49 protein-coding genes are annotated in these 56,136 nt (G+C 72.2%); 3 read left to right on the top strand and 46 right to left on the bottom strand.

All coding sequences use genetic code 11. From position 1 onward, the window contains the following. Nucleotides 1-91: 91 nt before the first annotated feature. The 19 genes from ABZU74_RS29330 to pyrR all read right to left on the bottom strand — a co-directional run bounded on the left by ABZU74_RS29330 (nucleotide 92) and on the right by pyrR (nucleotide 22,401). Nucleotides 92-1,483 (bottom strand): transcription antitermination factor NusB, encoded by a 1,392-nt coding sequence (locus tag ABZU74_RS29330; protein ID WP_355430466.1) that lies wholly within the window; start codon nucleotides 1,481-1,483, stop codon nucleotides 92-94. Between the two features lie 41 nt (nucleotides 1,484-1,524). Continuing rightward, nucleotides 1,525-2,451 (bottom strand): methionyl-tRNA formyltransferase, encoded by a 927-nt coding sequence (gene fmt / locus ABZU74_RS29325; protein WP_355430449.1) that lies wholly within the window; start codon nucleotides 2,449-2,451, stop codon nucleotides 1,525-1,527. Between the two features lie 5 nt (nucleotides 2,452-2,456). After that, the gene (gene def / locus ABZU74_RS29320) at nucleotides 2,457-3,014 is read right to left on the bottom strand and encodes a peptide deformylase (protein ID WP_091401921.1); all 558 of its coding nucleotides are present in this window, start codon (nucleotides 3,012-3,014) and stop codon (nucleotides 2,457-2,459) included. A gap of 45 nt (nucleotides 3,015-3,059) precedes the next feature. After that, nucleotides 3,060-4,328 (bottom strand): cytochrome P450, encoded by a 1,269-nt coding sequence (locus tag ABZU74_RS29315; RefSeq protein WP_355430446.1) that lies wholly within the window; start codon nucleotides 4,326-4,328, stop codon nucleotides 3,060-3,062. Nucleotides 4,329-4,491: 163 nt separating this feature from the next. Further along, a complete protein-coding gene (locus tag ABZU74_RS29310) occupies nucleotides 4,492-5,475 on the bottom strand; it encodes an AAA family ATPase (protein WP_355430443.1) in 984 nt (327 codons plus the stop codon). 257 nt (nucleotides 5,476-5,732) lie between these two features. Then, nucleotides 5,733-7,643, bottom strand: coding sequence for a primosomal protein N' (locus tag ABZU74_RS29305; protein WP_355430440.1), 1,911 nt, complete (start codon nucleotides 7,641-7,643; stop codon nucleotides 5,733-5,735). A gap of 59 nt (nucleotides 7,644-7,702) precedes the next feature. Beyond that, nucleotides 7,703-8,896 carry a methionine adenosyltransferase gene (metK, locus tag ABZU74_RS29300; protein ID WP_355430437.1) on the bottom strand — a complete coding sequence of 398 codons (1,194 nt, stop codon included), beginning with the start codon at nucleotides 8,894-8,896 and terminating at the stop codon, nucleotides 7,703-7,705. An 87-nt stretch (nucleotides 8,897-8,983) separates the two neighbouring features. Beyond that, nucleotides 8,984-10,192 (bottom strand): bifunctional phosphopantothenoylcysteine decarboxylase/phosphopantothenate--cysteine ligase CoaBC, encoded by a 1,209-nt coding sequence (gene coaBC / locus ABZU74_RS29295; RefSeq protein ID WP_355430434.1) that lies wholly within the window; start codon nucleotides 10,190-10,192, stop codon nucleotides 8,984-8,986. 14 nt (nucleotides 10,193-10,206) lie between these two features. Then, nucleotides 10,207-10,470, bottom strand: coding sequence for a DNA-directed RNA polymerase subunit omega (gene rpoZ / locus ABZU74_RS29290; RefSeq protein ID WP_030335666.1), 264 nt, complete (start codon nucleotides 10,468-10,470; stop codon nucleotides 10,207-10,209). Nucleotides 10,471-10,534: 64 nt separating this feature from the next. Next, nucleotides 10,535-11,068, bottom strand: coding sequence for a guanylate kinase (locus ABZU74_RS29285; RefSeq protein ID WP_355430431.1), 534 nt, complete (start codon nucleotides 11,066-11,068; stop codon nucleotides 10,535-10,537). Between the two features lie 25 nt (nucleotides 11,069-11,093). Next, entirely contained in the window at nucleotides 11,094-11,411 is a 318-nt protein-coding gene (mihF, locus tag ABZU74_RS29280) for an integration host factor, actinobacterial type (protein WP_030335662.1), read from the bottom strand. 178 nt (nucleotides 11,412-11,589) lie between these two features. Continuing rightward, nucleotides 11,590-12,426: an orotidine-5'-phosphate decarboxylase gene (gene pyrF, locus ABZU74_RS29275; RefSeq protein ID WP_355430428.1), complete on the bottom strand. Its 837-nt coding sequence runs from the start codon at nucleotides 12,424-12,426 to the stop codon at nucleotides 11,590-11,592. A 74-nt stretch (nucleotides 12,427-12,500) separates the two neighbouring features. Beyond that, nucleotides 12,501-13,775 carry an adenosylmethionine--8-amino-7-oxononanoate transaminase gene (locus ABZU74_RS29270; RefSeq protein WP_355430425.1) on the bottom strand — a complete coding sequence of 425 codons (1,275 nt, stop codon included), beginning with the start codon at nucleotides 13,773-13,775 and terminating at the stop codon, nucleotides 12,501-12,503. Nucleotides 13,776-14,070: 295 nt separating this feature from the next. Beyond that, the gene (locus ABZU74_RS29265; RefSeq protein WP_355430422.1) at nucleotides 14,071-15,117 is read right to left on the bottom strand and encodes a quinone-dependent dihydroorotate dehydrogenase; all 1,047 of its coding nucleotides are present in this window, start codon (nucleotides 15,115-15,117) and stop codon (nucleotides 14,071-14,073) included. Then, nucleotides 15,114-18,461 carry a carbamoyl-phosphate synthase large subunit gene (gene carB / locus ABZU74_RS29260; protein ID WP_355430419.1) on the bottom strand — a complete coding sequence of 1,116 codons (3,348 nt, stop codon included), beginning with the start codon at nucleotides 18,459-18,461 and terminating at the stop codon, nucleotides 15,114-15,116. Before carB ends, ABZU74_RS29265 begins: the two co-directional genes overlap by 4 nt. Further along, nucleotides 18,454-19,617 (bottom strand): glutamine-hydrolyzing carbamoyl-phosphate synthase small subunit, encoded by a 1,164-nt coding sequence (gene carA / locus ABZU74_RS29255; protein WP_355430416.1) that lies wholly within the window; start codon nucleotides 19,615-19,617, stop codon nucleotides 18,454-18,456. The genes carB and carA overlap by 8 nt, the downstream gene beginning before the upstream one ends. Beyond that, nucleotides 19,617-20,894 carry a dihydroorotase gene (locus ABZU74_RS29250; protein ID WP_355430413.1) on the bottom strand — a complete coding sequence of 426 codons (1,278 nt, stop codon included), beginning with the start codon at nucleotides 20,892-20,894 and terminating at the stop codon, nucleotides 19,617-19,619. The genes carA and ABZU74_RS29250 overlap by 1 nt, the downstream gene beginning before the upstream one ends. Then, nucleotides 20,891-21,820 carry an aspartate carbamoyltransferase catalytic subunit gene (locus ABZU74_RS29245; protein WP_355430410.1) on the bottom strand — a complete coding sequence of 310 codons (930 nt, stop codon included), beginning with the start codon at nucleotides 21,818-21,820 and terminating at the stop codon, nucleotides 20,891-20,893. Before ABZU74_RS29245 ends, ABZU74_RS29250 begins: the two co-directional genes overlap by 4 nt. Next, complete coding sequence (gene pyrR, locus ABZU74_RS29240) at nucleotides 21,817-22,401, bottom strand: bifunctional pyr operon transcriptional regulator/uracil phosphoribosyltransferase PyrR (RefSeq protein WP_355430407.1); 585 nt, start codon at nucleotides 22,399-22,401, stop codon at nucleotides 21,817-21,819. The genes ABZU74_RS29245 and pyrR overlap by 4 nt, the downstream gene beginning before the upstream one ends. Before the next feature lie 288 nt (nucleotides 22,402-22,689). On the opposite strand from pyrR, the gene ABZU74_RS29235 reads away from it, so the two are divergent. Next, a complete protein-coding gene (locus tag ABZU74_RS29235) occupies nucleotides 22,690-23,178 on the top strand; it encodes a transcriptional regulator (RefSeq protein WP_007458348.1) in 489 nt (162 codons plus the stop codon). 74 nt (nucleotides 23,179-23,252) lie between these two features. Here the strand turns inward: ABZU74_RS29235 and nusB are convergent, their stop codons facing one another. Genes nusB through ABZU74_RS29210 form a run of 5 tightly spaced genes read right to left on the bottom strand, consistent with a single transcriptional unit; the run spans nucleotide 23,253 to nucleotide 26,841 of the window. Then, entirely contained in the window at nucleotides 23,253-23,663 is a 411-nt protein-coding gene (gene nusB / locus ABZU74_RS29230) for a transcription antitermination factor NusB (protein ID WP_184188983.1), read from the bottom strand. A gap of 23 nt (nucleotides 23,664-23,686) precedes the next feature. Then, nucleotides 23,687-24,244 (bottom strand): elongation factor P, encoded by a 558-nt coding sequence (efp, locus tag ABZU74_RS29225; RefSeq protein WP_007458344.1) that lies wholly within the window; start codon nucleotides 24,242-24,244, stop codon nucleotides 23,687-23,689. A gap of 44 nt (nucleotides 24,245-24,288) precedes the next feature. Continuing rightward, nucleotides 24,289-24,756, bottom strand: coding sequence for a type II 3-dehydroquinate dehydratase (gene aroQ / locus ABZU74_RS29220; RefSeq protein WP_355430404.1), 468 nt, complete (start codon nucleotides 24,754-24,756; stop codon nucleotides 24,289-24,291). Continuing rightward, nucleotides 24,753-25,832, bottom strand: a complete 1,080-nt coding sequence (gene aroB, locus ABZU74_RS29215) for a 3-dehydroquinate synthase (protein ID WP_355430402.1) — start codon at nucleotides 25,830-25,832, stop codon at nucleotides 24,753-24,755. Before aroB ends, aroQ begins: the two co-directional genes overlap by 4 nt. 10 nt (nucleotides 25,833-25,842) lie before the next feature. After that, nucleotides 25,843-26,841 (bottom strand): YafY family protein, encoded by a 999-nt coding sequence (locus ABZU74_RS29210; protein WP_355430399.1) that lies wholly within the window; start codon nucleotides 26,839-26,841, stop codon nucleotides 25,843-25,845. A 79-nt stretch (nucleotides 26,842-26,920) separates the two neighbouring features. On the opposite strand from ABZU74_RS29210, the gene ABZU74_RS29205 reads away from it, so the two are divergent. Further along, on the top strand, nucleotides 26,921-27,649 hold the full coding sequence (locus tag ABZU74_RS29205) for an alpha/beta hydrolase (RefSeq protein ID WP_355430396.1): 729 nt from the start codon (nucleotides 26,921-26,923) through the stop codon (nucleotides 27,647-27,649). A gap of 116 nt (nucleotides 27,650-27,765) precedes the next feature. Here ABZU74_RS29205 and ABZU74_RS29200 read toward each other — a convergent pair whose 3' ends face one another. From ABZU74_RS29200 to ABZU74_RS29190, 3 genes are all read right to left on the bottom strand, one after another. Then, nucleotides 27,766-28,269 carry a shikimate kinase gene (locus ABZU74_RS29200; RefSeq protein ID WP_355430393.1) on the bottom strand — a complete coding sequence of 168 codons (504 nt, stop codon included), beginning with the start codon at nucleotides 28,267-28,269 and terminating at the stop codon, nucleotides 27,766-27,768. After that, nucleotides 28,269-29,447 (bottom strand): chorismate synthase, encoded by a 1,179-nt coding sequence (gene aroC / locus ABZU74_RS29195; protein WP_355430391.1) that lies wholly within the window; start codon nucleotides 29,445-29,447, stop codon nucleotides 28,269-28,271. Before aroC ends, ABZU74_RS29200 begins: the two co-directional genes overlap by 1 nt. 142 nt (nucleotides 29,448-29,589) lie before the next feature. After that, a complete protein-coding gene (locus ABZU74_RS29190) occupies nucleotides 29,590-30,438 on the bottom strand; it encodes a helix-turn-helix transcriptional regulator (RefSeq protein WP_355430387.1) in 849 nt (282 codons plus the stop codon). Nucleotides 30,439-30,566: 128 nt separating this feature from the next. On the opposite strand from ABZU74_RS29190, the gene ABZU74_RS29185 reads away from it, so the two are divergent. Continuing rightward, a complete protein-coding gene (locus ABZU74_RS29185) occupies nucleotides 30,567-31,553 on the top strand; it encodes an aldo/keto reductase (RefSeq protein WP_355430384.1) in 987 nt (328 codons plus the stop codon). Between the two features lie 281 nt (nucleotides 31,554-31,834). Here ABZU74_RS29185 and ABZU74_RS29180 read toward each other — a convergent pair whose 3' ends face one another. The 19 genes from ABZU74_RS29180 to ABZU74_RS29090 all read right to left on the bottom strand — a co-directional run bounded on the left by ABZU74_RS29180 (nucleotide 31,835) and on the right by ABZU74_RS29090 (nucleotide 54,000). Next, nucleotides 31,835-32,491 (bottom strand): class I SAM-dependent methyltransferase, encoded by a 657-nt coding sequence (locus ABZU74_RS29180; protein ID WP_355430382.1) that lies wholly within the window; start codon nucleotides 32,489-32,491, stop codon nucleotides 31,835-31,837. Between the two features lie 62 nt (nucleotides 32,492-32,553). Continuing rightward, on the bottom strand, nucleotides 32,554-33,474 hold the full coding sequence (locus ABZU74_RS29175) for a glycosyltransferase family 2 protein (protein ID WP_355430379.1): 921 nt from the start codon (nucleotides 33,472-33,474) through the stop codon (nucleotides 32,554-32,556). Next, the gene (locus tag ABZU74_RS29170) at nucleotides 33,471-34,046 is read right to left on the bottom strand and encodes a glycosyltransferase (protein WP_355430463.1); all 576 of its coding nucleotides are present in this window, start codon (nucleotides 34,044-34,046) and stop codon (nucleotides 33,471-33,473) included. The genes ABZU74_RS29175 and ABZU74_RS29170 overlap by 4 nt, the downstream gene beginning before the upstream one ends. Nucleotides 34,047-34,162: 116 nt before the next feature. After that, entirely contained in the window at nucleotides 34,163-34,642 is a 480-nt protein-coding gene (locus ABZU74_RS29165) for a UDP-N-acetylglucosamine--LPS N-acetylglucosamine transferase (RefSeq protein WP_355430376.1), read from the bottom strand. Nucleotides 34,643-34,862: 220 nt separating this feature from the next. After that, nucleotides 34,863-36,125 (bottom strand): hypothetical protein, encoded by a 1,263-nt coding sequence (locus ABZU74_RS29160; protein ID WP_355430373.1) that lies wholly within the window; start codon nucleotides 36,123-36,125, stop codon nucleotides 34,863-34,865. Further along, a complete protein-coding gene (locus ABZU74_RS29155) occupies nucleotides 36,122-37,024 on the bottom strand; it encodes a sulfotransferase domain-containing protein (protein WP_355430370.1) in 903 nt (300 codons plus the stop codon). Before ABZU74_RS29155 ends, ABZU74_RS29160 begins: the two co-directional genes overlap by 4 nt. Nucleotides 37,025-37,032: 8 nt before the next feature. After that, the gene (locus tag ABZU74_RS29150; protein ID WP_355430367.1) at nucleotides 37,033-38,625 is read right to left on the bottom strand and encodes a lipopolysaccharide biosynthesis protein; all 1,593 of its coding nucleotides are present in this window, start codon (nucleotides 38,623-38,625) and stop codon (nucleotides 37,033-37,035) included. Beyond that, a complete protein-coding gene (locus ABZU74_RS29145; RefSeq protein WP_355430460.1) occupies nucleotides 38,622-39,944 on the bottom strand; it encodes an O-antigen ligase family protein in 1,323 nt (440 codons plus the stop codon). Before ABZU74_RS29145 ends, ABZU74_RS29150 begins: the two co-directional genes overlap by 4 nt. A gap of 20 nt (nucleotides 39,945-39,964) precedes the next feature. Then, complete coding sequence (locus ABZU74_RS29140; RefSeq protein WP_355430365.1) at nucleotides 39,965-41,575, bottom strand: lipopolysaccharide biosynthesis protein; 1,611 nt, start codon at nucleotides 41,573-41,575, stop codon at nucleotides 39,965-39,967. Between the two features lie 151 nt (nucleotides 41,576-41,726). Next, a complete protein-coding gene (locus tag ABZU74_RS29135) occupies nucleotides 41,727-43,646 on the bottom strand; it encodes a hypothetical protein (protein WP_355430457.1) in 1,920 nt (639 codons plus the stop codon). Between the two features lie 236 nt (nucleotides 43,647-43,882). Next, nucleotides 43,883-44,713 (bottom strand): phosphatase PAP2 family protein, encoded by an 831-nt coding sequence (locus ABZU74_RS29130; protein ID WP_355430362.1) that lies wholly within the window; start codon nucleotides 44,711-44,713, stop codon nucleotides 43,883-43,885. Nucleotides 44,714-45,067: 354 nt separating this feature from the next. Continuing rightward, nucleotides 45,068-46,771, bottom strand: coding sequence for a glycoside hydrolase (locus ABZU74_RS29125; RefSeq protein ID WP_355430360.1), 1,704 nt, complete (start codon nucleotides 46,769-46,771; stop codon nucleotides 45,068-45,070). A 101-nt stretch (nucleotides 46,772-46,872) separates the two neighbouring features. Then, a complete protein-coding gene (locus ABZU74_RS29120; protein ID WP_355430454.1) occupies nucleotides 46,873-47,715 on the bottom strand; it encodes a shikimate dehydrogenase in 843 nt (280 codons plus the stop codon). A gap of 237 nt (nucleotides 47,716-47,952) precedes the next feature. Beyond that, nucleotides 47,953-49,149, bottom strand: coding sequence for an endolytic transglycosylase MltG (gene mltG, locus ABZU74_RS29115; protein WP_355430357.1), 1,197 nt, complete (start codon nucleotides 49,147-49,149; stop codon nucleotides 47,953-47,955). Next, complete coding sequence (gene ruvX / locus ABZU74_RS29110; protein ID WP_238657049.1) at nucleotides 49,149-49,607, bottom strand: Holliday junction resolvase RuvX; 459 nt, start codon at nucleotides 49,605-49,607, stop codon at nucleotides 49,149-49,151. Before ruvX ends, mltG begins: the two co-directional genes overlap by 1 nt. A 72-nt stretch (nucleotides 49,608-49,679) precedes the next feature. Then, nucleotides 49,680-52,358 (bottom strand): alanine--tRNA ligase, encoded by a 2,679-nt coding sequence (alaS, locus tag ABZU74_RS29105; protein WP_355430354.1) that lies wholly within the window; start codon nucleotides 52,356-52,358, stop codon nucleotides 49,680-49,682. Then, nucleotides 52,355-52,660, bottom strand: a complete 306-nt coding sequence (locus ABZU74_RS29100) for a hypothetical protein (RefSeq protein ID WP_091401860.1) — start codon at nucleotides 52,658-52,660, stop codon at nucleotides 52,355-52,357. The genes alaS and ABZU74_RS29100 overlap by 4 nt, the downstream gene beginning before the upstream one ends. A gap of 30 nt (nucleotides 52,661-52,690) precedes the next feature. Continuing rightward, nucleotides 52,691-53,155 carry a DUF948 domain-containing protein gene (locus tag ABZU74_RS29095; protein WP_112677951.1) on the bottom strand — a complete coding sequence of 155 codons (465 nt, stop codon included), beginning with the start codon at nucleotides 53,153-53,155 and terminating at the stop codon, nucleotides 52,691-52,693. Between the two features lie 149 nt (nucleotides 53,156-53,304). Continuing rightward, nucleotides 53,305-54,000, bottom strand: a complete 696-nt coding sequence (locus ABZU74_RS29090) for a hypothetical protein (protein ID WP_355430452.1) — start codon at nucleotides 53,998-54,000, stop codon at nucleotides 53,305-53,307. Nucleotides 54,001-56,136 lie beyond the last annotated feature (2,136 nt).

Raw genomic sequence — 56,136 nt, 5'->3', positions numbered from 1 at the left:
ACGACCGGGGCGACCTGGTCGCTCGGGCGCACCGCACGGGTGAGGTGCTCAGCACGTCGCACCTGCCGGCCGGCCGGACGCGCGGGTCGGATCAGCCTCGCCGCAGGACGGCGAGGAACATCGCGTCGGTGCCGTGGCGGTGTGGCCAGAGCTGCACGGTCGGGCCGTCGCCGAGACCGGGCATGCCGGCCGGCAGCAGCGGCCGGGCGTCCACGAAGTCCACCGGAACCCCGCTACGGCGGGCCGCCTCGGTCACCGTCACGTGCGTCTCGACGGTGTGCGGCGAGCAGGTGACGTAGGCGACCAGGCCGCCCGGACGAACCGCCCGCAGCGCCGCGCCGAGCAACTCCCGTTGCAGCCGGGTCAGCGGCGGCAGGTCGGACGGCTGGCGACGCCAGCGCGACTCCGGCCGACGACGCAGCGAGCCCAGCCCGGTGCACGGCGCGTCCACGAGCACCCGGTCGAAGTGCTGTTCCGGCAGCTTCGGGTCGCCGCCGACCTCACGGCCGTCCATCGTCAGCACGGCCACCGGCAGGTCCCGGGTCGCCAGGGAGACCAGCCGGGCCCGGTGCTCGGCCACCTCCACCGCTGTCACCCGGGCACCCCGCTGCGCGGCCAGCGCCCCGAGCAGCCCGGCCTTGCCACCCGGGCCGGCGCACAGGTCAAGCCAACGCCCGTCCGGGCCGTCCAACGGCGCGTCGGCGAGCGCGGCGGCCACCAACTGGGAGCCCTCGTCCTGCACGTGGGCACGGCCGTCGACCACCGCCGGGATGTCGCCCGGCGCGCCACCGGGCAGATAGACGGCGTACGGCGAGAAGGCACCGGGCGCACCGCCGACCTGGTCGGCCAACTCGACCGGGTCGATCAGCCCAGGCCGGGCGCAGAGGTGCACCGGCGGGCGCTCATTGTCTTCGATCAGGAGGCGGGCCGTCTCACCGAGATCGCCGCCGAGCGCCTCGGAGAAGGCCCGCACGATCCACTGCGGATGGCTGTACGCCAACGCGAGGTGACCGACCGGGTCGGTCTCCATCGGTGGGGCGAGCTTCGCCACCCAGGCGTCCGCGTCACGGCTGGACACCTCGCGCAGCACCGCGTTGGCGAAGCCGGTGGCGCCCGGTGCGACCGAACGGACCAGGTCGACAGTCGACGAGACCGCGGCGTGCGCCGGCACCCGGGTGTGCAGCAGTTGGTACGCCCCGAGCCGCAGCGCGTCGCGGACCGGCGGGTCGATCCGGGCCACGTCCCGGCCGGCCGCGTCGGTCAGGATCGCGTCCAACGTGCCCAGGTGGCGCAGGGTGCCGTAGGTCAGCTCGGTGGCGAAGGCCGCGTCCCGACCGAACAGCCCCTCCTCGCGCAGGATGATGGGCAGCACCAGGTTGGCGAACGCGTCGTCCCGGTGCACCGCCGCCACCGCCTCGTACGCGGCGCGGCGCGGTCGGTCCAGCGGTGGCCGGACCGGGCGGCGGTCCCCGCCACGGCCGATCGACGGGCCGGAGCGCGTCGGTCGGGTTCCCTCCGGTGCCGTCACGCGAAGTCCTCTCCATTGCCGACCCGGACGCCGCGCGCCCAGTCGGTGGCGCTCATGGCCCGCTTGCCCGCGGCGCGGACCTCGCCGAGACGCACCGGCACGGTCGCCGTGCCGGCCAGCACCCGGGACTTCTCCACCAGCAACTCCCCCGGCTTCAGCTCGGGGCCGTCGGGCACCGGGACGACCGGGCCGAGTTTCACCCGCTCGTCGCGGAAGGTGGTCCAGGCTCCCGGCGCGGGCGTGCAGGCCCGGATCCGGCGATCCACGGCGAAGGCCGGGTCACCCCAGCGCACCCGCGCGTCGTCCACTGTCAGCTTCGGCGCCAGCGACACCCCGTCGGCCGGCTGCGGCTCGGCGCGGGCGGTGCCGTCGGCGATCGCGTCCAGCACCGCCACCAGCAGCCCGGCGCCGGAGTCGGCGAGCCGCCCCAGCAGGTCACCGGAGGTGTCGGCGGCGCGGATCTCGTCGGTCAGCGTGCCGTAGACCGGGCCGGTGTCCAGGCCCTCCTCCAGTTGGAAGACGCTGGCCCCGGTCAGCTCGTCCCCGTGCAGCACGGCGTGCTGCACGGGCGCGGCGCCCCGCCAGGCGGGCAACAGGGAGAAGTGCAGGTTGATCCAGCCGTGCCGGGGGATCTCCAGGGCCGCCGGCGGCACCAGCGCGCCGTAGGCGACCACCGGCACGCAGTCCGGCTCCAGCTCGCGCAGCCGGTCGAGGAACTCCGGGTCGCGGGGGCGGGTGGGTGTGAGCACCTCGACGCCGTGCTCGTCGGCCCACGCGCCGACCGGGGAGCGGGACAGACCCCGCCCACGCCCGGCGGGTGCGTCCGGCCGGGTGACCACGGCCACCAGCTCGTGTCGGGAGGCGGCGACGGCGGCCAGGGCGGGAAGGGCGACGGCAGGCGTACCGGCGAAGATCACGCGCATCCGGGTCAGCGCCCCAGACCGAAGGGGTCGCTGATGTGCGGGCTGAGCTTGACCGTGGGCGGGGCCGCCGCGTCGTACCACTCGGCCTGGCGGATCGCCTTCATGGCTTCCTTACGGCCCTCCGGGTCCAGTCGGTCCAGGAAGAGCACCCCGTCGAGGTGGTCGGTCTCGTGCTGCACACAGCGCGCCATCAGGCCGGTGCCGACGATCTGCATCGGGTCGCCGAACGAGCTGAAGCCCTTGGCGACGACGTTCTGCCGACGCTTGGTGTCGAAGTAGAGCCCGGGGATCGACAGGCAGCCCTCCGGGCCGTCCTGCTCCTCCTCGTCGGGGAACTCCAGCACCGGGTTGATCAGGTGCCCGAGGACGTCGTCGACGTCGAAGGTGAACACCCGCAGGCTCACACCGAGCTGCGGCGCGGCCAGGCCGGCGCCGTTCTGCTCACGCATCGTGTCGGTGAGGTCGGCGACGAGCCGACGTAGCTCGGCGTCGAAGTCGACCACCGGATCGGCCGGCGTGCGCAGCACCGGATCCCCAAACAGACGGATGGGCTGGACGGTCACGCGGGAGGGCTCCTTCTTCGGGCGGACGAGCGGTGCCGTACCAGTCTACGGAGTGCCCGGCAGAACGCCGTCCGGCGCACCTCGATCAACCACCGCCGGTGTGCCCAGCGTCACCGGGATGCTCTCGTAGCCACGCAGAGTGAGCCGGGTTCGGTGCCGGGGAACCTCGGCCAGGGCCAGCTCGGGCAGGCGGCGCAGCAACATCGGGAAGGCCAGCTGCGCCTCCAACCGGGCCAGGCCCGCGCCGAGACAGTAGTGCGGGCCGGCGCCGAAGGAGAGCGGGTGCGCCTGCGCACGGGTCGGGTCGAAGCGCTGCGCGTCGGGGAACCGGCGCGGGTCGCGGTTGGCGGCGCCCAGCAGCAGCAGCGTCGTACTGCCGGACGGCAGGTCGAGCCCGCCGCAGCGCACCGGCGCGGTGCTGGTCCGGGTGGTCAGCTGCACCGGGGAGTCGTAGCGCAGCAGCTCCTCGACGTACGCCGGGGCAAGGTCCGGGTCGGCGCGCAGCGCGGCGGCGGCCTCGGGGTGACCCAGCAGCACGACAAGGCCGTTGCCGAGCAGGTTGGTGGTGGTCTCGAAGCCGGCGACCAACAGCACCACCAGGTTGGCCAGCAGCTCGGGGCCGGTGAGCCGGTCGCCACCGGCGTCGTGCACCTGGACCAGCGCGGTGGTCAGGTCGTCGGCTGGGGCACGACGCCGCGCGACGACCAGCTCGACGAAGTAGTCGCGCAGCTCGGTGGCGCCGGCGTCGGCGACGGCCAGCTCCTCGGGGGTGATCTCCGGCTCCAGCACCCCGGTCAGGTCGCCGGCCCAGCGGCGGAACAGCGGCCGATCCGCCGCCGGCACGCCGAGCAGCGCGCAGATCACACCCACCGGCAGGGGGTACGCGAAGTCGGCCAGGATGTCGACCGGTGCGCCGCTCTCGGCCTTCGCCACCATCGAGTCGAGCAGTTCCTCGGCCTGGACGCGCACCACGTCGCGCATCCCGGCGACCCGGCGCGGGCTGAACGCTCCGGAGGCGAGCCGGCGCATCCGACTGTGGTCGGGCGGGTTGGTCCGCAGCATCGACCGGGCGATCGACGACACGGCGGGACTCTCCCGCCAGTTCGGCCAGACCTGGTCCCGCAGCGCGTCGTCCATGACCCCGAGGCGGGGATCGCGGAGCAGCTCGTCGACCTCCGGATAACCGGTCACCACGTAGAGGCCCGGCATGGCCTGCACCACCGGCCCGTGCGCGCGGAGCCGCTCGTAGGTCGGGTACGGGTCGACGCGCCCGTGCGGCGACATGAGCAGTGTGAGCGCCTCGGCAGCGTCCATGACCGGCCTCCCCGTCGATGCGTCGGAGACCCCATCATCCCGGTGTCGGCCGCTCGCGGCAGTCCCCACCGCGGCGGTGCCGGAGCGGGCCGGGCCGCCGTCGGCCGGACAGAGTGCGAGGGCTCGCCGTCCGGGGCTGAGCCCGGCGCGGCGGACAGACCCGTCAGACGCTGGCGCCCGGATCCCCGGCGAGCACCGCGTCGCCACGGAGCAGCGCCGGCTCGGGCAGCGGCAGTTGGATCTTGTGAGCCGCCTCCCAGTCGTAGATCAGGCCGGGGCGCACCTGGGCGGCGAAGTAGTCGATCGCGGTCATCCCGCCCACGACCGGCTCGTCGACCTCGGCGACCAGCTGGGCGGGGACCAGGGAGAACCCGTTCTGCAGAGCGGCGCTGAGGCGACGGTGACCGTCGACGACGAAGAAGTACTCGCCGGTGAAGCCGATCTTCAGCGGTTCGAGGGCCTCGTCGCCGGCCTCGGCCACCCCACCGACGAAGTCGGTGTCCCACAGACCCCGCAGGGTGGCGATGTCCTCGGTCGGGTAGACCCGGGCCGGGTCCAGCAGCAGCAGCGGCGGCGCGTCGCGCAGCACCTCGGCGCCGAGCGTGCCCTCGTACGCGGCCACGATGTGCTCGATCACCTCGGCGGCGGACGCCCGGGTGGTGTCGCAGATCAGGTCGTAGTTGCGCAGCCGGGCCTTGTCGACCCCGTACCGGATGATGAACCGACTGCGCTCGCTCGCGCTGCGCTCCCGGAGCTTGGCCTTGGCCTCCTCCAGGGAGGCGTAGCTCTCCGCCGGCCCGGACGGTCGGGCGAGCACCCGGCGGGCCGCCTCGCCCGGCTCGGTGATCATGTGCACCTTGAGCGCGTCGGTGAAGAAGTGCCAGGCCAGCCGGGAGTCCATGACGAGGCGCTCACCGGACGCGGCGATGTCCCGCTGAAGCTGGTCGACGTATCCGTCGACGGCCTGGTCGAGCTCGGCGTGCAGGTTCAGCTGCAGCGCGGTCATCTGCCGCTGCTGCGCCATCTCCCGGTAGAGGTCCCCCACGCTGACCCGGCGCATGCCGAGCCGCTTGGCGATCTCGACCGACACGGTGCTCTTGCCGCTGCCGAGGTCGCCGTTGAAGACGATCGATTGTCCAACGGTCACGACTGGTCCACCCCTGATCACCGGCTCATTGACATCATCGACCTCGCGCCCGACGGACGCGATTCCGCCATCGTCGCGCCATCCCGCGGCGACCCCGGCTCGGCGCGGCTGACGCTCCGTCGCGACCTGGAGCCCGTCGTACGCCTCGGCATGACGGGCGATGCTACCACTCGGGCGCCACCGCTTTGCCGGACGCGGTGTGCGAGGGGGCATCGCAGCGGACGACGTCCGCCACCGTCGGCACCGGCCGAAACTCCTCAGAACAGGCTCAGCGGATCCACCTGGAGACGAACCGGATCGGCGGCCTTGCGGGCGGCCCGAGCGCCAGCGGCCGAGTGCAACGCCTCGGCGAGAGCGGCAGCCCGAGCCCGGGGCACCCGCACCAACATCCGCTCCCGACCCTCCTCGGCCGGCACCGGCCCGAGCACCTCGGCGTCGTCCGGCAGCCGGGCCGCCGCCAGCAGGTCCGCCACCGCGTCGGCCGGTCCGGTGACGCTCGCCATCCGGACGGCCGGTGGGAAGCCCAGCTCGCGGCGCTCGGCCAACTCTCGACCGGCGAACCAGCCCGCGTCCCAGCGCAGCAGCGCCTGCACGGGGGCGAGCGCGCCGTCGGCGACCACCACCACCCGACCCGCCGGCGCCGGGCGGGCCAACGCCGCCGCCGCCAGCCAGCGGCGGAGCGCCTCCTCGCCGGCGCGCAGGTCGGCCCGGGTCAACAGGGCCCACGAGTCGAGCAGCAGCACCGCGCCGTAGCCGCCCTCGGCCACCGGCTCGGCACCCGGGGTGGCCACCACCAGGGCCGCACCGCGGGGCACGTCGGTCAGCACCTCCTCGCGCCCGGAGGTGCGCACCGTGACGCCGGGGAACGCCCGGCCCAACTCCTCGGCGGTCCGCCGGGCGCCGGTCACCGCGGCCCGCAGCCGCCGCCCACCGCACTCCGGGCAGGCGTACGCGGCCGCCACCCGAGCGCACCACCGGCAGGCCGGTGTGCCGCCGGCCGAGGGCAACGCGAGCGGACCGGCGCAGTGCGCGCACCGGGCCGGGGTGCGGCACTCGGCGCAGGAGATCGACGGCAGGTAGCCGCGGCGGGGCACCTGCACCAGCACCGGCAGGTCCTGCCGGAGCGCGTCGCGGGCAGCCGTCCAGGCCAGGCTGGGCAGCCGGGCGGTGGCGGCCCCGGGGTCACGGGCCAGTTGCGGGTCGTCCCCGGTCGGCGCGATGGCCGGAATGCGAGCCCGCACGGTGTTCCGGTCCGCGACCACCTCCGGGGCCCAGCCGGTCTCCACCAGCAGCTGCGCCTCGGCCGTCCGGGCGTACCCGCCGACCAGCGCGCCGGCCTCGGCGAGGTGGGCGCGGGTGAGCAGCACGTCGCGGGCGTGCGGGTAGGGCGCCCGGGGCTCGGAGTGCAAATCGTCACCGTCGTCCCAGATGGCGACGAGGCCGAGTCGGGCCACCGGGGCGAACATCGCCGCCCGGGTGCCGATCACCACCGGCACCTGTTCCCGGCGAGCGGCGAGGAAGGCCCGGTAACGCCGGGCCGGGCCGAGCGCGGCGGAGAGGCTGACGTGTCGCCCCGGGCCGAGCACGCCGGTGAGCGCGGCATCGAGGCGGTCGAGGTCACGCGCGTCGGGCACCACGACCACCGCGCCGCGCCCACCGGCGACGGTGGCCGCCACCGCGTCGGCGTAGCGGGCCGCCCAGTCCTCACCGGGCAACGCCGACCAGACCGCGCGAGGCGCCCGGCCGTCGACGAGCGCCCGCAGCAGGGCCGGGCCGGTCGGGTAGTCGCGCCACCCGCGCGGGTCGGGCGCCCCGGTGGGGGCCGCCGGGGCGGGCTGGTCGTCGCGGGGCTCCTTCTCGACCCGGGCGTGCCGGGGCGGCACGGCGAGCCGGAGCACGTCGGCGAGGCTGCCCGCGTACCGGTCGGCGACCGCCCGGGCCAGCCGGGCGATCTCGGGGGCCAGCACCGGCTCCGGCGAGACCACCTTCTCCAGGTACGCGAGGCGGCCGGTGTGCCCGGAGTCGTCGGCGCGCGACAGCAGCCACCCGTCGACGAGTTGCCCGGCGAAGCGCACCTTCACCCGGGTACCGGGCACCGCCACCTCGTCCAGCTCCGCCGGCACCAGGTAGTCGAACGGCCGGTCCAGGTGCGCCAGCCCGACGTCCACACAGACGCGCGCGACCGGCGACCCATCCGCGGGTCGCCGGTCGCTGCGCTTGGTGGCGGTCAGGCTCCCGCGGCCGACTTGAGGTCGGCGGCCCGGTCGGTGCTCTCCCAGGTCAGGTCCGGCAGTTCCCGGCCGAAGTGGCCGTACGCGGCGGTCTGCTGGTAGATCGGGCGGAGCAGGTTGAGGTCCCGGATGATGGCGGCCGGACGCAGGTCGAACACCTCGGAGACGGCCTTCTCGATCGAGGAGACGGGCACGGTCTCGGTGCCGAACGTCTCGATGAACAGGCTCACCGGGTGCGCCTTGCCAATGGCGTAGGCGACCTGTGCCTCGCACCGCTCGGCCAGGCCGGCGGCGACCACGTTCTTGGCCACCCAGCGCATCGCGTACGCGGCCGAGCGGTCCACCTTGGACGGGTCCTTGCCGGAGAACGCGCCGCCACCGTGGCGGGCGTACCCGCCGTAGGTGTCGACGATGATCTTGCGACCGGTCAGCCCGGCGTCACCCATCGGGCCGCCGATCTCGAACCGGCCGGTTGGGTTGACCAGCAGCCGGTAGCCGTCGGTGTCCAGGCCGAGGCTCTCCAGCTCCGGAGCGATCACGTGGTCGCGCACGTCCGGGGTGAGCAGCGAGTCCAGCGAGATGTCGGCGGCGTGCTGGCTGGACACGACCACCGTGTTCAGCCGGACCGGGCGCAGCCCCTCGTACTCGATGGTGACCTGGGTCTTGCCGTCCGGCCGCAGGTACGGGATCGTGCCGTCCTTGCGCATCGCCGAGAGGCGGCGGGCCAGCCGGTGGGCGAGGGCGATCGGCAGCGGCATCAGCTCGGGCGTCTCCGAGCAGGCGAAGCCGAACATCATGCCCTGGTCGCCGGCGCCCTGCGCGTCCAGCGCGCTCTCCGACGCCCCGGTCCGCAGCTCGAAGGCGTTGTCCACACCCTGCGCGATGTCCTCGGACTGGGCGCCGATGGAGACGCTGACCCCGCAGGAGGCGCCGTCGAAGCCCTTCTTGGACGAGTCGTAGCCGATGTCGAGGATGGTCCGGCGGACGATCGTCGGGATGTCGGCGTACGCCTTGGTGGTCACCTCGCCGGCGATGTGCACCTGACCGGTGGTGATCATGGTTTCCACCGCTACGCGGCTGTGGGGATCCTCGGTCAGCAGCGCATCGAGGATGCCATCGCTGATCTGGTCAGCGATCTTGTCCGGGTGGCCTTCCGTGACCGATTCGGACGTGAAGAGGCGGCGTGTCACGGCACTCCTAAGCGTGTGAGGTCGTTCCGCGGCAGTCTAATCACCACTGCGGCCGGTGTCGGGATCGGTCACGCCCTGTTCCACCCGTCAGGAACGGCCGGGAAGCCGCGCCACGACGAGATCCCAGACGGCGTCGGCCACATCTTCCTTGGCCTGCTCTGGCAATCGGCTGACCGAACCGTCCGCGCCGACGACCGTCACCGTATTGGTGTCGGCGCCGAAGACCAGGTCCGGGCCGACTTCGTTGATCACGATCAGGTCGGCCCGCTTCCGGGCGAGCTTCGCCCGGCCGTTGGCCTCGGCATCGCCGGTCTCGGCGGCGAACACCACCAGCACCTGCTCTGGTCGTTTGCGCTGGCCGAGCTCCGCCGCGATGTCCGGGTTCGTGACGAGCTCGATGGTGGGCGCGACGCCGTCGTCCGACTTCTTGATTTTGCCAGGCGCGTACGTCGCGGGCCGGAAATCGGCCGGAGCCGCCGCCATCACCACCGCGTCGGCCTCGACGGCGGCCTTGACGGTCGCCTCCTGCAGCTCGGCGGTGGTGCCCACCCGGATCAGGTCGACGCCGGCCGGGTCGGCGAGGCCGACGTTGGCCGCGATCAGTGTGACCCGGGCGCCTCGGGCGACCGCCGCGCGGGCGAACGCGTACCCCTGCTTGCCCGACGAGCGGTTGCCCAGGAAACGGACCGGGTCCAGGGGCTCGCGGGTGCCACCGGCGGTGACGACCACCCGGCGGCCGGCCAGATCGGCGGGGGCGGAGTCGCCGCGGGCCAGCAGCCGACCGGCGACGGCGAAGATCTCCGCCGGGTCGGGCAGTCGACCCTTGCCGGTGTCGGCGCCGGTGAGCCGACCGACGGCCGGCTCGATGACCCGCACACCCCGGGAGCGCAGGGTGGCGACGTTGGCCACGGTGGCGGGGTGCTCCCACATCTCGGTGTGCATGGCCGGAGCCAGCAGGACCGGGCAGCGGGCGGTGAGCAGCGTGTTGGTCAGCAGGTCGTCGGCGAGGCCGTGCGCGGCCTTGGCGAGCAGGTCGGTGGTGGTCGGCGCGACCACCACCAGGTCGGCCTGCTTTCCGAGCCGGACGTGCGGCACCTCGTGGACGTCGGTCCAGACGTCGTCGGCGACCGGCTGACCGGAGAGCGCGGCCCAGGTCGGCGCCCCAACGAAGCGGAGCGCCGACGCGGTTGGCACGACCCGAACCCGGTGACCCGATTCGGTGAAGAGTCGCAGCAGCTCGCACGCCTTGTAGGCGGCGATGCCGCCACCGACCCCGAGGACGATCGAGGCGGACATCGGCCAGCGGGGGTTTACGGCTGGTCGGTCGGCTCGGCGGTGAGCAGGCCCGAGTTGATCTCGCGCATGGCGATCGAGAGGGGCTTCTCCTGCGGGGTGGTCTCGACGAGCGGGCCGACGTACTCCAGCAGACCCTCACCGAGCTGGCTGTAGTAGGCGTTGACCTGGCGCGCGCGCTTGGCGGCGAAGATGACCAGCGCATACTTCGACGTCGTCTTCTCGAGGAGCTCGTCGATCGGCGGGTTGGTGATGCCTTCGGGGTTGGCGATGGATCCCACGAATTAACCTCTGCGTCTTTCGAGCCGCGCGGACGCGGTGCTGAGTCTCAACGGCGGCCGACCGTCAGCCACGCACACGCGACCAGGTCGGATCCGGATAAGAAGAACCGAGTAAGCCTACCAGCTCGTCGACCACCCGTTCGGTGTGGTCGTGGGTCAGCGTGTGCTCGACGATGGCGACCACCGTGGCGTCGGGGGCGTACCCGGGTGGGATCAGCAGCACCAGCCGGGCGTCTGGCAGACGCGCGCGGACCAGTGGGGCGCCGCGCAGGTCGAGCGGGAGCAGCACCGGCTGCCCAGCGGCGAGCCGGGCGCGCAGCGGCGAGTACGGGGTGCCCCGGCGGTGCGAGCCGATTCGGGACCACTCCAGCAGCTCGCCGTCGACGATCCACCTGTCGAACTCGGCGGGGGCGAGGAAGACGCGGTCCACCCCGTCGATCTCCGACTCCCGGCGCGGCCTGGTGGTCGCCGCGACCGGGATCCACACGGACGGAGAACGCGCCCGGACGAGCTCGACGACACTCTCCCTGCCGGAACCCGAAGGTCCAGCCAGGACAGTGAGCCGAGCCGCCGGGCGCGCCTCGTCATCCGTGCTCACTGCTTGTTTCTACACGCTGCCAGGTTCAGTTGGCGGCGAACTCTCCAAGCAGTGCCTTGCGCTGCTGCTCGCCGAGGCCACGCAGGCGACGGCTGTCGGCGATCTTGAGCTTCTCCATGATCTGGGTAGCCCGGATCTTGCCGATGCCCGGCATGGCCTGCAGGACGGCCGACACCTTGAGCTTGCCTACGACGTCGTCGCTCTCGGCCCGCTCGAGGACGGCACCGAGGGTGGTCTTGCCCTGCTTGAGCTGCTCCTTCAGCTGAGCACGGGCCTTGCGGATCTCCGCGGCCTTCTCGAGCGCGGCAGCGCGTTGTTCGGGGGTCAGTGACGGGAGCGGCACCAGTTCTCCTCAGGTCCCTATCGCGGCGGGCGGGGCGCACCGCCGCATCTGTGAAACGTGGTGTCGCTGTGAACCAAGGGGTCCATGGTTCCCAGCGCGGGGAAAACTAGCGGCCAACGAAGCTTTCGGCAACGTGGGGGCCGCATGATCACCGTAGAGTGACCGACCCGTCAGTCAGTCACCGGGCAGGCAGGACGGCCCGGCAGTCGACCAACACACGGTCCGCGGCGGCGCGCAGCGCGGCCACATCGGGGCCTGCCGAGAGCACTTCCCGGGAGTACGACGGGAGCACCGAGGCGAGGCTCGAACCGAAGACGGTACGCAGATCGGCTGCGCCGGCACCCTGTGCGCCGAGTCCCGGAGCGAGCAGTGGGCCCCCCACCCCGGAGAGGTCGTGACCGGTGTCACCGATGGTCGCGCCGACCACCAGCCCGAAGCTCCCCAGCGGTGCCGCACCCCGGTTGAGCTGGGAAATCTCGTCGATCACCGTCTGCGCCACGGTGCGGCCGTCGGCCGTGACGGCCCGCTGCACGGCCGCTCCCTCGGGGTTGGAGGTGAGGGCCAGCACGAAGACCCCGCCGCCGTACTCGGCGGCCAGCTCGAACATCGGCGCCAGCGAACCGACCCCGAGGTAGGGGCTCGCGGTGACCGCGTCGACATACACGGAACTGGATGGATCAAGGTACGCGGCGGCGTACGCGCTCACCGTCGAGCCGATGTCTCCGCGCTTGACGTCCAGCAGAACGAGCGAGCCGGCATCCCGTAACTGTCGGATAGTTGACTCAAGAATCGCCACACCTCGGGACCCGAACCGCTCGAAAAAGGCCGACTGAGGCTTGACTACCGCAACCCGGTCACCGAGGGCTTCCACGACGGTCCGGCTGAACCGGTCGAGCCCCTGAACGTCGTCCGGGAGGCCCCACTGGGCCAGCAGACCGGGATGCGGGTCGATGCCCACACACAGTGGGCCGCGCTCGGTGATCGCCCGGTGCAGCCGGGTACCGAAGCTCTCCATCGGAAGTGTTCCCCTCTTCTCGTCCGGGCGGGTGCCCCGCCCGGGTAACCCGTCGACCCGGTGACCGGGCCGACTCAGCCGGCCGCCACCGCCGCCGCCACCCCGGTCGCGATCCGGGCCAGGTCGACGTCGTCGGTGACGTACGGCGGCATCGTGTAGATCAGGTCGCGGAACGGACGCAGCCACACGCCCTGGTCGACCGCTGCCGCGGTCGCCGCGCCAAGGTCGACCTCATGATCGAGCTGGACCACGCCGATCGCGCCGAGCACCCGGACGTCGGCCACGCCCGGCGTGCCGCGCAGGGGCTCCAGGCCGGCGCGCAGGCCGGCGCCGACCCTGGCGACCTGTCCGGCCCAGTCTCCGGCCCGCAGCAGCCCGATGGAGGCGTTCGCCACCGCGCAGGCCAGGGGGTTCCCCATGAACGTGGGCCCGTGCGCCAGCACGCCGGTCGCCGAGATGCCCCGCGCGACCTGCGGGGTGCACAGGGTCGCCGCGAGGGTCAGGTACCCGCCGGTCAGCGCCTTGCCCAGGCACAGCACGTCCGGCGTCACCCCGGCGTGCTCGGCGGCGAACATCTCGCCGGTACGGCCGAACCCGGTGGCGATCTCGTCGAAGATCAGCAGAATCCCGTGCGCGCGAGTCACCTCGCGCAGCACCCGCAGGTAGCCCGGGTGGTGGAAGCGCATCCCGCCGGCACCCTGAACGACGGGCTCGACGATCACGGCGGCCAGTTCGTCGGCGTGCCGCTCGACAGTGTCCACGAGCGCCGCCAGGTACACGTCGTCGGGCGGATCGGTGAAGCCGCCCGGAGGCACCGGCGCGAACACCTGCCGGGGCAGCACGTCGCCCCAGAGGTGGTGCATCCCGCCCTCCGGGTCGCAGACGCTCATCGGATGGAACGTGTCGCCGTGGTAACCACCCCGCCAGGTCGCCAGCCGTCGCCGCTGCGGGCGCCCGACGGCCCGCTGGTACTGCAGGCACATCTTCACCGCCACCTCGACGCTGACCGAGCCCGAGTCGGCCAGGAACACGTGTTCCAGGCCGTCCGGGGTCAGCTCGACAAGCGTCCGGGCGAGCTGCACCGCCGGCTCGTGGGTGAGCCCGCCGAACATCACGTGGCTCATCCGGCCGAGCTGGTCGGTCACCGCCGCGTCCAGCACCGGGTGCCGGTACCCGTGGATCGCCGCCCACCAGGACGACATCCCGTCCACCAGCTCCCGCCCGTCGGCCAGGGTCAGCCGTACCCCCTCGGCGCCGCGCACCACGTACGGCGGGTTGGCCGGCGGCAGCGTGGCGTACGGGTGCCAGACGTGCGCCCGGTCGGCGGCCAGGATCTCCTCGGGTGTCACGCGTACTCCTCTGCGCCTCAAGCGGTCCGGACGGCGGACGTCCTGCGGCCGGGTCGAACCTCTCCGCCGACCCCGCCGCCGCTTCCAATGCCGCCGCCACTGACTTTGCCGCCGCCGCTGCCTTTGCCGCTGCCTTTGCTCTGCACCCGCGGACGCGACACCCGGCGGCCGGGTGTCGCGCTCCGGGTGGTGCACCCACGGGTGCAGAGCAAAGGGGGAACAGCGGGCGTGGGCTCCCCGGTGCCGAGCGGGCTCGGCACCGGGTCGCGCCGGGTCGACACCGGACCGGGGGCGGTCACCGGCCCGCGACGGGGTCCGGTGCCGCCGTGGTGGCCGCCGCGCGGGCGGCCGCGCGGACCAGGGCCGGTCCTCGGTAGATGAAGCCGGTGTAGAGCTGCACCAGGGCAGCGCCGGCGTCGAACATCCGCGCCGCGTCGTCCGGGTCCAGCACCCCGCCGACGCCGACGATCGGCAGCCGGCCGCTGGTCTCCCGGTGCACGAAGGCGACCACCTCGCGGGCCCGCCCGGTGAGCGGCCGACCGGAGAGGCCACCGGCCTGCGCGCCACGCTCGACGTCACCGCCGGCGAGCCCGTCCCGGGACAGCGTCGTGTTGGTGGCGATCACCCCGGCGGCGCCCCGGGCCAGGCAGACCTCCAGCAGCTCGGCGATCGCCGCCTCGGTCAGGTCCGGCGCGATCTTGACCAGCACCGGCTTCTCCCCCACCAGCGCGCCGAGCAGCGCGTCCAGGTGGGTGCGGTCCTGCAACGACCGCAGACCCGGGGTGTTCGGTGAGGACACGTTCACCGCGAAGTAGTCGCCGTGCCCGCGCAGCGCCCGGTACGAGGCCAGGTAGTCCTCGACCGCCTCGTCGAGCGGGGTCACCTTGGACTTGCCCAGCGAGATGCCCAGCGGCACCCCGAGCGGGCGCGGCAACGCCGCCAGCCGGGCGGCCAGCGCGGCAGCCCCGGCGTTGTTGAAGCCCATCCGGTTGACCACCGCCTCGCTGGCCGGCAGCCGGAACAGCCGCGGCCGGGGGTTGCCCGGCTGGGCGTGCGCGGTGACAGTGCCGACCTCCACGAAACCGAAGCCGAGCGCCGGCCAGGCCGGCAGCGCCGCGCCGTCCTTGTCCATTCCGGCGGCCAACCCGACCGGGTTGGGGAACCGCACCCCGAACACCGTGCGCGGCGCGTCGACCGCGTACCGGGCCCGCAGCGCGGCGAGCGCGGCCGGCCGCCGCGACAGGGCCGCCAACCGCCGCAGTGTCCACTCGTGCGCCGCCTCGGCGTCCCCGCCCCCAAGCCGGAACAACCACGGCCGTACCGCCTGCTCGAACAGGGTCACTGGGCCGCCCGCAGGATGGCGTGCAGGTCCTGCAGAGGGCGGACCTGCATGTCGCCGCGGATCCGGGCCTCGATGCCCATCACCGCCGCGGCGGCTCCGGGGACCGTGGTGATGCAGGGGATGTCCGCGGTGACGGCCGCGCTGCGGATCTCGTAGCCGTCGGAGCGGGCACTGGCACCCGAGCCCTGCGGCGTGTTGATCACAAGCGCGACGTGGCCGCCGCCGATCAGCGACACCGCGTCGTCACCCGCACCGGCCTGGTAGTGCTTACGGATCTGCTCGCAGGCGATGCCGTGCCGGCGCAGCACCTCGGCCGTGCCGGCGGTGGCGACGATCTCGAACCCCAGATCAGCCAACCGCTTGATCGGGAAGATCATGCCGCGCTTGTCCCGGTTGGCCACCGAGACGAAGATCTTTCCGGCGGTCGGCAACGACCCGTACGCGGCCGACTGGCTCTTGGCGAAGGCGTGCCCGAAGTTGGTGTCGATGCCCATCACCTCGCCTGTCGACTTCATCTCCGGCCCGAGCAGCGAGTCGATCCCCTTGCCCGCGCGGGTCCGGAAACGCTTGAACGGCAGCACCGCCTCCTTGACCGCGACCGGCGCGTCGGCGGGCATCGTGCCCCCGTCCCCCGTCGCCGGCAACAGACCCTCGGCGCGCAGCTCGGCGATTCTCGCCCCGAGCGCGATCCGGGCCGCCGCCTTGGCCAGCGGCACCGCCGTGGCCTTGGAGACGAACGGGACCGTTCGGGACGCCCGCGGGTTGGCCTCCAGCACGTAGAGCACGTCGTCCTTGAGGGCGTACTGCACGTTGAGCAGGCCGCGGACGCCGACGCCACGGGCGATGGCCTCGGTGTAGCGGCGAACCTCGGCCAGGTGCGAGCCCGCCAGGGTGATCGGCGGGAGCGCGCAGGACGAGTCGCCGGAGTGGATGCCCGCCTCCTCGATGTGCTCCATCACGCCGCCGATGTAGACCTCGCCGTCGGCGTCGCACAGCGCGTCCACGTCGATCTCGATGGCGTCGTCGAGGAACCGGTCCACCAGCACCGGGTGGTCCGGGGAGATGTCGGTGGCCCGACCGATGTAGTCGCGCAGCGTCGGGTCGTCGTAGACGATCTCCATACCCCGCCCGCCCAGCACGTACGACGGCCGGACCAGCACCGGGTAGCCGATCTCGTCGGCGATCGTCTTGGCCTCGTCGTACGAGGTGGCCATGCCGTGCGCCGGCGCGCGCAGCCCGGCGCGGGCCAGCACCGCGCCGAACGCGCCCCGCTCCTCGGCCAGGTGGATCGACTCCGGGGAGGTGCCGACGATCGGCACGCCGGCGTTCTTGAGCCGCTGCGCCAGCCCCAACGGGGTCTGCCCGCCGAGCTGGACGACCACCCCGACCACGCCCGGCCCGCCGGCGGCCCGGCCGGACGTGTCCTCAGCGTGCCAGACCTCCAGGACGTCCTCGAAGGTCAGCGGCTCGAAGTAGAGCCGATCGGCGGTGTCGTAGTCGGTGGAGACCGTCTCCGGGTTGCAGTTGACCATGACGGTCTCGTAGCCGGCCGTCCGCAACGCCTGCACCGCGTGCACGCAGGAGTAGTCGAACTCGATGCCCTGCCCGATCCGGTTCGGGCCGGAGCCCAGGATCAGCACCTTCGGCCGGTCCGACGGCACGACCTCGGTCTCCAGGTCGTACGTCGAATAGTGGTACGGCGTGGTCGCCTCGAACTCGGCGGCGCAGGTGTCCACGGTCTTGTAGACCGGCCGCACGTCGAGGCGATGCCGCAGGGTCCGTACGCCGTCCTCGGCGGCCAACTCCGGGCGCAGCGCGGCGAGCTGCCGGTCGGACAGACCGGCCCGCTTGGCGCGACGCAGCAGGTCGGCGTCGAGCACCGGCGCGTCGACGATCTCGGCGCGCAGCTCGATCAGCGCGGCGATCTGGTCCAGGAACCACGGGTCGATCCCGCCGGACGCCTCGGCGACCTCGGCGATCGACGCGCCGAGGCGCAGCGCCCGCTCCACCGTGTACAACCGGCCGTCGTGCGGGATCCGCAGCGCGGCGAGAGTGTCCGCCAGGGTGACGCCCGCCGGGTCCGGCACGCTCCAGAAACCGGCTGACTTGGTCTCCATCGAGCGCATCGCCTTGTTCAGCGCCTCGGTGAAGTTGCGCCCGAGGCTCATCGCCTCGCCCACCGACTTCATCGTGGTGGTCAGCTCCGGGTCCGCGCCGGGGAACTTCTCGAACGCGAACCGGGGGATCTTCACCACCACGTAGTCGAGGGTCGGCTCGAACGCCGCCGGGGTCTTCAGGGTGATGTCGTTGGGGATCTCGTCGAGGGTGTAACCGATGGCCAGCTTGGCGGCGATCTTCGCGATCGGGAAGCCGGTCGCCTTGGAGGCCAGCGCCGAGGACCGCGACACCCGGGGGTTCATCTCGATCACGACGATCCGGCCGTCGATCGGGTTGACCGCGAACTGGATGTTGCAGCCGCCGGTGTCCACCCCGACCTCGCGCAGCACGGCGATGCCCAGGTCGCGCAGGCGCTGGTACTCCCGGTCGGTGAGCGTCATGGCCGGGGCCACTGTCACGCTGTCGCCGGTGTGCACGCCCATCGGGTCGATGTTCTCGATGGAGCAGACCACCACCACGTTGTCGTGCCGGTCGCGCATCAGCTCGAGCTCGTACTCCTTCCAGCCGAGCACGCTCTCCTCGATGAGCACCTCGTGCACCGGGCTGGCGGACAGGCCGTCACCGGCGATGCGGGCCAGGTCCTCCGGGGTGTGCGCCATGCCGGAGCCCAGGCCGCCCATGGTGAACGACGGCCGGATCACCACCGGCAGGCCCAGCTCGGCGACTGTCGCCTCGACCTCGTCCATCGAGTGGCAGACCCGCGAACGGGGCACCAGCCCGGTCGGGTCGTCGACGCCCAGCCGGACGCCGGCCTTCGCCACGATCTCCTTGAACAGCTGCCGGTCCTCGCCCCGGTTGATGGCGTCGATGTTCGCGCCGATCAGCTCCACGCCGTACTTCTCCAGGACGCCGGCCTCGTGCAGGGCGACGGCCGTGTTCAGCGCGGTCTGCCCGCCGAGGGTCGCGAGGATCGCATCCGGGCGCTCCTTGGCGATGACCAGCTCGACGAACTCCGGGGTGATCGGCTCGACGTAGGTCGCGTCGGCGAACTCCGGATCCGTCATGATCGTCGCCGGGTTGGAGTTGACCAGGCTGACCCGGATCCCCTCGCTGCGCAGGACCCGACACGCCTGGGTGCCGGAATAGTCGAACTCGCAGGCCTGCCCGATCACGATCGGCCCGGAGCCGATCACGAGGATGTGCTTGAGATCCGTCCGCTTAGGCATTGCTGCGCCCCTTGCTGTGGGTCCGACCCTCGATCAAGTCGGCGAATCGGTCGAAGAGGTAGTCCGCGTCGTGCGGGCCGGCCGCCGCCTCCGGGTGGTACTGGACGGTGAACGCGGGCAGGTCCACGGCCCGCAGCCCCTCGACCACGTTGTCATTGAGGCAGACGTGGGACACCCGCACCCCACCGAAGTCGGTGTCGATCACCTGGTCGGGGACGACCGCGCCGGCGCCAGCGCCCGGCACCTGCACCGCGAAGCCGTGGTTGTGGCTGGTCACCTCGACCTTGCCGGTGGCCCGGTCGAGCACCGGCTGGTTGATGCCCCGGTGGCCGTAGCCCAACTTGTAGGTGCCGAAGCCGAGCGCCCGACCGAGGATCTGGCTGCCGAAGCAGATGCCGAACAGCGGCACCTCCCGCCGCAGCGCCTCCCGGGCCAGCGCCACCGGGGCGTCGGCGGTGGCCGGGTCGCCCGGGCCCGGCGACAGGAAGATCGCGTCGGCGCCGGTGGCGAGCATCTGGTCGATGGTCGACGACGCCGGCAGCACGTGGGTGGTCACCCCGCGGGTGGCCAGCCGGCGCGGCACGTTGCGCTTGATGCCCAGGTCCAGGGCGGCCACTGTGAACCGGCGCTCGCCCAGGGCCTCGACGACGTACGGCTCGGGGGTGCTCACCTCGGCGGACAGGTCCGCGCCGACCATCTCCGGTGCCTGGCGGACCCGGGCCAGCAGGCTCTGCGGGTCGTTGTCGATGCTGGAGATGCCCACCCGCATGGCGCCGCGCTCGCGCAGGTGCCGGGTCAGCGCCCGGGTGTCCACCCCGCTGATGCCCACCACGCCCTCGGTGGCGAGGCGGTCCTCGAGACCACCGGTGGCCCGCCAGTTCGAGCCGATCCGGGCCGGGTCGCGCACGACGTAGCCGGCCACCCAGATCCGACCGGACTCGTCGTCCTCGCCGTTGACGCCGGTGTTGCCGATGTGCGGCGCGGTCTGCACCACCACCTGACGGTGGTACGACGGGTCGGTCAGGGTCTCCTGGTAACCGGTCATGCCGGTGTTGAAGACCGCCTCGCCGAAGGTCTCCCCGACGCTGCCGTACGCCTCGCCGGGGAACGTGCGCCCGTCCTCGAGAACCAGGATTGCGGGTCTGCGCTTGACCATTACTTGACAGCCTTTCCGTCCAGGACCGTCGGCTCGCCACGCAGGAAGGTCGCCACGATGCGACCCGGCAGCGTCATGCGGGCGTACGGGGTGTTGCGACTGCGACTGGCCAGCTCCGCCGGCTCGATGGTGCGGCGGACGGCCGGGTCGATCAGGGTCAGGTTGGCCGGCACACCCGGCGCGGGGTCGACGCCGTGCCCGGTGAGGCCGGCGATCCGCGCCGGGGTGCGGGACATCCGCTCGGCGATCAGATCCCACTCGGGGCCGAGCACGTCCAGCGCGATGGAGAGGGCCGTCTCCAGACCGAGCATCCCCGGTCGGGCGTACGCCCACTCGCACTCCTTGTCCTCCACCGCGTGCGGGGCGTGGTCGGTGGCGATCACGTCGATCACCCCGTCGGCGAGGGCGGCGCGCAACGCGGTGACGTCCGAGGCGGTGCGCAGCGGCGGGTTCACCTTGAAGACCGGGTCGTAGGTTTCCGCCCGTTCGTCGGTGAGCAGCAGGTGGTGCGGGGTGACCTCGGCGGTCACCCGTACCCCCCGGGCCTTTGCCTGGCGCAGCACCTCGACGCTGCCGGCGGTGGAGACGTGGCAGACGTGCAGGCGGCTGCCCACGTGCTCGGCGAGCAGCACGTCCCGGGCGATGATCGCCTCCTCGGCGACCGCCGGCCAGCCGATCAGGCCGAGCCGGGTGGAGACCTCACCCTCGTGCATCTGGGCGCCCTCGGTGAGCCGGGGCTCCTCGGCGTGCTGGGCGATGATCCCGTCGAACGCCTTGACGTACTCCAGTGCCCGGCGCATCAACTTCGGGTCGGCGACGCAGTGCCCGTCGTCGGAGAAGATCCGCACCCGGGCCGCCGAGTCGGCCATCGCGCCCAGCTCGGCCAGCCGCTCGCCGGCCAGCCCGACGGTGACCGCGCCGATCGGCTGCACGTCGACCAGGCTGGCCTCCCGGCCAAGCCGCCAGACCTGCTCGACCACGCCGGCGGTGTCCGCCACCGGGGAGGTGTTGGCCATCGCGCAGACCGCCGTGTAGCCGCCGAGCGCCGCCGCCCGTGAACCGGACTCGACGGTCTCGGCGTCCTCCCGACCGGGCTCGCGCAGGTGGGTGTGCAGGTCGACGAGACCGGGCAGGGCGACCAGGCCGGTGCCGTCGACGACAGTGGCGTCCGGCGCGGTCAGGTCGGGACCGACAGCGGCGATCACGCCGTCGCGGATCAGCAGGTCGGTCGGCGCGCCGCCGACGACACTCACGCTGGTGATCAGGTACGCGGTCACCGGTTGTTGTTCCCTCCGAGCAGCAGGTAAAGGACAGCCATCCGCACGGAGACCCCGTTGGTGACCTGTTCGACGATTGTGGAGCGGGCTGAGTCGGCGACCTCCGGGGTGATCTCCATCCCCCGGTTCATCGGGCCGGGGTGCATGACGATCGCGTGCTCGGGCAGCCGGCGCATCCGCGGCCCGTCCAGCCCGTAGCGGCGGGCGTATTCGCGGGCGGAGGGGAAGTAGGAGTCGTTCATCCGCTCCCGCTGCACGCGCAGCATCATCACCACGTCGACGTTGGGCAGGACGGAGTCGAGGTCGTAGGAGACGTCGGTGCCGGGCGCGAGCGCGCCCGCGATGTCGACCGGGATGAGGGTCGGCGGGCCGACCAGGGTGACCTTGGCGCCGAGGGTGGAGAGCAGCAGCACGTTGGAGCGGGCCACCCGGGAGTGCAGCACGTCCCCGACCACAGCGACCGACAGGCCGGCGAGCCGGCCCAGCCGGGCCCGCATGGTGTACGCGTCCAGCAGGGCCTGGGTGGGGTGCTCGTGGGTGCCGTCCCCGGCGTTGACCACCGACCCGTCCACCCAGTTGGCTAGGCGGTGCGGCGCACCGGAGGCGGGGTGTCGGACGACCACGGCGTCCGCGCCCATGGCCTGGAGGGTCAACGCGGTGTCCTTCAGGCTCTCACCCTTGGTGACGCTGGAACCCTTCGCGGAAAAGTTGATCACGTCGGCGCTGAGTCGCTTCGCCGCCGCCTCGAAGGAGATCCGGGTACGCGTGGAGTCCTCGTAGAAGAGGTTCACCACGGTCCGGCCCCGCAGCGCGGGAAGCTTCTTGATCTCCCGGCCGGCGACGGTGGCCATCTCGGCGGCGGTGTCCAGGATCTCGGTGGCGGTGTCGGCGTCCAGGTCCCCGCCGGAGAGCAGATGTTTGATCATGAGCTGGCTCCCCCGTAGAGCTTGACCTCGTCCGTCCCGTCAATCTCGGCGAGCGTCACCTTGACGCTCTCGGCGAGCGAGGTCGGGATGTTCTTACCGACGTAGTCGGCGCGGATCGGCAGCTCCCGGTGGCCCCTGTCGACCAGGACGGCGAGTTGCACCGACGCCGGGCGGCCCACGTCGTTGAGCGCGTCGAGCGCGGCCCGGACGGTGCGGCCGGAGAAGAGCACGTCGTCGACCAGGATGACCCGTTTGCCGTCGATCCCGCCGGACGGCAGCTCGGTCGGACCCACCGCCCGGGTGGCGTGCCGACGGAGGTCGTCGCGGTACAGGGTGATGTCGAGCACACCGACCGGAACGGCGACGTCCTCGAAGGTGCTGATCCGGTCGGCGAGCCGCCGGGCGAGGGGGGTGCCCCGGGTGGGAATCCCCAGCAGCACCGTGTTGGCGGCGCCCTGGGTCTTCTCCAGGATCTGGTGGGCGATGCGGTCGACCACGCGTTGCACGTCGGCGCTGGCGAGGATCACCTTCACCGAGGGTTGTCGCGGTGGTGACGAGCGGGCAGCCGGTGGGTATGCCACGGCGGACCTCCTTCCCCGCCTCACGGGACGGGTCGTTAAAGGATGTCGGGCACCTCCGGCCGGACCGCTCAGCGGACCTGGGCCGGGGCTTCCGCCACGTTACCAGTGGTCACCGGGGTGATGGACGGCGGCCGCTGACCACCGGATCAGGCGCCGGAAAAGGGGATAACTTCCCGGACGCTCCCCAACGGTAGGGTCACGACCACTTGACCACGTGTCGCATTCCCCGTACCGTCACGCTCCGTAGCGATCGACGGGAGAACCCCGAGCAGCACTGGGAGTGTCCGAATGCCCTCTGAATACGCCAAGTCTCTGGGCGCCCGCCTGCGCTCCATCCGCCAGCAGCAGGGTCTCTCCCTGCAGGGTGTGGAGGAGAAGTCGAACGGGCGGTGGAAGGCCGTGGTGGTCGGCTCGTACGAGCGTGGCGACCGGGCCGTGACGGTGTCCCGTCTGGCCGAGTTGGCCGAGTTCTACCGCGTACCCGTCTCGGAGTTGCTGCCTGACGGCAGTGGCGTCCGTCACGAGCCCACCAGCAAGATTGTCCTGGACCTGGAGCGGCTCTACGACGAGGCCTCCGAGGACCTGGCCTACGTCGCCCGCTACGCCCGCGCCATCCAGCAGCAGCGCGGCGACTACAACGGCCGGGTGCTCTCCATCCGCGCCGACGACCTGCGGGCGCTCGCGATCGTCTACGACGCCTCACCGTCGGGTCTGATCGAGCGGCTCACCGAGCACGGCGTGCTGGTGGCCGACCCCCGGGCGTTCTTCGCCTCCTGATCTGCCGCTCCACCGGAAGGGCCCGTGCCAGTCGGCACGGGCCCTTCCGGATTTGCGGCGTTCGGTGGGGACGCTCAGCGGGTGGCGTACTCGGCGATCCGGCCGAGCACCCCGTTGAGGAAGCGCGGCGAGTCGTCGGTCGACATCTGTCGGGCCAACTCCACTGCCTCGCTGATCGCCACCGCGTCGTCGATCTCGTCGACGTAGAGCAACTCGTAGACGGCGATCCGGGCCAGATTCCGGTCGACGACCGGCATCCGCTCCAGCGTCCAACCCTCGGCGTAGCTGGCGATCAGCTCGTCGATCCGGTTGAGATGCTCGGCGACACCCTCGACCAGGCCCACCGCGTAGCCCAGATGCTCCGGTCGGGGCTGCTCGATCCGCTGCACGTAGCCGGCGAGCACCTCCACCGGAGGCTTGTCCCGTAGGTCGGCCTCGTAGAGGACATCCAGCGCCCGCTTGCGCGCCTTGCGGCGCGCCGGCATCTGCTGCTTGGAACCCTCAGCCATCAGGCGCGGCCGAGGTAACGGCCGTCGCGGGTGTCGACCTTGATCTTCTCGCCGGTGGTGATGAACAGCGGAACCGGCACTGTGGCGCCGGTCTCCACGGTCGCCGGCTTGGTGCCGCCGGTCGAACGGTCGCCCTGCAGGCCCGGCTCGGTGTAGGTGACCTCCAGCACGACGCTGGTGGGCAGCTCGATGTAGAGCGGCACACCCTCGTGCTGGGCGACGGTCGCCTCCGCCTCGGGCAGCAGGTAGTTGGCTGCCTCACCGACGGTGCCACCGGGCACGGTGATCTGGTCGAAGGTCTCCAGATCCATGAAGACGAAGTCCTCGCCGTCGGCGTACAGGTACTGCATCGTGCGCTTGTCAACGGTCGCGGTTTCGACCTTGGTGCCCGCGTTGAAGGTCTTGTCGACCACCTTCCCGGACAGCACGTTCTTCAGCGTGGTGCGCACGAAGGCACCACCCTTACCGGGCTTGACGTGCTGGAACTCGACGACGGCCCAGAGCTCGCCGTCCAGGTTGAGTACCAGGCCGTTTTTGAGGTCGTTGGTGGAGGCCATTTCCTGCCTTGATCATCAATTGGCGGACAGACCCTGCGAGTCTACTAGCTGCGTCGAATCGCCCGGTCCCCGCTCGGGGCGGGCGTTGCGCGGGTGGCCAGATGGTGCAGCGCGAGACGATAGCCGTCGATGCCCAGACCGCAGATCACCCCGGTCGCCACCGCCGACACCACCGAGTGGTGCCGGAACTCCTCGCGGGTGTGGATGTTGGAGATGTGCACCTCCACCAGCGGTCCCCGCAGCATGGCGCAGGCGTCCCGCACCGCGTACGAGTAGTGCGACCAGGCGGCCGGGTTGAGCACCACGGCGGCGCCCTCGTCGGCCGCCGCGTGCAGCCAACCGAGCAGCTCGTGCTCCGCGTCGGTCTGCCGGACCGTCACGTCCAGCCCCAGCTCCCGACCGGTGCTCTCGCAGAGCGCCACCAAGTCGGCGTAGGTGGTCGCGCCGTACACGTCGGGCTCGCGGGTGCCCAGCCGCCCCAGGTTCGGCCCGTTCAGGACGTAGACCTTCATGGGCTGGTCACCTCGCGGTACGCGGCTTCCAGCAACGCGTCGTCCGGGCCCTCCAGCATCGCCGGGCGGGCCAGCCCGTCGAGCACCACGAAGCGCAACCGACTGCCCCGGGTCTTCTTGTCCACCCGCATCGCGGCCAGCAGCTGCGGCCAGGCGTCCGCCGGGTAGCTCACCGGCAGGCCCAGCGCGCGCAACGTGACCCGGTGCCGGTCGGCGGTCGGCGCGTCCAGCCGCCCGGCGAGCCGGGCCAACGTGGCCGCGTACACCAGACCGACGGCGACGGCGTGGCCGTGCCGCCAGCGGTAACCCTCGTTCTGCTCGATGGCGTGGGCCAGCGTGTGCCCGTAGTTGAGCACCTCCCGCACGCCCGACTCGCGCAGGTCGCCGGCGACCACGTCCGCCTTCACCCGGATCGCCCGTTCGATCAGCTCCCGGCTCACCGGCCCCCGGGGGTCGGTGGCGGCCTCCGGATCGTTCTCGATGAGATCCAGGATGGTCGGGTCGGCGATGAAACCGCACTTGACGACCTCGGCCAGGCCGGCCGCCAGGTCGACAGCGGGCAGGCTGTCCAGCGTCGCCAGGTCGGCCAGCACCCCGACCGGCGGGTGGAACGCGCCCACCAGGTTCTTGCCGGCGGCCGTGTTGATGCCCGTCTTGCCGCCCACCGCGGCGTCGACCATGCCCAGCAGCGAGGTCGCCACCGGCACCCAGCGCACCCCCCGCAACCAGCAGGCCGCGACGAAGCCGGCCAGGTCGGTCACCGCGCCGCCGCCCACTCCGACCACCGCGTCGGTACGGGTGAAGCCCGCCGCTCCGAGTCGGTCCCAGCAGGCGGAGGCCACGTCGATGTGTTTGCCCGACTCGGCGTCGGGCACCTCGATCGGCAGTGGCTCGACGCCGGCGGCGCGCAGGCGCTCACCGAGCGCGTCCGCGAGGGCCTTGAGCGGAGGCGCGTGCAGCACCGCCGCCCGGGTCGCCCCGGGCAGCAGGCCGGGCAGCGCGCCCAGCAGGTCACGTCCCACCAAGACGTCGTACGGCCGCTCGCCGCCGACCGGAATCCGGGTCACCTCGTCCATCGCCGGCAGCCTAGTCGAGCGGGCGGCGCGGCGACGGCGGCTGTCCACCTGCTGGCCGGGCGGCCCACTCCGCCAACCGGCGGGCGTGCTCGGCCACCTCGGCGCGCAGCGCGTCCGGATGTCGCACGGTGAACGGACAGCCCAGCCCGGCGAGCAGCGCCGCCATCCCGGGCAGGCTCTCCGCCCGGGCCCGCAGCAGCACCCCGTCGGTGGTGGCGGTCAACTCGGCCACGCTGGGCGGGATGCGGCGGCGGGCGGCGACCAGGTCGGTCTCCAGCACGACCTCCACCTCGTGTGTGTACGGCACCCCGGCCAGCGATCGGGTCACCCAGGCCACCGCCTCGAAGTCGTCCGGCACGGTGAACGTCGCCACGCCGGGCGTCACCGCGCCGATGCGGTCCAGTCGGAAGGTGCGAATCTCCCCGCGCCGGTGGTCGTGGCCTGTGACGTACCAACGGCCGGCGTGGAAGACCAGCCCGTAGGGGTCGAGCTCGCGGTGCGACTGCTCGCCCCGCCAGGAGCGGTAGTCCAGTGCCACCCGCTGCCGGTGCCGGGCGGCCGAGGCCAGGGCGAGCAGGGTGCCCGACGCCGGTCCGCGCTCCGACTCCGGGCGACGCAGGGTGAAGCCCAGGTGCTCCTGGACGGCGGCGAGCCGGTCGGCGAGGGCCGCCGGCAGCACCCGGCGGATCTTCGCCAGCGCGGTGGCGGTGGCGGGCTGCTCGGTGGCCAGCCCGACCCGTTCGGCGACGACGAGGCCGAGCAGGACGGCAACCGCCTCGTCGTCGGTGAGCATCAGCGGTGGCAGCTTGTAGCCGGGGTGCAGCCGGTAGCCGCCGTAGCGGCCCCGGTCGGCGGTGACGGGGATGCCCAGCTCGACCAGCGTGGTCGCGTACCGGCGCACGGTCCGCTCGTCCACCCCGAGCTGGCCGGCGAGTTCGGCGGCGGTCGACCGGTGCCGGGTCTGCAGCAGTTCGAGCAGGGCCAGCACCCGTCCTGCGGGATGTGACACGGGCCACTCATCCAAACCGGAAGGATCCTGTCCAGATTCGATCGTACGGTCTGTCGGTAACCGAGAGAAGGAGCGACAGATGGCGACATTCGTGCTGGTACCGGGATTCTGGCTGGGCGCCTGGGCATGGCGGAACGTGACAGCCGCGCTGCGGTCGCAGGGGCACGAGGTCCACCCGATGACACTGACCGGGGTGGCCGAGCGCGACCACCTCGCCGGGCCCGAGGTCAGCCTCGACACGCACACCACCGACATCGTCCGGCTGATCGAGGTCGAGGACCTGCGCGACGTACTGCTGGTCGGGCACTCCGGCGGCGGGATGCCGGCCGCCCTGGCGGCGGACCGCGCCCCGGACCGGATCGCCCGGGTCGTCTACGTGGAGAGTGGGCCGTTGCCGGACGGCACGGCGCAGTTCGACACGATGCCGCCGGAGGAGCAGCAGCGGTTGCGGGCAGCGATCGGCACCGGGCACCTGCTGCCGCCGCCGGCCTGGGACCCGGCCGCCGACCCGACCAACCTGGCCGGCCTGGACGAGCCCACGCTCGCTCTCCTGCGCAGCCGGGCCACCCCGCAGCCGCTGCGGGCCGCCACCGACCCGGTGCGACGCAGCGGTGGGCGCCCGGTGCCGACCGCGCTGGTCGCCAGCACCTTCCCGCTGGACGTGGTGCGGCAGATGATCCGACAGGAGCATCCGTTCTTCACCGGCCTGGCCGACGGCCAGCTGCATGAACTGCCCACCGGGCACTGGCCGATGCTCAGCGAGCCGAAGGCGCTGGCCGACGTCCTCGACCTGATCGCCCGCAGCTGAGGGACGCCCCACCGCGCCGATCTTGCGCTTCCGGTTGCCGAGATGCGGTGAATGCCCCTTACGCCGGGACAGCAAGTGCAAGATCGGCGCGGCCAGGCGGCGGCGACGGGTCCGCGTCAGCGCGGGAGCAGGGCGGCGATCTCGGCGACGATCTGCGCCGGGGCCCGACCGTCGGTGACCACCGTCTCGGTGGCCACCTCGGCGTAGAGCGGCCGGCGCTGATCCATCAGGTGCTTGAGGGTGGCGCGGGGGTTGATCGCCAGCAGCGGCCGGCCGGCGCCGAGCCCGACCCGCCGCACCGCGTCGGGCAGCTCGACCGAGAGGTGCACGACCCGGTGCCCGATCAGGGCCGCGCGGGTCTCCTCGGCCAGCACCGCGCCGCCGCCGAGGGCGAGCACGCCCGTGCCGGCGGCCAGCGCCGCGGCCACCGCCGCCCGTTCCAGGGTACGGAAGTGCGCCTCACCCTCGTCGATGAAGATTTCCGGGATCGGCTTCCCGGCCATCTGCTCGATGTCGGTGTCGGTGTCGCGGAACTCCACGCCGAGCGTTGCGGCGAGCGCCCGCCCGACTGTGGTCTTGCCGCAACCGGGCGCGCCGACCAGCACGACCACCGGTGCCATCAGCGGATGACCAGCGCGTCGAGGTAGCCGGCCAGGTTGCGACGGATCTCGGCGATCGAGTCCCCGCCGAACTTCTCGGTGGCCGCCTCGGCGAGCACGAGCGCCACCATCGCCTCGGCGACCACCGCCGCGGCGGGCACCGCGCAGACGTCGGAGCGCTGGTTGATCGCGGTGGCCGGCTCGCCGGTGGCGACGTCCACGGTGGCCAGCGCCCGGTTCAGCGAGGAGATCGGCTTCATCGCGGCGCGGACCCGCAGCGGCTCACCGGTGGTGATGCCACCCTCCAGCCCGCCGGCCCGGTCGGTGACCCGACGGACGCCGGTCGCCGACGGGATGATCTCGTCGTGCGCCTCGGAGCCGCGGGACCGGGCCTGCTGCCAGCCGTCGCCGATCTCCACGCCCTTGATCGCCTGAATGGACATCAGCGCGGTTGCCAGCCGGGCGTCGAGTTTGCGGTCCCACTGCACGTGGCTGCCCAGCCCCGGTGGCACCCCGTACGCCAGCACCTCGACCACGCCGCCGAGGGTGTCGGCGGCCTTCTTCGCGGCATCGACCTCGGCGACCATCAGGGCGCTGGCCTCCGGGTCGAGACAGCGTAGCGGGTCGGCGTCGATCCGTGCGGCGTCGGACGGCGTCGGACGCAGGCCGGGCTTCGCGGCCACCGGGCCCAACTCGACGACGTGCGAGACGATCTCGACGCCGAGCGCCTGACGGATCAGCGCCTTGGCGACGGTGCCGACGGCGACCCGGGCGGCGGTCTCCCGGGCGCTGGCGCGTTCCAGGATCGGCCGGGCGTCGGTGTGGCCGTATTTCTGCATGCCGGCCAGGTCCGCGTGGCCCGGCCGGGGGCGGGTCAGCGGGGCGTTACGGGCCTGCCGGGCCAACTCGTCGGGGTCGACCGGGTCGGCGGCCATCACGGTCTGCCACTTCGGCCACTCGGAGTTGCCGACCCGGATCGCCACCGGGCTGCCCAGCGTCACGCCGTGGCGCAGGCCGCCGAGCAGCTCGACCTCGTCCCGCTCGAACGACATCCGGGCACCCCGGCCGTAGCCCAGCCGCCGACGGGCCAGCTCGTCGGCGATCTCGGTGGTGGTCACCTCGATGCCGGCCGGCACCCCCTCCAACATCGCGACGAGGGCGGGACCATGCGATTCACCTGCAGTCAGCCAGCGCAACACAGCGGTCAGTCTGTCACGGCCGGTGGTCGGCCCGCCGCACCGCCCGTCGCGTCCCGCCCTGCGGACGCGAAGCCGATTTCCCGCAAAGTGGGTCCTGCCCTTGTATCCATCGAGCCATGGGCGGGCGGAACCGCGGGCACTGTCAGTGAGGCACGCCGGCCGGGAACTCCTCGACGCCCAGCACACGCAGCAGCTCAAGCTTCTCCCGGGCCTCGGCGTCGGCCGGGGTCAGCACCAGCAGCTGCTGGCCGAGGTCGGGGGTGACAAGGGTTTCGCAGTCCATCGTGATGCGGCCCACGCGCGGGTGCATGAACGTCTTGCGGTCGGCCCGGCGCACCGCCACCTCGTGCTCGGCCCACAGCCGCCGGAAGTCGTCGCTCGCAGCCCGCAACCGTTCGATCAGGCCGGTCACGGCCGGGTCGCCGGCCCGCCGGCCGGCCACCGCACGCAGGTCGGCGACCTGCTGGCGGGCGTGCCGCTGCCATTCCTCGGGGCCGTGGAGGTCGCGGGTGACCGGGTCGGTGAAGTAGCGGTAGGCGACGTAGCGGCGGTCGCCGGTCAGCCCGGTGTGGTCGCCGGTCAGCAGGATCGACATGCGGTTCTGCGCCAGGACCTCGCCGAGGTCGGACAGGACCACGGCGGGGGTGTCGCCCACCAGGTCGAGCAGGCGGACCAGGCCGGCCCGGGCCAGGCGGGCCATGCCGTCGGCGGGTGGCGGCTGGTGGCCGGCCAGGTGGAACAGGTGGCTTCGCTCGTCGTCGGTCAGGCGCAGGGCCCGGGCCAGGGCACCGAGCAGCTGGGTCGACGGCTGGCTGCTGCGGCCCTGCTCAAGGCGGACGACGTAGTCGACGGACATGCCGGCGAGCATGGCGACCTCCTCGCGGCGCAGACCGGCGGTGCGGCGGCGGGGGCCGTCGGCGATGCCGACCTCGGCGGGGCGGATGGTCTCGCGCCGGCGCCGCAGGAAGTCGGCGAGCTGCTCACGCTGCATGCCTCCATGCTGCCCCGGGCCTGGGCACCGAGCCAGGGAGCGGCGCTCCCACGATAAGCGCTCCGCTGCAGGTGGGCCGGAAAGCGGCGCAGGGTGGAGCCGAGATCGACCGATGGGGGAGAGTTTCGATGCAGACACGCACTCTGGGCAACACAGGTCCCACGGTTTCCGCTGTGGGGCTGGGGGCGATGAGCATGTCGGGCGCGTACGGCCCGGCCGATCGCGAGGAGAGCATCGCCACCGTACGGGCCGCGCTGGACGCCGGGGTCACGCTGGTCGACACCGGTGACTTCTATGGCATGGGGCACAACGAGCTGCTGCTGTCGGAGGCGTTGCGAGGACGCGACCGGGACAGCTATCTGCTGAGTGTGAAGTTCGGGCAGCAGGTGGGGCCGGGCATGCGGTTCGCCGGTCAGGACTCCCGCCCGGCGTCGGTGCGGAACTTCCTGAGCTACTCGCTGACCCGGCTCGGCGTCGACCACGTGGACATCTACCGGCCGGCCCGGCTCGACCGGTCGGTGCCGATCGAGGACACGATCGGCGCGATCAAGGAGATGATCGACGCCGGTTACGTGCGGTATGTGGGGCTCTCCGAGGTTGATGCGGAGACCGTCCGGCGGGCGCACGCCGTACATCCGGTTGCTGATCTTCAGATTGAGTATTCGCTGCTGTCGCGGGCGGTCGAGGCCGACGTGCTGCCCGCGCTGCGGGAGTTGGGCATCGGGCTGACCGCGTACGGGGTGCTGGGCCGTGGCCTGCTCTCGGGGAACTGGGTGCCGGGGCGGGCGGACGATCCGCGTAACCACAGTCCCCGCTTCTCCGCCGAGAACGCGTCGCACAACCTCGCCCTGGTGCAGGCGTTGCGCCGGGTCGCCGACGCGAAGGGGTGCACGGTGGCGCAGTTGGCGATCGCGTGGGTGGCGGCGCAGGACCCGTCCATCGTTCCGCTGGTCGGTGCGCGCACCCGGCAGCGGCTGGCCGAGGCGTTGCCGGCGCTGGACGTGAAGCTGTCGGCCGATGATCTCGAAGAGATCGAGGCGGCCGTGCCGAAGGGTGCCGCGCGCGGTGACCGTTACCCGGCGGCGTTCATGTCGAGTCTCGGCGTCGGTAACTAGTGCTCGTCATGCAGCCTTCAACCCACCGGCCAGCACCACCCACAGCCTCACGCGTTGGGAGACAGCCTGCCTGACACAGACTCACAATCGGTGGGTCACACGATCAACGTTCCACGACGAGGCACTAGCCAACTGGGCCCGTACCCCGGTTGGGGCAACCACTCGTGGCGGCCCTCAACCGGGGTTCGGGCTGCGCTGCGGCGGGCAGGCGCGGCGGGGCAGGCACATCGGCCGAGCTGGTTGCCGTGTCCGCGGCCCGCACATTGCTGAGGACCGCTCGCTCAGCGGTTTCGGATCGCGATGATCGACTTGGTCAGACCCGCCAGACGCTCGTTGCGGACGGTGGCGTCGGGGAACAGGTACTTGAGTTCGGCGCGACCGATCAGCTCGGTCGTCAGGACCTGCCTCATCGCCGCCTCGTACGACTTGCCGGGGTTGTAGGCGAGCGGCCACTTACGCGCCATCACCACCCGCGCCGACACCGGCAGGAACTGCATCCCCGGGGCCACCCAGTGTGGTTCCACCGGGAAGTACCGGTACGGCGTCTGCACCCAGTACGCACGCCCCAACTCACGGACCGCGTCGGCCATCCGCTTCCGGCGTTCGTGCCCACCCACGTGTTCCAGGACGCTGTTGCTGAAGACGAGGTCGTACCTGCGGCTCATGATGCTCTTGGGCAGCTCGCAGGCGTCGGCGTGGTCGGCCTCGGCCCAGTCGGGCAGCTCCGTGGGCAGCGGCTCCAGGTTGACCACGTGCACGTGTGCCGGCCGGACGGGAACGCGCGCCCAACTGTCCACCCGGCCGCCCAGGTCGAGGACGGTCATGTCGGCCAGGTTCGGGAAGGTGTCCGACAGCCAGGCCGCGCGCCGCGCACGTCGTTTCGCGCCGAGCGAGGTCGGCGAGTCGACGAGTCGGAACCTGAGCGAGTGAAGTCCCATGAATGGTTGTCCTTTGATCTGCTGTTGGCTCGTTGAGGGGTGCGGTGCGTGGTCCGGCTCGGTCAGATGCCCCGTCCGCGTCTGTGCAGCGTGCGTAGGACCGCGTCGGCCCGGACCATCCGTCCGGCCACAGCGAGTGCGAGATAGGCACGCGGCTCGCGGGGGTTGCGCCGCAGCGTTCGCCGGGCCCAGCGCAGCGCGCCCCGCCGGTCACCGGAGGCGGCCCGCGCGAACGCGATCTGCCCGGTCACCCGGGCCTCGCCGGCGGGCTGGCTGCCGAACTCGGGGTAGCGCTCCAGCAACCACTGCAACGCCTCGGAGATGGTGTCCCAGCGTTGCGCGAAGTAGGACCGCTTGTGCCACCGCACCAGCACCGACGGGGTACGCAGGTTGAGCAGCGGCGCGCTGCGCGCGGCCCGCAGCAGGAACTCGTAGTCCTCGGCGTAGCTGCCCGGGATCTCCTCGTCGACCAACCCGAACCCGTCGCGCAGCGCGGTGGCCCGGATCAGGAAGGTGGACGGGTGCAGCTCGGTCATCCGGTCCCGCAGCAGATCGTCGAGGGTGATCCGGTCCTTGTCCAGCACCCGGTCGACGGTGGTGCCGTCGTAGCTGACCCGGATGCCGCAGCAGACGAATTCGGCGTCCGGGTCGGCGGTGAGGGCGGCCACCTGCGCGGCCAGTTTGCCGGGCAGCCACTCGTCGTCGTCGTCGCAGAAGGCGATCAGCTCGCCGTTGGCGGCCACTGTGCCGCTGTTGCGGGCCCCGGCGAGCCCCGGCGTGCGGGCGTTGTGGATGACCCGGACCGTGCGGTCCGGGTCGGCCGACTCGGCCAGGGACTCGTCGGGCGTCGACTGGTCGTGGACCACGACCACCTCGACCGCGCCGGGGTAATCCTGGCCCAGGATCGCGCGCACCGCGGCCCGCAGCAGTTCCGGGCGGTCCCGGGTGGGCACCACGACACTGACGCTCGGCTGCCGGGTCACCTGGTCTCCTCCGCACCGCGGCGAAGCCGCGCCCACACCCGCCGACGCGGCGGGCGCCGCGCCGATCGGGCCACCAACTCCTCGACGATCGCACCCACCCGGGCCACCGCCGCGACCTGCGCCCGGTGCGCCTGCGGGTCGGCAGTCACCGCGTACCGGGACGGGTCGTTCAGCCCGGCGTCCAGCGCGTCGTACAGCTGCTCCTGGGTTTCGCAGAGCGCCACCATGCCGGCCGCGCCGAGCCGGCGGGCGAAGAGCTGCTGGTGGTCGTCCACGTGCTCGCCGCGTTCCGGGTCGCGGGGCACCACGATCGGCAGGTGGCCGTGCCGGCGGGCCTCCAGGATGGTCGCCGGGCCACCGTGGCAGACCACCAGGTCGGCGCGGGACATCGCCTCCTGCAGGGCGGCGTGGCCGAGAAACGACACCGCACCGGGCACCGCCGGCGCCCGGGTGTGGCCGTGTTGCAGGGTCAGGTCCACCAGGCCGACGGTCGCCGCGTGCCAGTGCGTCAGCCAGTCGACGAGCCGACCGAAAGGATGCTTGTCGGTGCCGACGGCGACCAGCACCCGCACCTGGTCAGTCGCCGCCGCGTCGCGTTGCCGCGGCAGGCGCCCGTGGTCGACGTCGGTGGCCGGCTGGGGTTCGGGCGGCAGCGGACGCCGGGCGGTGCCGGTCGTCGCCTCCCCGCTCACAACAGGGTCCCGACGACTGTGGCCTCCGGGTAGTGACGCCGCTGCTCATCCCACTGCACGAGCATCGCGGACAGGAAGGGGCGACACAGTCGGGCGGTCAGCGTCGGGGTGTCGATCCGGTCGTACACCTCAATGTAGATGGTCGGGATCCGCCGTAGCCGCGCCAGCACCACGAACGGCACGGCCACTCCGGCACCCGTGGTGACGACCGCTTCGACCCGCCGCTCGCGCAGCACCCGCCAGGCGAGCACCGCGTTGCGCAACAGGTTCGGCACGTTACGGGTGGTCGGATGGTGCGCCGGCACCAGGTCCTCGCCGGCGAGCAGCGACACCGCCTCCGGTGTGTCGAAGGTGACCCAGCAGCGCCGCCGGCTCTCGTACCACGGCCGTAGGGCCAACAGTTGAGCCAGGTGCCCGCCGCTGGATCCGACCAGCAGCAGCACCGGCGGTTCTTCGGCCTCGATTTTCGTGTCCACGCGACTCCCCACAAGTCCGCTTGGAATTAAGGTCCACGCCACGCATGAGCAGATCACACGTTCGCCGGCCGCTGTATAGCGCGACCGGTCCATCGCCTGCTCACGCGCGAGGTGGTTCGTCTCACCAGCCGCCCGACTTCATCGACGATCGTCACGACCTGCGTCTTTCTCGTTACTCTGCGGCGCCGCCCTCGGCACCACCCTCGGTGATTTCCCCGGATCAGCCGCTATGTCGTTTTTCGATGACGTCCAGCAGCGCGGGATGCAGCGCGGCGTTCCAGCCGGCACCCGCGTCCGCCAGCCGCCAGGTCCGCAGCCACATCTCCAGCAGGTAGCCGTCCGCCACCAACCGGCGCTGCGCCGGGCCCAGGCCGAGCCGATCACCGTGCCGGTCCAGATAGGCGTCGACGGCACCGGCGGCCACCACTGCCGGATCGCCGCGCAGCACCAGGGCCCGCTGGAACGCGTCGTGCGCCAGGTCGAAACCGACCGGCACGTCCGGGCCACTGTGCTCCCAGTCCCAGGCGACCAACCGTCCAGCGTGCTCGCCCAGGTTCCACGGCACCCAGTCACCGTGCCAGTGCCCGAACTCCACAGCGGTGTCACCGTGCCGCCGGGCCAACGCCTGGACCGCGTCGACGGCCCGCGCACCGGTGGCCCCGCTGGCGGCGGCCCGCTGGGCCTGCGCTGTCATTTGCGCCAGGAACGCCGACCCGGCCAACGGTCGGAGCGGCGTCCCCGGCCCACCGCGTCGGGCGACCGCGAGCAGCGCCGCGATCCGGGGCGGGTCGTCGACAGGTACCCCGCGTACCGCCGGAGGCAGCGGCTCGATCACCGCGACCACCTGGCCGGCCCAGGTCAGCTCGGCCAGCAGCCCCGGAGGCACCGGGTGGTCAGCCGCACCGGCAACGGTCCGCAGCGCCCGCAGCGCGGCCGCCTCCGCGGTGACCAGCGCGCGGGTCGCGTCGTTCCAGCCGATCTTGGCGTACCCGCGCGGGCGGCCGTCGGCGCTGAACAGTTGCAGGGTGGGCTTGTGGTTGGGATCCGGCGGGCGGACGCCGAAGGCGGCCAGCAGCGGGGTCCCGCCGAGCGCGTCGGCGAGCCGTTCGGTCAGCAGCAACTCGGCCGCGGCCACCCCGGCGGGCACCGACACGGTCAGGGTCGGGAACGGGGCCAGGCCCACCGCGCCGAACCGGGCCAGCCCGCCGACCGCGGCCCGCAACGCCCGCACCGTCGGAGGCCGCAGCGCGTTGTATGCCAGCAGCGACGCCGCGGCAGCGCGGGGCGCGCCCAGTGGCACCAGAAACCGGGCCCGGGCCGGCGAGGGTACGACGGCGTAGTGGGCCACCGCGCGATGGCCGACCGGCGGGTCGCCGCCCACTGTCAACGCCACCCGACGGTCGGGGAAGACCGCCCGGCTCACCCAGCCCAGGCCGTCCGTCCGGGACCGGGGATCAGTTGTCGCGTCGACCTGCGCGGTCACGCCGCCCGGTCCGCCCAGTCGAGTTCCAGCCCGAGCCGCTGGCGCAGCGCGTCGTTGTACGGCCGGTAGTACTCGGTCAGCTCGGCACGCACGGCCGGCTCCAGCGGTGCCGAGCGCCGGTCGTTGTAGACCTTGAAGTCGGGCAGGTCGTACGCCGGCAGCCCCAGGAAGTCCAGGGTCCGCCGGTAGGTGGCACGCGCGTCGCGGTACAGGTCCTCGCTGGGCAGGAAGAGGATCTGACCGGAGTCGAAGCGCTCCAGCCACGGTTCCAGGTGCTCCAGGTAGCGACCCCGGGCCCGGTACGTGTACCAGTCGTACGGTTCGCTGAACGACTCCGGCTCGGCGATCAACCGCTCCCGCTCCCCCGCCGTACGGTCCGGCTCGGCGGCCAGCGCGGCGGCGAAGTCCAACGGCTCGATGCCGTGGGTGCGGCGTTCCTTCCAGTGCGAGTACGCCCGCTCCACCGGGTCCCGGAGCAGCACGATGAGCTTCACCGTCGGCATCAGCTCGGCGACCCGCTGCGCGGCGAGCGGGTGGAACATGTACAGCGGCGCGGCCTCGCCGACCCGGACCGGCCCGCCGTGCCGCCTGGTCAGGGCCGCACGCTGACGCTCGGTCGGGAAATGCGAGCGGTACCACGCCTCGCCGCGACCCCAGTGCTCCTCGAAGTAGTGCGCCGACTTGGTGTTCCAGGCCGGGAAGAGCCGGGGCACCAGCGGGTGCTGGACGAGGTAGTTCCACAGCGAGGTGGTGCCGCCCCGCTTGGTGCCGATGATGAGGAAGTCCGGCAGCGCCCGACGGTCGCTGGTCCGCACCCCGTAGTCGACCAGGGAGTCCTTCACCCGGTTGGTCACCTGGGTCGGCACGAGCTGTTTCACCCGATCTCGGATGGACGACACAGCGTTTCTCACCTGTCCTTCGTCGACGTCGCGGCGGGGTCGGCGGCGACCGGCGCCGCCGTCCGACCGGGACGGAACTGCTTCATGGTCACCCGGATGCGCCGTCGCACCCCGGGCACCGTCAACAAGCCGACGCACCCGGTGACCAGCACGATCAGTGCCACCGCCAGGCCGGCGATCCCCCGCCCGCCGGTGAGCACGCCGGCCAGCGCCGCGATCCCCACCCCGACGACGACCGTTGCCGCCGCCCGTGCCAGCGCCGCGTCGACAAGCGGCTGGCCGATCACCACCCGGGCGCAGACGAAGGAGATCAGGTTCTCGGTGGCGATGCCGACCGCCCAGGCCAGGGCGGCACCCGTCACCCCGTGCTGCGGGATCAGCCACAGTCCGAGCGAGACGGTGGCCACCAGCCCGGCCACCGTCGCGACCAGGTGCAGACCACTGCGACCGCTCATCAGCAGCAGGGTCTGGACGTTGCCCACGCCGGTGTTGACGAGCATGGCCAGGGCCAGCACGGTGATCGCGGTGGCTCCCGCGGTGAAGCCGGGTCCGAAGAGTTGCAGGAACGCCAGCCCGAACACCGCGAGCAGGAGGTAGACCGGCCACGACAACACCAGAGCCCAGGTGGTCATCTGCCGGTGCACCGCCGCTGCCGCGGCCCGCTCACCACCACCGAGCAGGCGGGAGAGCTGGGGCGACACCGCCACCCGCAAGCCCTGCATGGCCAGTTGCCCGGCCAGGATGTACCGGCCGACCGCGCCGAACACACCGGCGTCGGCCTGCCCGGCGAGCACCGAGGTGAGCAGCACACCCACCCACACGGCACTGGCGTCGATCGCGGCGGAGGCGGCGCGGGGCAACGCGAAACGCCAGAACGCCGACCAGTCGGCCCGCTCGGGGCGCAACGCCGAACCCCGACCCACGCCCAGCGGGTCGGTCACCAGCACCAGGCAGGCCACGATGGCGATCGCCGCCGGGACCACCCAACCGATCATGCCGGCCAGCACGCCACCGCTGGCAACGGCCGCCACGCCGACCAGCAACGGCCGGGCGACCGGCACCAGGACGGACTGCACCCCGACGTAGGCCCGGATCGGACGGACGCAGCGCAGCACGGCCAGCAGGAGCGTCATCGCCACCACAAGCGGCACCGTGGCGAAGCTGACCGCGAGCAGGGCCGTGTCGGAGCCGCCGCGCCCGTCCAGGAGATGGGGTGCGAGCGTGTCGGCGGCGAAGACCCCGCTGACGGCGACGACGGCGGCGGCGACCAGCGGAGGCAGCAGCGCCACCGGAAGCACCCGTGCCGCGTCGCCTCCCCGGCCGACACGCCGACGGGGCAGCGTCCAGATGAGCCCGGTCTCCGCACCCAGGGTGCAGATGGCAGCGGTCACCGTGACGACTCCGATCGCCGCGAAGAACGCGCCCGAGCCGACGGTGCCATAACTGCGGGTGATCACCACCGCGAGCAGGAAGCCGAAGAGCCCGTTGGTCGCGGCTCCAGCAAGCCCGGCCAGGCCGGTGCGGGCGCTGCGCCGCGCCTCGGCCGTACCGTCGGCGCCGGATGCGTCGGTGCCGACAGTTGGGCGGGTCCCGGTCGTCATGCCGCCAACGCCTTCGGGTTGCGGAGGGGGCCCTTCGGACCGGCCCCCGCCTCACGCTCGGCGAGCGCCATCGCGACAGCGACTCCGAAGTAGGCGATCGTGATGGTGGGGTCGGCCATGCCGTAGAACGGAATCTGCACCAGGCAGATCACCGGGACCACCGCCAGCCACTGCCCGGGAGCCGAACGGGCCCGCGCGCTCTTCAGCGTGACGATCACGAACCAGGCGAGGAAGCAGAGCAGCGCCGGTACGCCGTGGCTGAACAACACCGTCCAGAGCTGCCCCTGGGTGCCCACCGGCACCTCTGCCGTGACCGTGTCCACGGTGACGGGAGCGCCGTACCCGAGCCACGGCGAGTCCGCGATGCGGTGGAGGACCTCGGCGTAGAGGGAGAACCTGTCCGTGTTCGTGTCGGTCGACTCGACCCGATTGCTGATCAACTCGGCAACGGGGATCAGCAGGCTGGTGAGCCCGCCGATGACCAGAACGCCCACGACGGACGCGCCCACCCGGACGTTGCCGCGTACCGCGGCCCGCACGCCGAGCACGGCCAGGCCCACGCCCAGGCTCGCGAACATGACCCTGTTCAGGGTGAGGAAGGCCGGTGCCAGCGACAGCGGCAGCGACACCAGCAGCGCCCAGCGCAGGATTCCGCGCCGGCGCAACATGGTGAACGCCACCACGCAGGGCAACGTCATCGCGTACGCGCTGCCGTAGTTGTTCGTGTAGGGAAAGGGCGCCGCTGGCCGGTAGATCGGGTTGAGCGCCACCTTGCTGTACTCGGTGGCCGTGCTGTGCACCAGGTCCTGCATGTACGGGTGGCTGGCCATACCCCCGGGCAGCAGCACCTCCACCACGGTGGTCAACGCGAAGCGCGGCGCCAGCACACCGAGCCACCCCAGCGCGACCAAACCGAACCAGAACGCGCAGATCGGCACCAGCGCCGCGGCCACGTCGGCCCGCTCGCGCGCGTACACGTACACGTAGACGCCGAGGACGAGCGCGGTGACGTAGTAGCCCAGCCGGAGACCGAACGGTAGGAGCGAGGCCGGCGCGGGCAGTTGGGTGGCGCTGAGCAGTACGAGGGCGAGAAACAGCAACCAGGTGCCGGTGGCCGGCGGCAGCGGCACCCGCCCCCGGACGATCAGCAACGCCAGCAGCACCGCGCCGAACAGCGGCCAGATCAGGTAGAACGCGCCGGCCAGCCACCACAGCGGAACCAGACCGAACATGATCAGCAGCGGCCAGATCGGCAGCCTGGGTGGCAGCGGCGCGGCGTTGGCCGACAGCCTGCTCCCGTCCGGCTCGCTGCTGGCCAGGGCGACGGCGACGGCCACCGTCAGCCCCGTCCGCTGCGGGTGAGGACGAAACCGAGCGGGGTGACGCCGGCCGCGAGCAGCCGCTCCGTGAGCCGGCGCAGATCGACCTGACGGGTCCTGTCCTGTTCCACCACCACGACCGCAGTGCCCTGACGAGCCGCCGCCACGCCCCGCTCGTCGGCCTCGGAAGGCGGCGCGTTGAAAAGCACGACGCCGGTAGCGGTGCGCTGGCGCCACGTGCCGAAACGCACCCCGCCGGCGCCCACGGGCACCTTCTCCGCGCTGTTCCCGACCATGTTCATGTCGTTCGAGGCGGCGCTCACGCTCGTTCGCGGCAGGGTCATCGTGGCGTCCGGGTCCGCCGACGGGTAACTGCCGACCGGATAGGGAGAAGGACGACGGGCCGGGATCGGCTCGGTGTTGTCGGCGCCGCCGGCCGAATCGGCACCTCGGGGCTTCGGGACGAACGGGCGCGCCGGATTCGCCGTCGCGGGCAGTTGCTCGCGGTCCGCCAGCACAGCTGCCCGAAGCTGATCGAGGCGGCCACTGTCATCGGCCACGTAGACGTCCCGGCCGGTCGCGGCGAGCGCCACCGCCAGACCGGCGGTGATGGCGGTCTGGTCCTCGCGAGTGGTCAGCAGCGCCACCCGGGCCGGTTCGCGCACCCGCTCGGCGATGGCCATCGCCGCGTAGCGGATGTCGGCGTCCACCGCCTTCCTTCGGCCGCGAACCCGCCGGCCGCGCACGGTACCGAGCAGCGGCAGGCCGGTGACATCACGTCCATCGTGAACCGAGCGGACCCGGCGGTCCGCGGACTCCCAGGCGTACGCCAGCACGACGCCCAGGAGGGCGCCGCCGAACAGCCCGGCCAGGACGTACAGCAGAAGGTGCCCGCCGGCGGAGACCAGGACCTTTTCCGCGCTCTGCGTGATCCAGCCCGGATTGACGTCGACGGCCGCGATCTCCGTGCGCGACGACTTCAACTGGGTCAGCTGATTGTTGATGCCGCCCAGTTCGGCAACGGCAGCGTCCAACGAACCGTCCCGTGCGCTCGCGATTCGCCGCTGCAACACATCCCGCTGCTTCTCCACCTCCACGATGCTCTCGTCGTACCGCTTCAGCATCTCGGCCCGCTGCTTCTCGTACATCATCCGGCGCACGTCGAGGTAGGTCTGGGCGGCGAGGTTGACGTTGCTCACCGCATCGTTGGCGGAGCGACCGGTGTAGGAGAAGCGCAGGATCTGCCCGCCGGTCGGCACCTCCACCTCGAGAGCGTCCCGCACATCGCGCGGGTCCCCGCCCTCGTCGGCCAGCCGCTGCACCACCTCCGTCCCGGTGGCGATGCCGCTCTCCACGTTCATGTTCACCGCTCGGTCGGCGGCGGCGCCGCTCGGGGTGAACGCGTCGGTGACGACCGGGCGGACCGCCACCACGGCGCTCGCGGTGAACGCGCTCGGCATGACCAGGACGTACCCGAGGGCGGCGAGCAGACCGAAGGCAGCCACCGCCCCCACCAGCCGGATCCGGTGCAGGGGGACGCGGAGCAGGTCCATCAGTGTGACTGTCCGGGCCGGCGTGCCTCCACCGCCGAGTGCGTCGGCGGACCAGGAACCGGGAGGTGCATCAGCCATGAAACTTCACCGTCTGTTGTGAGTTGCCTGGACGTGAGGACGCCTGCCGCGACAGGCGCCCCAGGTCTCCTTTGACGCTCCGGGCCGGCGACGTGGTCCGCCGCCGGCCCGATCGAGAGCTACCGATTCTCCGCGACGACAGGGCCCGTCGTCACTGCACGGAGAAGAACATCCGCGGCGTGGACCAGGTCAGGTCGCCGCTCGCCGGTGCGATCGTCGTGCTGGTCGCGCCATCGACGGCCAGGGCAGCCGTTGGATCGAACGCCACGCTCCGCAGCGTACCGTCGGTCGCGCCGTACACGATCCGACCGTTGACCCAGGCCATGCCTCGCACGGTCGACCACGTGACGCCGGTCGTCGGCAGTGCGAACTCGGTGGCCCCCAGATAGTTGCCGTCGATTTCGAAGTAGCGGTAGTAGAGCGCGTTGGCGCCGCTGCGGGTGTAGTAGAGCCGGCCGTTGAGGTAGAACGCGCCGGTCATGCTCGCGGCGTTGAACCAGTCGTTGAACCCGGACGACTCCCACGGGACGCCGATGGCGCCACCGTTGAACATCGAGATGTCGAGCCGACTGCCGGTGGGGGTACCGGCCACCGTGTGCGACCAGTAGATGCGGTCACTCACCCGCCAGGTCGCCCCGGCGTTGGTGTACGTGGGCTGGCTGACCGTGGTGGGGGCACCGACCGCCGAACCGTTGAACGTGGCCTTGGCCAGCTGGCCCTCACCGGTGCCGAGGTAGAGGTTGCCGGTGGCTGCGGTCGGCGGGTTCTTCGGGGCGAAGGTGCGACCGCCGGCAAGCGGGAACATGCCGAGCCGGCCGTGGTACTCGCTGCCCATCCCGTCGGAGTTGTGCCCGAAGTAGAGCCCGTCGCTGCCCCGCCAGAGCACGGGGACCTGCGAGCCCCAGTTGCTGGTGCCGGCAGGCATGGAGGCGCTGCCGCGACGGCCGGGGTTCCAGGCGACCGGCAGGCCGGTCGCCGGGGTGACCGCGGCGATGCCGAGCCGGTCGATCGCGCCGTTGCCCGCCGCGTCGCTGGCATTCGGGTTGTTCAGCCACCGGAAGTGGCCCCCCAGGTAGATGACGTTGTCCGCGACCTCCACCGAGGTGATGGTGTCGTTACCGGTGTAGTCGACCCAGGTTCCCAGCTTGCCGCTGCCCCGGTCCGCGGTCTCGAACCTGATCAGCGCGTCGCAGTAGGCCGCCGGCCAGCCGGCGCCGCCGTTGGTGCCGACGACGAACCAGCTGCCGTCCGCGCCGAACTTCAGGTCCTGCACGTAGTGCACGAAGGTCTCCGGCGCGGCGCACGGCGCGACGAACTTCTCGGTGCTCCAGTCCAGCACCGTCGGCGTGCCGGACAGGTCGATCATCGCCATCTGGTTGCGGGACAGCCCGTTCACCAGCGTGAAGTTGCCGCCGGCGATCATCGTCTGACCGTCCGGGGTGACGTCGATCGTCCAGCCGTACGAGCCGGTGCCGTGCCGCCCGACGGTGGCGTTGATGTTGAAAGTCGGGTCGATCGCGCCGGTGGTGGCGTTGAGTCGACCAAGCCCCGAGTGCGCGGTGCCGTTCAACCAGTTGAAGGCGCCGGCGACGTAGAGCCAGTTGCCACGCAGCACCATGTCCCGGACCATGCCGCCGTCGGAGCGGCCGGCCCAGCTGGCGATGGTCGCCCCGGTCGTGGGGTCCAGGGCCACCAGGTTCAACCGGCCCACGCCATTGACGTTCTTGAACCCGCCGCCGACGATGAGCGTGCCGTTCGGGCCAGGGATCAGGGAGTTGACCGGGCCGTCGAGAACCGGCAGGAACGTGGTCGAGATGGTCCCGGTGCTCCGGTCGTACGCGAACAGATAACTCTGCGTGACCCAGGCGGCGCTGGCGTTCTGCCGGATCTGGGTGAAGCTGCCTCCCACGTACACCTGCGAGCCGACCTGCGCGAAGGCACGGGTCTCGCCGTCGCGGCCGTGCGGGGTGTTGTCGGCGGGATTGGTCGACACCAGGGTCGCCGTCTCCGGGGCCGGCACCACGGCGGCCGAGGTGGCGGAGGGAGCAATCAACACCGCGGCGACGGTCATCAAACTGACTGCGGCCACGCGGACACGGAATCCGGCAGACGACCGAGAGAGCGGAACTTTGGGCACGCTGCGCCTCCAAGTTGGACGAGAACCCGCGTAGCGTGCCTCGCCGATCATAATTTGCGATATCCGCCGAGTGGGCTGTCGCCAGCCCCACGCGACGACGATGGACGGCTTTTGTATTAGGTGTCAGAGCCACCTCGACGTACCGCTGTAGAACAGCGGTAGGGAACCGATCAGGTGGTGCTGGTCACCGCGACGGGAGTCTTGTCCGCGGACCGAACGGGCGGACGCACCCGATTCTCGGCCACCAGCAGGGTCAGCACCATTACGCCGAGCAGCAGGGTCGCGAAGATCCAACCACCGATCACGTCGGTGAACCAGTGCCGCTCGGCGTAGATCCGGGTGTAGCCCTCCACGGAGACCAGGACGGTCAGCGCCGTCGCGATGGCGATTCGGCCCCGTCTCGGGATGTTCCAGGTCAGCCCCGCCAGCACCGCGATGGTGCCAAAGGTGAGCATGACCCGGGCGCAGCCGCCGGAGGGGTAGGTGCCCAGGTCGGTGGGCGGGTGGCCGCGGTTGACGGTCAGCGCCAGGATCTGCTGGGTGTACTGCTCGACGACGAACTGCAACGGCATCACGATCAGCGGGATCCACCATCGGCGGTGTCGCCAGGCGATGGCGAAGCCGAGCGCGGCGACCATCGTCACCCATTTGAGCGGGTAGCGGTCGCCGATCGCGGTGATGAACGAGTTGATGTCAGCCCACGTGTCGACCTGACGGGCATGCACGTAGTCGAAGACGGAATGGTCGAGGGAGGGTTCCAATGTGGACAGCAATTCGCCGAGAGGCCAGCAGATCGTCACCACCGCCGCGCATCCGGCGAGCAGGACGACCAGGGCGGCCCCCAGCCGGCCGAAAGCCTCGGTGAGCCCGGCCACCGCGACCCGCAGTCGGTCGGCCACCCGGCTGGCCCGCACGGCCGGCACCCAACGGGTCGCCACCACCGGGACCAGCAACATCGGTACCAGCACCGACAGCGCCCCAAGTGCGTAGATCAGGAGCACAGACGGACACCGCCGCCCGGTCGACCGGCGGCGGAGCCCGCCACGTCCCCGGCGCACAGCCCCCTGATGTTCGCCAACGTCATCGGTCCCCTCTCACCCGGGCACCGAGCACCGACCCCGTTCAGGATCCGCTGGCACCACCGCATGGCGTTCGAGGTGACACGTTAGGGGACTGGGACGCTCCGCGAAAGCCGCCGTTCTGTCTGCTCCCCGTCAACCCTCCGTCCTGATCTCGGCAATCTTCGGGGCCGCCTCTTCGACCACACTTCACCAATCCGGTCGAGTCACAATGACGACAGTGACGAATTCGACGGCGGCATCGGAGATGAGGATTCGTCGCCGCTCCGACGGTCGTCAGCGACTCCCCCCGGTCGGCTGCCGCAGGTACGGGTCCTGGCCCGCCTGCGTGAAGCCGGCCACCGACGAGGCGTCGTGATTCATCGTCATGTCGCAGTTCGACGTGCGGCTGGTCATGCCGGCCGAGTTGAAGTAGATCGCCGCCTTGATTTTCGGGTGCGCCTTCAGCGCCGCCGGGAACTCCTGGAACCAGCGCTGCTTGGCGCCCAGGTCCGCGGAGTTGAAGTTGGTGCCGAACTCGGCGAGCATCCGCGGCTTACTGGCGCCGATGCCGTTGTCGTCCAGCCAGCTGTAGAAATCGCCGATAGTCGTTTTCGGGCTCTTCCACACCGTACTGCCGTTGCAGACGTGGAAGTTGTACGGGTCGTAGGCCACCCAGTCGACGTACCGGTCACCTGGGTACAGGCCGGCGTACCGGGAGTGGTGCCCGGACCAACCCATCATCGTCCAGACCCAGACCGCGTTGGTCGCGCCGGCGCTGGCGAACCGCTCGTGGACGTAGCGCCAGGCCCGGACGAATTCGGCGTCGCTGCCCTTGGCCGGCTCGTCCTCCGGCTCGTGGTCGAAGCCGATGAAGACCGGCACACCGGCGGCGCGGATCCGGCCCGCGACCGCGTCGATGGTGTCGTCCTGCTTGCCGCCGTAGACGTCCGACCACTTGAGGGTGATGCCGGCGGAGAAGTCACGGGATTCCCAGGCGAAGAACATCAACCGGCCTTCGCGCATCTGCTGCAACTCGTACACGTCGGGGAAGGCGCCGTTGCTGCCGGCGTTCGAGAAGTCGTGGTAGCGGTGCACGATGTCGAACTTGCGCCCGACCTGCGTCTCCACGTCGGTGACGGCCTTGCCGTGGTCCCAGCCGCCGGCCGCTCCGGCAGGCGTGTACATGCCCCACCAGGCGCCGCAGGACGGAACGAGCTTGTCCGAGACGGACCCGCACTTGCCGGACGGAAGGGTGCCGGTGGCGGTCGGGGTGGCCGTCCGGGTCGGGGCGATGGTCGGCGACGGCTTCGGCGCGGTGGTCGGCGACGCGCTCGGCGACGGCGGCGGTGCCGGCCGGGTGGTTGTCACCGGCGACGGCCGGGCGCCGAGGTCGTAGCTGATCAGCAGGCTGGGCCGCAGGTCAGGGTTGCGGTTCTCGACCGACGCCCAGTAGATCCGGCTCTCCAGGCCGCTCTGCGACAACGAGACCGTCCAGGTGCCGTTGCCGGTGACCAGCTTGGAGACGTCCCACTCGTTGAAGCCCTTGGACACAGTTGTCACGCTGTCCAGTGCGGCAGTGGCCGGCGACAGGGGCGGCCTCGACTCGCGGGCGCTCAGCGGCGAGGCGTGCGCCGCCACCGTGGCGGCGAACTGCTGCCAGGCGTGCACCCGCAGCGTCGCCCGGACGTTGACAGCGGTGGCCGGCAGCGTGGTCACCGCGAACTCGATGACCGCCTCGCGGCCACCGCGCGGGTTGGCGTCGCAGCGCGTCGCGCAGGTGGCCAACGTCGGCTTGGTCGCGTTGTCACCGTCCTGCGACACCGCCGTCGCGGTGGTGTCCGCCGACGCCCGGATCGACAGGTCGTCGCTGGCCAGTAGCGGCATCATGGTCGCCACGATGCCGGCCACCACCGAACCGCCGAGCACGCCGATGGCAATCGCCTTGCGCCGGGGTCCAGAACGGAACCGGGTTATGCGGTGCAGTCCGTGCCTGGTCAAGGAAACTCCCTGTGTCTGCGTCCGTAACGGTGAGCAGCGTATCGATGACCAGGACATGTGGCAGGTAGGACAGTTTCCCGTAAGCGCGTCTTAACCCTCAGCTAAGGTCTGGGCGTTTCGACGGCGCGAGCGGCGGTCAGCGCGGCGGCCATCGCCGCCCTCGGCGCGGTAACGCCGGTGAACTGCTCGAACTGCCCGACCGCCTGGGCCAGCAGCAGGTCCAGACCGGAGACGATCCGGCAACCAGCCGCGTCGGCGGCTGTCGCCAGCGGTGTGGGCCACGGATCGTAGAGCGCGTCGAAGAACACCGCGCCCGGCCGCCAGGCCACCGCGCCGGCCAGCGGGTCGGCGACCCCCTTCGGCACCGTGGAGACGACCACGTCGGCGGTGGAGAGCTGCCGGGGCGCATCGCCCCACTGCGCGGGCGTCAGCGCGACACCCAGCACGCCCGCCACCGGACGCAACTCGTCGACCGCCTCCGGTCGGCGGGCCACCACCGTCACCGACGAGCAGGCCAGCTGCGCGGCGGCGGCGAGCGCGGCGCGGGCCGTCCCGCCGGCGCCGAGCACCGTCACGGCGGCACCGGCGGTCACGCCGGCGTCGGTGAGCACCCGCACCATGCCGGCGACGTCGGTGTTGTCCGCGTACCAGGAGCCGTCCGGACGGCGTACCAACGTGTTGGCCGCGCCGACGGCGGCGGCGACCGGCGACGCGGCGTCGGCCACGGCGAGCGCCGCCTCCTTGCCCGGCATGGTCACCGACAACCCGGCCCACTCCGGGCCCAGGCCGGCGACCAGATCCGGCAGCTCCGCCGCCGCGCACTCGATCCGGGTGTACGACCACCCGGCCAGCCCCGCCGCCGCGTAGCCGGCGTTGTGGATCACCGGGGAGAGGGAGTGCGCGATCGGCTTGCCCAACACCGCGGCCCTACGGGTCGACACGATCACCGTCCGGTCGCAGCCGGCGGCCCGGTCACTGTCGACATCACTTCCCCGCTCTCGCCCGCACGTCGGGATCGACCCTACCCAGTGCCCCGAACTGGACACCACAGAACCGGCCCTGCGGCCACCCTGGACGGCCGACGATCCGAGCGGCCCCGTCGCCACCAGCCACATCGACGGGGAGGTCGGCTCCACCACCGCTGCCAGGGAAGGGAGCCTCTACGGCGTGACCCCGGCCGGTCAGATGATGCCGGCCTCGCGGGCCTTGTTCTCGTTGCGCTGGTGCTGCTCGTACGTCTCGGCGAACGCGGAGTGGCCCTGCTTGTCGATCGCCACGAAATAGAGCCACTTGCCGGTCGGCGGATCCATCGCCCCTTCCAGGGCCTGCTTGCCCGGGTTGTTGATCGGGGTGGGGATCATGCCCGGCAGCTTGCGGTTGTACGGGTTCTTCGCGTCATCCAGCTCGGCCGCCGTCATCTGCTTGGACGACTTGGTCGGTTTGCCGATCGACTCCAGGTAGTAGTTGACCGTGACGTCCATCTCCAGGCAGTTGCAGAAGAACTCGCCGTACGCCCGGTTGTAGGCCACTCGGGCGACCTTGCCGAGGTCGTCCTTGTTGCCCGCCTCCGCCTGGGCCAGCGAGGCCACGATCAGCGCCTCGTACGGGCTGACGCCACCCCGTTCCTCCTGCACCCGGTCGGCGAACTTCATCTCCCCGGTCACCGAGAGGAAGCGGTTCACCATCAGCTTGAGGATGCTCTCGGCCGTGGACTTCGGCGGGATCTCGTACGTGTCCGGGAAGAGGAAGCCCTCCACGGACTTGACGGACTTCTTGCCGTCGGCGCGCTTGAACCACCAGTCCGGGACGCCGAGGCCCTCCGGGTCCTTCGCGGCGGCCTGGAAGTCCTTGACCGGGATCTTCGTCTTCTCGGAGAGCAGCTTGTAGATGTTGAAGCTGGTTCGACCCTCGGGGATGGTCAACCCGTTGACGATCTTGTTCTTCAGGTCGAGCATCGCGGTCACGGCGCTCGCGCCGCTCATCTGCTTCCGCAGCTTGTACGTGCCCGGCTGGATGTTCTTGCTGCGCGAGTTGGCCTCGGCCGCCTCGATGAAAGCCTTCTGGCTCTTCACCACGTCCGCCGCGACGAGGGCATCGGCCATGTCGGCGATCAACGCGCCGTTCTTGATCTCGACGGTGACCTCACCGGCCCCGCTGCCGTCGTAGTCGGGGGTGACGAAGTAGTTCTGGATGCGGTCGAAGCCGTAGAACGCGCCGCCGCCGATGCCGCCCAACAGGAGCAGGGCCATCAGCAGGGCCAGGAATGTCTTGCCCCGGCCGCCGCCGGACCCGCCCTTGCGCTTGCGGAAGCCGCGCCGGTGCCGACCCTTCTCCCCCCGCTCCGGCTCGTCGAACCCAAGGTCCAGATCGTCGATCATTACGTCCGCCTCCGCTGCGCGTCCAGCCAGCTCTGCAGGATCTCCACCGCGGCCGCCTGATCGACAACCGCACGTTGACGTTTACCTCGGACGCCACGCTCGGCAAGCCTACGAGAAGCGACCACGGTCGACATCCTCTCGTCAGTGAGCGTTACCGGGACCGGCGCTATCACATCGACCAGTCGGTCAGCGTACGCCTTCACCTGGACGGCCGCAGGGCCGTGCTTGCCAGCGAGATTGACCGGAAGGCCGACGACAACCCCGACGGCCTCGTGCTCGGCCACCAACGCGGCAAGCTCGGCGAGGTCGCTGGGCACCGCGTCCGGCGCCGCCGTGAGATCGCGGGCCAGGGTGACCAGCGGCGTCGCCAAGATCCCGTCCGGGTCCGAGCGGGAGACGCCCACCCGCACCTGACCGACATCCACGCCGATTCGCACACCACGCGTCAGCTCAGCCACCGAACGTCACCACCGGTCGGGTACGAACCAGGGCGGACCAAATGGCCCGCCCTGACTCACAGTGATGATTAATCACGCCTCAGTGATCGCCTTCTCGACGGTGAGCAGCAGATTCGGCGCCTCGCCGGCGGGCAGACCGCCGCCCTGAGCCAGATCGGGGCTGCCACCGCCCCGCCCGGAGAACGCCGCCTTCACCAGGTCCGACGCGGCCAGGCCACGGCTCCGCGCCGCCGCGTTGACCGCGACCACCAGGGACGCCTTGCCGTTCGACCGCGCCGCCACCGCGACGACCGCCGGCCGCGCCGGGTCGATCTTGCCGCGAATCTCCTGGGCCAGGGTGCGCACATCGTTGCCGGCCGCGCCCTCCGGCGCCTCGGTGCCCACGTACGCGATCCCGCGCACGTCCTTGGCCTGCGCCGCGAGCGCCGCCGCGCCACCCAGCACCAGCTGGGCGCGCAGCTTCTCCAGCTCCTTCTCGGCGTCCCGAAGCTGAGTGACGGTCTGCTCCACCCGGTCGGCGACCTGATCGTTGGGCACCCGGTACATCTCGGCCAGCCGGGAGACCAGCAGGTGCTCCTTGGCCAGGAAGCCGAAGGCGTCCATGCCGACCAGCGCCTCGACCCGGCGGACACCGGAACCGATCGACGACTCGGAGAGGATCTTCACGAGGCCGAGCTGGGCCGAGCGCGCCACGTGCGTGCCGCCGCACAACTCCCGGGCGTAGTCACCCACCTCGACGACCCGCACCTCCTCGCCGTACTTCTCGCCGAAGAGCGCCATCGCGCCGATCCGCCGCGCCTCGTCCAACGAGGTGATGAAGGCGTGCACCTCCAGGTCGGCCAGGAGCACCTCGTTGACCTGCTGCTCCACGTCGCGCAGGACGCTCGGCGACACCCCGGTCGGGGTGTTGAAGTCGAACCGGAGCCGACCGGGGGCGTTGAGCGACCCGGCCTGCGTGGCCGACTCGCCAAGGAAGTTGCGCATCGTCTGGTGCACCAGGTGCGTGGCAGTGTGCGACCGGGAGATCGCCCGACGCCGGGTCGTGTCGATCTCGGCGAAGCCCGCCTCACCGGCGCGTACCTCACCCCGGATCACCCGGGCGCGGTGCACGATCAGGCCGGGCACCGGCTGCTGCACGTCGAGCACCTCGACCTGCCCGCCACCAACCGTGATCATGCCCTGGTCGGGCTGCTGGCCACCGCCCTCGGCGTAGAACGGCGTGGTGTCCAGCACCAACTCGATGGTGTCGCCCTCGGTCGCCGCCTGGCGCGGGCCGTCGGCGCCGAGCAGGGCCCGCACCGTCGACTCGCGGGACACCTCGCTGTACCCGGTGAACGTCACCGGCCCACCCGCGTCGAGCACCGACCGGTACGCCGACAGGTCGACGTGCCCTGTCTTGCGGGCCTGCGCGTCCGCCTTCGCCCGGGTCCGCTGGTCGGCCATCAGCCGCCGGAACCCCTCGTCGTCGACAGTGAGGCCCTGCTCCGCGGCGATCTCCAAGGTCAGATCAATCGGGAAGCCGTACGTGTCGTGCAGCTGGAACGCCTTCGCCCCGGACAGCGCCGAGCCGCCCGCCGTGCGGGTCTCCGCGATCGCGGTGTCCAGGATCGTGGTGCCGGCGCGCAGGGTGGACAGGAACGCCTCCTCCTCCGCGTACGCGTAATCCGCGATCCGGTCGAAGTCGGTCGCCAGCTCCGGGTACGACGGCGTCATGCAGTCCCGGGCCACCGGCAGCAGCTCGGGCAGCGCCCGGTCCTGCCAGCCCAGCAGCCGGATCGACCGGATCGCCCGACGCATGATCCGGCGCAGCACGTACCCGCGACCCTCGTTCGACGGGGTCACGCCGTCGCCGATCAGCATCAACGCCGTGCGCACGTGATCCGCGATCACCCGCAGTCGGACGTCGTCCGGGTGCGACTCGCTGGCCACGTGGCCGGAGTGCGCGCCGTACCGCTTACCTGTCAGCTCGGCCGCCCGGGCCAGGATCGGCCGGACCTCGTCGATCTCGTACAGGTTGTCCACACCCTGCAGGATCGAGGCCATCCGCTCCAGGCCCATGCCGGTGTCGATGTTCTTCGCCGGCAGGTCACCCAGGATCGGGTAGTCGTCCTTCGTCGTGCCCGGACCCCGCTCGAACTGCATGAAGACGAGGTTCCAGAACTCCATGTAGCGGTCCTCGTCGACCGCCGGGCCGCCCTCGCGGCCGTACTCCGGGCCCCGGTCGTAGAACAACTCCGAGCACGGACCGCACGGCCCGGGAATGCCCATCGACCAGAAGTTGTCCGCCTTGCCCCGGCGCACGATCCGCTCGGCGGGCACCCCCACCGACCGCCAGATCTCGTACGCCTCGTCGTCGTCGAGGTACACCGTCGGCCAGACCCGCTCCGGGTCCAGCCCGAACCCGCCGTCGGCCTGTGACTTGGTGACCAGGTCCCAGGCCAGCGGAATCGCGCCGGCCTTGAAGTAGTCACCGAAGGAGAAGTTGCCGTTCATCTGGAAGAACGTGCCGTGCCGGCTGGTTTTGCCGACCTCGTCGATGTCCGGGGTGCGGATGCACTTCTGCACGCTGACCGCCCGCTGGTACGGGGGCGTCTGCTGACCCAGGAAGTACGGGACGAACTGCACCATGCCGGCGTTGACGAACAACAGGTTCGGGTCGCTGATGGCGGGCAGCGGAGCGGACGGCACCACGGTGTGGCCATTCGCCTCGAAGTGCGCGAGGTACCGCCGCTTGATCTCCGCCGTCTTCATCGCTGGTGTTCCTCCGGAAAGATTTCTCGATCGCCGATTCGCGGGTCTTCCCGCAGGTCGGCGAACTTATCGTCGAACGCCTCGCCCTGGGCGAACGCGTGGTGGATCTCCTGCTCGCGTTCGGCCATCCCGACCCGGACGTCCTCCACGAAACTACGCAGCGACTCGACGAGCCCGCCAGCGGATTCCGTCAGGGAGCTGGCGATGCCCGCCGGCGTGTACGCCTGCGCGGTCCGGGTCGCCTTGCGGACCACGATCACCCCGACGGCGACCCCGATACCGAGCCAGAACAAGCGCCTCATGTCCCGCTACCTCCTGGTTCGCCGGGCCGGTCAGCTGTTGCCGCGTCGCGCGGCCCGTCGCTGCTGCTTGATGGTGTCGCGTACCTCGCGCTCGGTCTCGGCGTGCCGGCGGCCGGCGGCGGCCTTACGCACGCCGTAGCCGAACGCGGCCACCTTGACCAGGGGGTTGGCGGCCGCCGCGGAGACGACGGTGGCCAGGTTGGCGACGTTTGCGGTGACGTTCTGTGCGTGGCTGGTCATGGTGTCGACCTTCGCCAGCTGGAGGTTCACACCGTCGAGCGAGGTCTGCACCTGCTCCAGTGCCGTGTTGACGTTCTTCACGGTGGTGTTCACGTCACCGAGCAGCGGTGCGGTTCGATCGTTGAGGTCGTTGATCATGCGGGTGGTGGCGTCAACCGTGTGCCGCAGCCGCAGGATGGGCAGCGTCAGGATGAGCACCAGCACCGCGAACGCGCTTGCCGCGATCAGCGCCGCGATCGCTCCAATGTCGCCCACGCCTGTCCTCCTCAAGCAGAGTTCCGCAGGACCCGACGTCCCCGGAACGCAGAACCATGGCGCCCGTACCGGCCGCCGAGTCGTCGGCGGTCACCGGTAGCGGGCGTGCCCGCCAGCCCCAGACCCTACCGTCCGTGATGGAGACCGGCTCAGGACGGTGAGGGTGTCAGCTCGCCCAGAGGGTCCGCACTTACCGTTGGGAACGGATCCTCACCGGTCAGTGACGGGTCGGTGGTCGGCTGCGGCCTGGTCCGCTCGTCGTCGATCGCATTGCGCACCTTCACCGACACCAACGAGCCGGTGCACTCGGTCGCAGCGGCCGACGGGTCGCCGGACGGCACGACCGCCGGCTCGCCGTCGACCGGCGGCGGCACGCAGGTCGGCTCGCGTACCCACAGGTCGAGGGTCAACTCGTCGCGACGCCAGCAGGTGTAGCTGCCCTTCGTCTGCTGCTCCGGGCAGCGGCTCACCTTCCACGGCCGCCACCCGTCCTCACGCAGCGCGTCCTCGTAGACCTGGGCCGTCTCCTTGGGCGCCTTCTCCGAGGTCACGGTGCGCTCCCGCAGGCGGCAGTCGAGCAGGCACCAGCGGCTGCCACTGACATCGTCGACCGTCTTCGCGGCCGCCCAGCCGGGCACGTTGAGCTGGTCAAGGTTGTCGAAGACCGGGTCACGGCTCAGCGTCCGGATGCCGAAGAAGAGCGGCACCGCGCCGAGCAGCACGACGCTGACCAGCGCCAACACCGCCGCGCGCAGGCGCCGTCGTTCACGGGTCTGTCGGCGTTCCTCGGAACGGGCACCCGGTGCGGCGTCGTCGTCCGGCGCGTCCTGTCCGGCCGAACGCAGCGCTGGCCCGTCGGAGGGCTCCGGTGCCGGCCGGTCCACCGGGCCGGATGCGGAGGGCACCACGGCGGCGGCGCGGGCCACGCCGACCGGCTCGCCGCCGCGTCCGGGCGGCGGCACTGGCGCGACGCCGCTCGGCTCGGCGCGACCGGGCTCCCGGTGCGGAGGCAGCGCGCGTCCGGCGGCACGGTCGGCCGGCGCGGGCCGGCTGGCCGGCGCGCCAGCACGAGCCGGCCCCGGTTCACCGGCCGTCCGCTCGTCGGTGTGCGGCTGCCCGCCGGGTGGGCGGACGGCGGCGCGAGCCGGACCGTCCGGACGGGAGCGCGGCGGGCCATCCGCACCCGGCGGCACCGCCGCGCGAGCCGGACCGTCCGGACGTGAACGCGGCGGGCCATCCACACCCACCGGCACCGCCGCACGAGCCGGACCGTCCGGACGGGTCGCGTCCCGGGGGGCCGCTTCGCCACCCGGGCCGGGGCGCAGTGGGCCGTCAGCGCCACGGTGCCCGGTGCCGGGTGCGGGCGCGTCGCCGGGAATGGGCCGGGCCCGGCCGGGCGAGGCGGAGCGGGCGGCGCCCCGAGCCGAGGGACCAGCGCCGGGGGCGGCCCGCCCAGCGGCGTAGGGGTCGTCGCCGCGGTCGCTGGCGGGCCCGGGTCGACCGGGGCCGGCCGTACCGTCGGGGCCGGGCTCGGCTGTGGGACGACGTCGTCGGCCGGTCGGGTCCGGGGCGGGCGGTGCGTCCGGGCCGGACCCCGCCACGGCACGGCCACGCCGGCCGGTGGGGTCCGCAGCGGGAACCGCCGCAGCGCCCCGCCCGCGGGCGGGCCGTTCACCGGGCGGCGGCGGATAGGGCAGCGCCTGCTCCCCGGTGGATCCCGACGCGTCGGGCCGGGCGGCGCGACGACCGGTCGGTGCGTCCGCGCCCGGGTCGACCGGCGGGCTGGCGGGCCGGTGGGCGGCGGTGTGCTCCGCGGCCGGGTCCGGCACGGCGAGCCGACCGGACGCCTGGTCGGCGAGGTTTCCGGGAGCGGTGGGCGGCGCCGGACGGCGACCCCCGGCCGGCGGGCTGCCGTCTCGGCGGTTGACCACCGGCAGGCCAGGGTCGGTGTGGGGCAGGCGGCCGGCCTGGCGGAGCCAGTCCGCGGGCCGCTCCGGGCGGTCCGGGCGGGGTTCGCCACCGGGTGGCGTGCGACGTTCCGGTTCGTCGGAGACGACCCGGCGGCGACCGGTGCCGTCGGCAGGGCCGGTGGTGGGCAGGGCGCCGCTGTGCGCGCCGGTCGCCTCGGGCACCGACGACGCGTTGCCCGAGCGGGGCACGGGTGGCGCGTTGCCCGAGCGGGGCACCACAGGCTCGTCGGACTCCGCGGCGCGGCGACGCCCGCCGGCAGCCGGACGGGGACGCTCGGAAGCGCGCCGCCCGGTGGACTCGGGTGCGCCGGGGTCGGCGGGACCCGGGCGACGCCGGGCGGTACGCGGGTCACGATCGATGGCGGGGTCGGGCCGTAGGCCGTCCGCGGCCGGCGGCACGACGCCGGCCGGCGGGCCGTCAAAGCGGGCCGGCCCGGGGGCGGCGGGTGCTCCGGCGGCCCGGGTCGGGTCGGTTGGCGGGCCGGCGGCGCGCCGACCGGCGGGCGTGCCGTCGGCAGGCGGCACGGCACGGCCGGGCTCAACCGGCTGCTCGGCGCCGGGTCGGCGGCCCGCCGGACCAGCGTCCGGACGGCGCAGCGGCGGCATCGCGTCGGGATGGCCGCCGGGTGCGGCGGGGTCCTGATGACGGCCCGGTGGAACAGCGGCGTCCGGACGACGGCCGGGCGTGGCGGCGGCGTCCGGGCGACGACCGGCCGGCGGCCCTGAGGTCGGTGGGCCCACGGGTGGGCCGGGAGGGACCGCGGCACCGCGGGAACGGGCCGGGCCGCCGGGCGCGTCGGGTGCCGGGCGAGGCCCCTGCGGACCGGCCGGGTCACCCCCGCCCGGGCGGACGGTGGGTGCCGGCGGTGGTACGGCAGCTCGGGCGCTGGGCACCGGCTGCACGCCGCGGCGCGGCGGCTGCCCGGGGGCGCCGGGGCCGGCGGCGGGTGGCCGGTCGTCCGGGCGGCGGCCCGCTGGCGGCGCCTCCCCCGGCCAGGGGCCGTCGACCGG

Origin of the sequence: Micromonospora sp. NPDC005171 (assembly GCF_040608575.1) — a bacterium.
GTDB lineage: Bacteria > Actinomycetota > Actinomycetes > Mycobacteriales > Micromonosporaceae > Micromonospora.
This window is presented reverse-complemented; position numbering and strand designations above follow the sequence as displayed.

Excerpts from the sequence above, each read along its gene's own strand:
- fmt (WP_355430449.1), bottom strand. The coding sequence starts at position 2,451 with ATGCGCGTGATCTTCGCCGGTACGCCTGCCGTCGCCCTTCCCGCCCTG.
- ABZU74_RS29315 (WP_355430446.1), bottom strand. The coding sequence starts at position 4,328 with ATGGACGCTGCCGAGGCGCTCACACTGCTCATGTCGCCGCACGGGCGC.
- coaBC (WP_355430434.1), bottom strand. The coding sequence starts at position 10,192 with ATGTCCGCCTCGATCGTCCTCGGGGTCGGTGGCGGCATCGCCGCCTAC.
- pyrF (WP_355430428.1), bottom strand. The coding sequence starts at position 12,426 with ATGGAGAGCTTCGGTACCCGGCTGCACCGGGCGATCACCGAGCGCGGC.
- carB (WP_355430419.1), bottom strand. The coding sequence starts at position 18,461 with ATGCCTAAGCGGACGGATCTCAAGCACATCCTCGTGATCGGCTCCGGG.
- carA (WP_355430416.1), bottom strand. The coding sequence starts at position 19,617 with ATGGTCAAGCGCAGACCCGCAATCCTGGTTCTCGAGGACGGGCGCACG.
- ABZU74_RS29245 (WP_355430410.1), bottom strand. The coding sequence starts at position 21,820 with ATGATCAAACATCTGCTCTCCGGCGGGGACCTGGACGCCGACACCGCC.
- ABZU74_RS29235 (WP_007458348.1), top strand. The coding sequence starts at position 22,690 with ATGCCCTCTGAATACGCCAAGTCTCTGGGCGCCCGCCTGCGCTCCATC.
- nusB (WP_184188983.1), bottom strand. The coding sequence starts at position 23,663 with ATGCCGGCGCGCCGCAAGGCGCGCAAGCGGGCGCTGGATGTCCTCTAC.
- efp (WP_007458344.1), bottom strand. The coding sequence starts at position 24,244 with ATGGCCTCCACCAACGACCTCAAAAACGGCCTGGTACTCAACCTGGAC.
- aroQ (WP_355430404.1), bottom strand. The coding sequence starts at position 24,756 with ATGAAGGTCTACGTCCTGAACGGGCCGAACCTGGGGCGGCTGGGCACC.
- aroB (WP_355430402.1), bottom strand. The coding sequence starts at position 25,832 with ATGGACGAGGTGACCCGGATTCCGGTCGGCGGCGAGCGGCCGTACGAC.
- ABZU74_RS29205 (WP_355430396.1), top strand. The coding sequence starts at position 26,921 with ATGGCGACATTCGTGCTGGTACCGGGATTCTGGCTGGGCGCCTGGGCA.
- ABZU74_RS29200 (WP_355430393.1), bottom strand. The coding sequence starts at position 28,269 with ATGGCACCGGTGGTCGTGCTGGTCGGCGCGCCCGGTTGCGGCAAGACC.
- ABZU74_RS29190 (WP_355430387.1), bottom strand. The coding sequence starts at position 30,438 with ATGCAGCGTGAGCAGCTCGCCGACTTCCTGCGGCGCCGGCGCGAGACC.
- ABZU74_RS29185 (WP_355430384.1), top strand. The coding sequence starts at position 30,567 with ATGCAGACACGCACTCTGGGCAACACAGGTCCCACGGTTTCCGCTGTG.
- ABZU74_RS29180 (WP_355430382.1), bottom strand. The coding sequence starts at position 32,491 with ATGGGACTTCACTCGCTCAGGTTCCGACTCGTCGACTCGCCGACCTCG.
- ABZU74_RS29150 (WP_355430367.1), bottom strand. The coding sequence starts at position 38,625 with ATGACGACCGGGACCCGCCCAACTGTCGGCACCGACGCATCCGGCGCC.
- ABZU74_RS29140 (WP_355430365.1), bottom strand. The coding sequence starts at position 41,575 with ATGGCTGATGCACCTCCCGGTTCCTGGTCCGCCGACGCACTCGGCGGT.
- ABZU74_RS29135 (WP_355430457.1), bottom strand. The coding sequence starts at position 43,646 with ATGACCGTCGCCGCGGTGTTGATTGCTCCCTCCGCCACCTCGGCCGCC.
- mltG (WP_355430357.1), bottom strand. The coding sequence starts at position 49,149 with ATGATCGACGATCTGGACCTTGGGTTCGACGAGCCGGAGCGGGGGGAG.
- alaS (WP_355430354.1), bottom strand. The coding sequence starts at position 52,358 with ATGAAGACGGCGGAGATCAAGCGGCGGTACCTCGCGCACTTCGAGGCG.
- ABZU74_RS29100 (WP_091401860.1), bottom strand. The coding sequence starts at position 52,660 with ATGAGGCGCTTGTTCTGGCTCGGTATCGGGGTCGCCGTCGGGGTGATC.